Below are 57151 nucleotides of genomic sequence, written 5' to 3'. Positions count from 1 at the left end.
CAGCCCCTCGATCGTGCCCCAGACAGAGGTCATGCCGAGCAGCGCCGAGAACACGCTGCCCATGATGAAAACGCCGATGCAGCCGAGCGGAGTCACCCGATAAAGCCGCAGAAAGCTCATCCGTTTCAGCGCACCGAAGGCCGGCGCGGGCTGCACCGACAGCAGGATCGGGGTGAAGGCCAGCGACACCAGAACCGAGGGCAGCACGAAAAGCATATAGCCGCTCGGGTCGCCGAAATTGATCAGCACCTGACCGCTGACCAGTCCGATCATCTGAACGATCATGTAAAGCGACATCGCCTGACCGCGCTTTTCATTGCCGGTCGAGGCATTCAGCCAGCTTTCCGCCGTGATATAGACGCCCGAAAAACAAAAGCCGATCAGCAGGCGCAGCAGCGACCACATGATCCAGTTCGGCAGCGCCGCATACATGATGAGCACCGCCGAGATCAGCGAGCCCAGTGCCGCGAAGACACGCACATGGCCGACCCTCTGGATCATGCCGGGCGCGATCAGGCTGCCCAGAAGGAAGCCGCCGAAATAGGCCGACATGACCACGGCCAGCCGGTCCGTCGACATCTCTTCGATGCCGCCGCGAATCCCCAGCAAGGTGCCCTGCATCCCGTTCCCGACGAGAAGCAGCATGATCCCCAGCAACAGCGGCCAGGTCGAGCGCAAAACAGTGATCATTCGGTTCTCTCGGGGATAAGCAGCGAGGCATCGCCATAGGAAAAGAAGCGATAACCGCGCTCTACCGCGTGGCGGTAAATATTGCGTATACGGTCCTGCCCCATCAGCGCCGAAACCAGCATCAGCAGCGTCGATTTCGGCAGGTGGAAATTGGTCATCAGCGCGTCGGTGACGCGGAAGCGATAGCCGGGATAGATAAAGATATCCGTCGCCTCGGCGAAGGGGTGGATCTGCCCGTCACTGTCGGCCGCTGATTCGATCAGACGCAGCGCGGTGGTGCCGACCGGGATGATGCGGCCCCCGGCGGCGCGGGCTGCGTTGATGGCGGACGCGGCCTCGGCGCTGACCTCGCCCCACTCGGCATGCATGCGATGGGTGGTCACATCCTCGACCTTGACCGGCAGGAAGGTGCCGGCGCCGACATGCAGCGTGACATGGGCAAAGCGCACATCCCGCGCGCGCAGCGCATCAAGCAGCGGCGCATCGAAATGCAGGCTCGCGGTCGGGGCGGCTACGGCGCCGGCGCGGCGGGCCCAGACGGTCTGATAATCTTCGCGGTCGGCGGCGTCGGGCGCGCGCTGCGCGGCGATATAGGGTGGCAGCGGCATCGCCCCGACCTGATCGAGCGCCGCGTCCAGAGCCGCGCCTTCCGCGTCAAATTCCAGGCGCAGCTCGGCCTCTCCGATATCGGCCACAACTGCCGACAGCGCCTCGCCAAAGCGGATCGTCTCACCCGGTTTCAGCTTGCGCAGCGGCTTGGCGAGCGCCCGCCAGCCGGAAGCTGCCGGTTCCAGCAGCGTGACCTCGATCTTCGCAGTGGCATCTCCCTGAGCGGTCTGGCGTGTCCGATGACCGGTGAGCCGGGCCGGAATCACCTTGGTATCATTGAGCACCAGAAGATCGCCCGGCATCAGCAGGTCGGGCAGATCGCGCACGATGCGGTCCGCGATTCCACCCTGCTCTGCGACCAGCAGACGCGCCGAACTGCGCGGCCGCGCGGGGCGGGTCGCGATCAGGTTTTCGGGCAGGTCGAAATCGAAATCAGACAGCTTCATTCGCGGGCTTCTGTGCCGAGGAATCGAACAAATCAATCCCCCGATTTCGGCAGGTCGCCGAATTCGCGATCACAGTTGAATGAGGGGATTAATGAAGGGGTTCCGGCCCGCGCCAGAACCCCTTCCCCGCGCACCGGTCCCACCGCGCGAAACTGTCAAAGGTCTGGCCTTCTGGCCGTAAGACAGAACTAACCCCGAACGCCGATTCGATGCAAAGCCGAAACAGGCAGGATTTTAGTCAAAAGCAGGGGGCGAGCAGCGGCAGATGCCTCAGTCCAGATCGGGGAAGAATCGGCCTTCCGGCGACAGGGTGAAGATCTCGGCCCCGGACGCGGTGACGCCGATCGAATGCTCGAACTGCGCCGAAAGCGACTTGTCCCGCGTCACCGCCGTCCAGTCATCGGCCAGCACCTTGGTTTCGGGGCGGCCAAGATTGACCATCGGCTCGATGGTGAAGAACATCCCTTCCTCCAGCACCGGCCCTTTCCCCGGGCGCCCGAAATGCAGCACATTCGGCGGCGCATGGAACACCCGCCCGAGCCCGTGCCCGCAGAAATCGCGCACCACCGACATGCGGTTGCTTTCGACATATTCCTGGATCGCCCAACCGATATCGCCGAAGGTCGCACCGGGCTTCACCGCCTCGATTCCCTTCATCAGCGCATCATGGGTGACCTGCACGAGCCGCCGCGACTTCACCGAGGGCTTGCCGGCGATATACATGCGAGAGGTATCACCGAACCAGCCATCGACGATCACAGTCACGTCGATATTCAGGATGTCGCCATCCTTCAGAAGCTTGTCGCCGGGAATGCCGTGGCAGACGACATGGTTCACGCTGATGCAGCTCGCATGCTGATAGCCGCGATAACCGATCGTGGCCGAGGTCGCCCCGGCGGCCTCGATCCGGTCGCGGATATAGTCGTCGAGCGATCCTGTCGTGGTGCCCGGGGCAACCATGGGCGCCAGCTCGTCGAGGATCTGCGCGGCAAGCGCCCCGGCCTTGTGCATACCCGCGAAATCCTCGGGCTGATGGATGCGGATGCCTTCCCGCGTCACGGAACCGTCATTCATGGCCAAACCTTTCCTTGCCCTGCACATAACCGCGACCGGCAGCTTGTTCCACCCCCGCCGCGCGCGTAAGCTGCGCCCGCAAACGGAGGTCTCGATGCAATCCGACAACAAAACCGCAGCCATCCTCGTCATCGGCGATGAAATCCTGTCCGGGCGAACCCGCGAGGGCAACGCCCATCATCTCGCCGGTGTGCTGAGCGCGGTGGGCATCGACCTCAAGGAGATCCGCATCGTGGCCGACGAGCAGCCGCTGATCGTCGAGGCCATCCATGCACTCGACGGCTCGCTCGGCGGGCGCTACGACATGCTGTTTACCTCGGGCGGGATCGGGCCGACCCATGACGATGTGACGGCGGATGCGGTCGCGGAAGCCTTCGGCGTCGGGATCGAGATGAACGAAGAAGCACTGGCCGCAATGCGCGCCAGATGGGAGGCACGCGGCGTGCCGGTGACCGGCAACCGCACCCGCATGGCGCGGATCCCGCTGACAGCGAAGCTCATCCCCAACAGCGTCAGCGCCGCGCCCGGATTCCATATCGGCCAGACCTATGTGATGGCCGGCGTGCCTGATGTCTTCCGCGCCATGGTCGATGCAGTTCTGCCGACCCTGCCAGTCGGCCGCCCGCCGGTCAGCGAATCGCTTGATGTGGATCGGGGCGAGTCGGATGTGGCCGAGGATCTGAAAGAGGTAGCGGAGCTCTATAGCGATCTCTCGCTCGGCTCCTACCCCTGGCAGCGCGAGGGCCGCTACGGCACGATGCTGGTTGTCCGCGGCCTGGACGGCGCACGGGTCGCGGCCGCCATGGCCGATCTCAAGCAACGGATCGGCGCGTGACCGACGATCCCGGCATCGACGCGCTGTTAGAGGACAGCTGGCCCGCTGCCGAATATGTCGAAACCTCAGCCTTCCGCATCGGACGCGGCGCCGGGGGCGGTCGGCGCGTCGGATCGGCCCGAAGCATTGCGGAAAGCTGCACCGGGGATGAAATCGACCGCGCCGCCGAGATACAGCGGGAATGGGATCAGGCACCGCTGTTTCGCGTTTCTGACGGTGAAATGCTGGTCGGGGCACTGGAGGCACGCGGCTGGCGGGCCCAGATGCCGACCGCTATCCTTTCTGCGCCGTCAGCGCCACTCGCCGCCCGCGAAATTCCACCTGTGACCAGTTTCGCCGTCTGGCCACCGCTCGCCATCCAACGAGAGCTGTGGTCGGAATGTGGCATCGGCCCGGAGCGGCAAGAGATCATGCAGCGCGTCGCTCTCGTCAAAACCTCGATTCTCGGCCGCGTCGAGGATCGCGCCGCGGCGTCAGCTTTTGTGGCGGGCTCGGGCAAGACGGCGATGATCCACGCGCTCGAGGTGCTGCCCGCGCTTCAACGCAAGGGGCTCGGTCACTGGATGATATGCCGCGCGGCGCATTGGGCCGTTGAGAATGATTTTCAACGGCTCTGCCTCGCCGTGACCCGCGAGAACACGGCCGCCCTCGCCTTCTATGCGCGGCTCGGCTTTACCGAGATTGGCGGATACAGCTATTTCGCAGTTTCCAGCTAGGATCGCCCCAGACGCCGGAACTCACGCTTGAGTAGATCGAGTTCGGCACGGATCAGATCCAGCTCGGCGCGCAGATCCATCTCGAGCGGTTCCCCCGCCAGCAGGGACAACTCGGCCAGTCGCTCGGCATCCGGCCCGGTTCCCTCGCCCTGCCCGGTATCGGCGACGAGCGCAAAGCTCTGCATACCCTCCGAGAGGCTGCTGACTGGCAGTTCGGCCTCGATACGCCAGCTGCTCTCACCCGCTGCGGTGATGCCCGCGGGCGCCACCGGGGCACCCCTATGGAACAGCCGCACCCGGGCCGGCGGCGCCGCGCGATGAAGCAGGCCCGACCAGATTCCGGCTTTCAGCCCCAGGCTTTCGAACTCGGCCATCTGGCCTCCCTTATCTCGACCCGCGCTCAGACATTGGCACGCGGGTGGCGCGACAAAATCATCTCACGGATTGTGATCGCATTCATCTCGGGCTGTTCAACGATCAAGTCCAGCCAAATCTTGTCGAGCCGTTTTTCGTTCATCTCGGTCACGGCGAGATCGAATTCGGCGACGACTGCCTGAGCCAATTCGGTCATTTCGCCCATATGGCGCAGGATTTCCTCGGTGTTGGGGCCGTTGCCGATATTCAGGCGACCATAGATCGAGACGGGATGCTCGGCCTGAAGAACGGTTTCGACCCTGATGATGTGATTGCGGGTCAGACCGGCAAGGGCGGATGGCGGCATATCGATGGCAAGCGAGAGGAAGGTTCCGGTAAAGCCCAGTGACTCGATACGCAGCCCGAATGCGGCAAGATCGGCCGCGTCGGCATTCTGAATCTGGCGCAGCGTGAGCGCCGCTGCGGCGCAGTCGTGCCAGACCGCCGTATCCTCGTTCAACTTGGCACCGCTCGGCGGCATGGCGAGCCCGGTGGGCGTCAGCCGCGTCGCCAGAAACCTGGGCCGCCATCTCCAGTCGGTTCCGCCGGGCAGTGGCACCGCGTCGAGTGACGCGCGGGACTGCGCGATGCGCCGGTCGGATTCCTGCAGGAACCTGTCGAGATCGCGCCGCAAGATTGCAGCCTCGCCGCGCATGTGACGCAGCCGCCCGAGGCTGAACGCCGGCACCGAGCGGCTGACCCGCGCCCAGTCCATCTGCGCGCGCCGCCGCAATTTGCGATCAACCCAATCCTTTGGACGAAAGCCCATAACCACTCCCGCTGCGGCCCCGCGCCGCCTTTTCAGGAATAGCCAAGCCAGCGCCCCGGGACAACATATCGCAAATAGATCATCTTAGGGTTGCATATTAATTAATTATTCATCTTTATGGACGCATAGTCCCGGCAAGCGCGACCTGCGCCGCCCGAACCGGAGAAATTGATTTGAGACTGCTGACCAGCGGCGCGCTCATTGGTGCGCTGACGATCCTCTGCGCCTGTGCGCCAACCGCCCCCACCGCGAATTCCGGGCTAGAAGAGCAGCGATCCTCGCGCGCCTCGACCTCGTCGCCACGCCTGCCGCGGGGGGTGGTCCATCTGCAAAAACCGCGCGACGTGCTGGTCTCGGCGCCGGGCACCGCCCAATGCCGCACAACCAGCCAGGCACAGGCTGCCGCAGCGCTAAACCGCACCAACGCGATGCGCGCCGCGCGCGGCAAGATGCCGCTGCGCACGAATTCAAAGTTGCAGCGCGCGGCCGAGGCGCATGCCTGCGACATGGCGCAGCGCGGCATGCTGACCCATCGCGGGCGAAGCAGCAGCGGACCGGCGGCGCGGGCCAAGCAGCATGGCTATGCGCCCCGCATCACCGCGGAAAATATCGGCGCAGGTCGCTTCGATCTGGCGCGGGTGCAAACTGAATGGGCGCGTTCGCCCAGCCATGCCGCCAATCTGTACCACGACGGGATGCGCGATTTCGGGATCGGCCATGCGGTGGCCGCCGATGGCAAGTCGACCTTCTGGGCCGCTGTCTACGCCGCCGATCGCTGATCCAAGCGGCGTCTCACAAAAGCGGCGTGGCGAGTGCCAGTAGATTGTTGCGAACGCGGCGCCAGCGGGGCCAGCTCTCGACTTCCTCCAGGGTCACTTCCCTTGCGCGCGCGATATAGCTGTCCTGGCGGCGATCAATCTGGTCTGTCACATGCGTGCCGGCGACGATCAGGTTCATCTCGTAATTCAGCTCGAAGCTGCGCCGGTCCAGATTGCCGCTGCCAAGCATCGCAACCCGCCCGTCCACCGATGCGAGCTTGGCGTGCAGCAGCCCGTCTCGAAACAGCATCAGCCGCACACCGGCGCGCAGAAGCCCCTGATAGAAACCTTCCGATGTGGCGGCGACAAAGAGCGAATCGTTGCGCTCGGGCAGGATCAGCGTGACCTCCACCCCGCGCCGCGCACAGGCTTGGATGGCAGCGTCGAGCGCGTTGCTCGGCACGTAATAGGGCGTGGTGATGACCACCTTGTCGCGCGCCGAAGCCAGCAGCGCCGAGATACAATCCGAAATGCTGCCAGCGCGACGGTCCGGTCCCGTGGCAATGACCTGAGCGATGCAGCCCGGATCCTCGGCGGCGGGCACGGTGTTCAGCATCGCCTCGCCAAGATCGTCGCCGGTATAGCTCATCCAATCGGCCAGAAACACGCCTTGCATCTGGCGAACCACCGGCCCTTCGATGGCGAACCAGACATCCACCCATGGCGCGAAACGCGGCTTGACGGCGAAGGCCTGGTCGGCCGCGTTCCGGCTGCCGGTATAGCCGATATGATTGTCGATCAGCACGATCTTGCGGTGGTTGCGCAGATCCAGCCGCCGGAACAGCGCACCCCAGAGCGGGAAACCGGTCGGCATGGCCTGCACGAGATGCGCACCGGCATGGCCCATCTCGGTCCAGGCGTCGGAATGCACAAATTGGCGCGACCCGACCGCATCGACGACCACACGACAATCTACACCGCGCTGCGCTGCCTCGGCTACGGCCGAGGCCAGCCTTCGGCCCATCCGGTCATCGAGCCAGATATAGAACAGGATATGGACGTGATCCTTCGCCGCCGCGATGTCGCGCAACATATCGTCGAAGGCATCGTCGCCCTCCGGCGTCATCGTGATGCGATTGCCCAGCACCGGCACCATGCCGCCCACGGATTGCGCCGTGGCGGTCAGGCCCTCCATCCATTCCGGCGTTTCGTCAACGGCAGAAGGGCTCGGGACCCACATCCCGCTCAGCCGCGCACGAATATCGACCGCGCGCTGCCGTTCGGCTTGTGCGATCCGCACCTCTCCGAACATCAGATAGGCGAGGATGCCCAGGAACGGCACCGCTTCGACGACCATGATCCAGGCGAGCCGCACCGACGGCTCCATCCGAGGTCGCATCAGGACCCGGATCACCACGACGAGCGCGAGAATAAGGTTCAGAAGGAGAAAAAACGATGTCCACATGAAGCGGCATCAAACTACGCGCGCTGTCCGCTCGCAATTGCAATTCGGCAGCGCACGGCCTATCTGTGCCGCGACCGCGGTCAGGAGCAGCAGCAGATGAACTGGATCACCAATTACGTCCGCCCCCGCATCAACTCGCTGTTTTCACGGCGGGAAGTGCCGGAGAACCTGTGGACCAAATGTCCCGAATGCGGAACGATGCTGTTCCATCGCGAGCTGGCGGAAAATTTGCAGGTCTGCACCAATTGCGGCCATCATCTGGCGATTTCGCCGCGCGACCGGTTTGCCGCGCTGTTTGACAACGGCATCTTCAAGGAGGTGACGGTGCCAGAGCCGATCGCCGACCCGCTGCAATTCCGCGATCAGAAGAAATATCCCGAGCGGATGCGCGCCGCCCAGAAAAGCACCGGCGAGAAAGAGGCGATGCTGGTTGCCGAGGGCGAGATGGGTCGCACGCCCATCGTCGCCGCAGCGCAGGATTTTTCGTTCATGGGCGGCTCGATGGGGATGTATGTCGGCAACGCCATCATCGCTGCGGCAGAACGTGCGGTCCAGACGAGGCGCCCGCTGGTGCTGTTTTCTGCTGCCGGCGGGGCGCGGATGCAGGAGGGGATCCTTTCGCTGATGCAGATGCCGCGCACCACCGTCGCGGTCGAAATGCTGAAAGAGGCCGGGCTGCCTTACGTGGTGGTGCTGACCCACCCGACCACGGGCGGCGTCACTGCCTCATACGCGATGCTCGGCGACGTGCAGATCGCCGAACCGAACGCGCTGATCTGCTTTGCGGGGCCGCGTGTGATCGAGCAGACCATCCGCGAGAAACTGCCCGAAGGATTCCAGAGGGCCGAATATCTGCTGGAGCACGGCATGCTGGATCGCGTCACCCCGCGCGGCGATCTCCGCGAAGAGCTGATCGTGATCTTGCGGATGATGATGAACCAGCCCCCGGCCGTGATGGGCGACCTGCCCGCCCCCGCCACGCCGCCAAGCGCGGCCACTGGCGAGCCGGCCTCCCCCGAACCCCAGGCGAGGGGTTGATCCCGCAAGGCGGGACGGCGCGCGACGGACATGGGCGGCTCTGACCTTATCCTGCAGCGCGTCATGGGGCTGCATCCAAAGATCATCGATCTGTCGCTGGACCGGATGCGGCGTCTTCTGGCCGATCTGGGCGACCCGCAGGACACGCTGCCTTCGGTGGTGCACATCGCCGGCACGAACGGCAAGGGCTCGACACTGGCGATGATCCGGGCCGGTCTGGAATCGGCGGGACAGCGCGTTCACGCCTATACCTCGCCGCATCTCGCGCGGTTTCACGAGCGCATCCGGCTTAGCGGCACGCTGATCCCCGAGGAAAGCCTGTCCAACATCCTCACCGAGATCGAAGAGATCAATGCCGGCCGCCCGATCACATTTTTCGAGCTGACCACGGCCGCAGCCTTCCTCGCCTTTTCCCGGCACCCCGCCGATTTCACGCTGCTTGAGGTCGGGCTCGGCGGGAGGCTGGATGCGACCAATGTCGTCGCGCGCCCGGCGCTGACCGTCATCACCCCGGTCAGCATCGATCACACGCAGTATCTGGGTGATACCCTGCCCAAGATCGCCGCCGAGAAAGCCGGTATTCTCAAGCGCGGTGTCACCGGTATTATCGCGCCGCAGCAGGAGCCGGCGCTGGAGGTGATCGAACGCCAGGCCGCGCGGCTTTCGGCACCGTTGCAGATTGCCGGGCAGCATTGGCACGCCGGGCCGGAAGGCGACGGGATGGTGTTTCAGGACGAGCGCGGCCTGATCGATCTGCCCCGCCCCGTCTTGCCCGGCCCGCACCAGATCGAGAATGCCGGAACCGCCATCGCCGCTCTGCGCGCGCTCGGCTTCGGTGCCCCGGAGGCCGAGGCCGCGCTGAACAATGCAAGCTGGCCCGCGCGGATGCAGCGCCTTCGGGAGGGTCCGCTTGTCGAGGCCGCGGCTGCGCAGAGTTGCGAGCTTTGGCTTGACGGCGGGCATAATCCGGCAGGGGGCGAGGCGATTGCCGCGACCCTGTCGCAGATGCCGCCCAAGCCGGTGCACCTGATTTGCGGGATGCTGAACACCAAGGATGTGATCGGATACCTGCGGCCACTGGCCAGAGTCGCGGACAGCCTCACCGCCATATCGATCCCCGGCGAGGCGAATACGCTTCCCGCCGAGACCACAGCCGGCCTGGCGGCGAAGGTCGGGCTTCCGGCGGCGACCGCGCCGGATCTCGGCACCGCTCTCGACCGGCTGGCTTCGGCGAATCCGGTCAGCCGTATCCTGATCTGCGGATCGCTTTACCTTGCCGGACGGGTGCTGACCGATAACGGCTAACCGTGATGATCGGCGCAATGCGATGCCGGACGCAAACCCTTCGCCGAGGCGCGAAAGACGGTATCAGCGCGGATTAGCTGGCTGAGACCTTGCCCCACTCGGCATCCTGCATCTCGCGCAGACGCGAGGCGGTCCGCTCGAATTCAAAGCTCCCCTCGCCCTCAAGGTAAAGCTGCTCGGGCTCCGCCGCCGCCGACGCGATCAGCCGGACGCGCGCCTCGTAAAGCGCATCGATCAGCGTGACGAAACGCTTGGCTTCATTGAAATTGGCCGAGGAAAGCTGCGGTATGTCCTCGATCACCAGCAGATCGACCGCCTGCGCGAGGGCGAGATAATCCGCAGCGCCGAGCGCGCGGCCGCAGATATCCCAGAATCCGATCCGGCCCATCCCGTCCAGATGCGCCGGTATCTCGACCTGACGACCTTGCACTTCAAGCCGCAGCGGCGGGGTTTCGGCGCTATTCGTCAGCTCGGTCCAGAGCGCGTCGATCTCGGCCCGCGTGTCCCGGCCAAGTGGCGAGAACCACACCTGATCGCCAAGCTGCCGCCCCTGCCGGTGATCGTTGTCGCTGTCGAGCGCGCAGACCTCCATCCTTTCGCGGATCAGCTCGATGAAGGGCAGGAATCGCTGACGGTTGAGCCCGTTCTTGTAAAGATCCTCTGGCACACGGTTCGAGGTGGTGACGATGCAGACACCCCGCTCGAACAGGACCTGGAAGAGCCGCCCGACGATCATCGCATCGGCAATATCGGTAATCTGCATCTCATCGAAGCAGAGAAGCCGCGCCTGATCGGCCACGCCCTCGGCCACCGGGCGAATGGCATCGCTTTCGCCGCGCTTGCGCACCTCGTTCAGCCCGGACTGGATTTCCTGCATGAATTCATGGAAATGCACCCGGCGCTTGGCTTTGATCGGCGCGGCTTCCATCACCAGATCCATCAGCATGGACTTGCCGCGCCCGACGCCGCCCCAGAGATAAAGGCCCCGAGTCCCGTCCTGAGGGGCGTCCGGCTCGCCAGACCCGAACCAGCTTCGCCAGCCGCCAGAGCGCGCTTGCTTCGGCGCCTCGTCCTTCAGCTTCGCAACCAGATCATCGAGCAGCGGCAGCACATCGCGTTGCGCCGCATCGTCCTTCAGCCGGCCATCGGCGACCTGCTGATCGTAAAGCTCGGTGACGCTCGGCATCAGGGACGATAGCCCTCAAAGGTTATCCCGGCAGCGACGCGGCGAGCCTCATTCTCTTCTTCCGCGCTACGCACGGTCCAGCAGAGAATCGGGACGCCACGACCGCTCAGCTCGGCAACGGCGGGATTGTCCAGATCGCGCCAGTCATGCGACAGGAACTGCGCCCCGGAACGGTCGAAATCGCTGAGCGAGGCCAGTTCGGCCCGGCTGTCATCGTCGAGCATCGGCCAGCTCTCTTTTTCGAAGCCACAAGCGACGAGACCGCGCGTCACCTCGGGCGCGGCGGCGGCCAGAGCCTTGACGGCGTGGGGGTTGAAGGACATGACCGCTACCGGCCCGTCATAGCCCTCGAGCAGGGCCGCGACACGGTCCTGCAACTCGCCGATCATCTTGCCCATGCGCCCATCCTGATCCTTGATCTCGATCAGCAGAGGCACCTGCCCGGCCACTTCGCGCAGCGTCTCTTCAAGGGTCGGAATCGCTTCGTCGCCATCATCCAGCCGAAGTTCCGCCAGATCCTCGGGGTCCATATCGGCGATAAAACCCTCATCGCCGCACATGCGGTTCAGATCGTAGTCATGGAACACCATCGGCGTGCCGTCTGCGGCTGGCTGAATATCCAGCTCGATGCCGTAACCCGCCTCGATCGCGGCGCGAAAAGCAGCCAGCGAGTTTTCGGGCACACCCTTTGAATGAAGCCCGCGATGGGCGATGGGCAGACGGGTAAAATCTGAATGAAGGGCCATTACACCACCTCGAAGATTGCCTCGATTTCCACGGCGACGCCACGCGGCAGCGCCGGCGCCGAAACGGCGGCGCGGGCATGGCGGCCCTTGTCGCCAAACACCTCGACCATCAGGTCGGAACACCCGTTCACCACCTCGGGCTGATCGCCAAAATCGGGGGTCGAGTTCACGAAGGCGGTCAGCTTGACCACCTGCGCCACCTTGTCCAGCGAGCCGAGCGCCGCGCGCGCCTGTGCCAGCAGCGCCAGACCGCAGCGCCGCGCCGCCGCCGCGCCGTCCTCGACGCTCAGACCGTCGCCGAGCTTGCCGGTGATGAGCCCGTCCGGCCCGGCGGAAATCTGGCCGGAAATGAACAGCAGATTGCCGACCTGCTGATAGGGGACGTAATTCGCCACGGGCGACAGCGCCTCGGGCAGCGTGATGTCGAGTTCGGTCAGGCGTGCATCAATGGACATAGGCGGCTCCGTCACAATTCGGGCCGATCCTAGGATGGATCGGCCCGCTTGTCGAAGCCCATTCTGCGCCGTGTTCAGCGCAGGGTTTTCAGCGCCCCGGCCCATCTGCCAAGCTCGGCGATCATCGTGTCGGCGCTTTCCTTCACGATGTCAGGGGCGTGGAACTTGTCGTCTTTCAGATGCTCGAACACCATCGGCACCGCGACCTGTTCGGTCAGCGGCACGACCTTCAGCGTTGTCAGCACCTCCTTCGCGGCTTGGGTCGATCGCATCCCCCCGGAAATCCCGCCATAAGACAGGAACCCTGCCGGTTTATAGGCCCACTCCAGAGCGAGATAGTCCACGGCGTTATAGAAGCTGGGCGGCGGCGCATAATTATATTCCGGCAGCACGAAGACGAAGGCGTCAGAGCCATCGACGATCTCCGCCCATTTCTTCGTGTGGCCCTTGGTATAGTTCTTCGCGCGGGGATGGTGCGGCTCATCCAGCAGGGGCAGACGCAGCTCGGCCAGATCGGATAGCACGACCTCGTCGAAGCTTCCCGGGTTGGCCTTGGCGTGATCGAAGAACCACTGGCCGACCGGCTCTCCGTTGCGGCCGGGGCGGGTGCTGGTGATGATGACATTCAGTTTCATGGTCAGACCTCTTCTCTTGTCCCGCCTGACCTAGGCACCATGCTGCAGCGCCGCAAGCCGGGGCGAAGCTTTCTGCCTTTAGTCCCCGGTTGCGGCGTAGTAATTGCGCATGAGGTGAATGAACGGTGGATGTGACATGACTCTTCTTTCGACACTCGGGGTGCTGCCGGCGCGCGATCCCAACGATTCGCAGCGCGCGGCGACACCGCTCGAACTCTTTTTCGATCTGATCAGCGTCATCGCAATCGCTTCGGTCACGGCCGGGCTGCATCACGCGATCAGCGCGGGCCACGGTGCCGAAATGCTGCCGCGCTTCATCTTCCTGTTCACCGCGATCTGGTGGGCGTGGATGAACTTCACCTGGTTCGCCTCCGCGTTCGATAATGACGGCCCGGTCTACCGCTAGTTGGTGATGGTCATCATGACCGGCGAGCTGATCTTCGCGGGGGGCGCAAATTATATCTTCGAGACGCTCGACCTGAGCTGGGGGATCGTCGGCTGGTGCGTGATGCGCCTCGGCATGGCGGCGCTCTGGTTGAGGGCAAGCGGCAATCCCGAATATCGCGTCACCTGCCAGCGCTACGCCATCGGCATTCTTCTGGCGCAGCTTGGTTGGGTGCTGATGTATCTGCTCGTACCGCCCAGCTCGGCCCTGTTCTTCGTCTTCGGGGTGATCGTCTTCCTGATCGAGTTCGCAGTCCCGGTATATGCCGAATCGCATCGCATGACGCCTTTCCACCGTCACCACATGATTGAGCGCTACGGGCTTCTTACCATCATCTCACTCGGCGAAATCATGCTGGCGGTCAGCCTCGGCTTCGGCATGCTGTTCGGAGAAGAGACGAATTTCGTCGCCGCGGGCACGGCGCTGTCGGCGATGGTCGTCGTTTTCGTGATGTTCTGGCTGTATTTCAGCGAGGAAGAACATCTCGTCAGCAGTGAGTTCTGGACCGTGTTGAAATGGGGTTATGGTCATGTCTTCATCTTCGGTGGCATTGCGGCACTTGGTGCCGGCATCGCCGCCGAGCTGGATCTGGCCGCGAATCACAGCGAGAACACGCTGGCCAGTGTTGCCTGGTGGATGGGCGTGCCGATGGCGATCACCTTCGTCATGCTTTGGCTGATCCGCGACCGGCATCACCGGCTGGGCGCGCGCGGCCTGGCGCTGCCCGTCATGGCGCTCGTCTCGCTGGTCGCGGCGGCGATGGGCCTGCCAAGCTGGGGTTTCGCGCTGATCGGCATCGCGGCGCTGATCTGGCGGGTGGACTTCGTTTCGAAGAAACCCGCGTCCATGCATGGGGATGCGGCGTAAAAAACCGGCGGCTGCCGGGCCCATTGGCCCGCATGCGGCGGCCAAACCGATCAGGCGACGAGCTGTTCGGCGCGGTGCAGATCGACGCTGACCAGCTGACTCACCCCCTGCTCGACCATGGTCACGCCGAACAGCCGGTCCATCCGCGCCATTGTAACCGCATGATGGGTGATGATGAGAAAGCGTGTCTCGGTGCGGCGGGTCATCTCATCGAGAAGATCGCAGAAACGGCTGACATTGGCGTCGTCGAGCGGCGCGTCCACCTCGTCGAGCACACAGATGGGCGCCGGATTGGCGAGGAACACCGCAAAGATCAGCGCCAGGGCCGTTAGCGTCTGTTCGCCGCCCGAAAGCAGGCTCAGCGTGGACAGCTTCTTGCCCGGCGGCTGGCACATGATCTCCAGCCCGGCCTCCAGAGGATCGTCGGATTCGACCAGAACCAGCTTGGCCTCGCCGCCGCCGAAGAGATGGGTGAAGAGCGTGGTGAAGTTGCCATTCACCGTGTCGAAGGCGGCCAGCAAGCGCTCGCGCCCCTCGCGGTTCAGGCTGGCGATCCCGGCGCGCAGCTTTCGGATCGCCTCTTCAAGATCCTCTTTCTCACCGGCCAGTTTCGCGCGTTCCTCTTCCAGCTCGCGCTTGTCCTCGTCGGCGCGCAGGTTGACGGCGCCGAGCGCGTCGCGGCTGGCGCGTAGCCGGGCGATCTGATCCTCGAGCCGGGCGGCGGGCGTGTCGGTGTCCGCCTCTCCGAGACTGTCCAGAAGCTGCTGCGGCGTCGATTCGGCATCTTCGAGGATCCGCGCGCGGGCGGCGGCTTCGGTGTCGCGGGCGGCTTCGGCGCGGGCCTCGCGGGCGGCGCGGGCCTCACGCGAGTCCGACGCGAGGCGCTCGGCATCGCGTTCCTCGACCTGCGCCTGCCGCAGCGCCGCGTCCCCCTCGGCCAGCGCCATGCGGGCCTTGTCCAGCCGGGCTTGTGCCCCCGCCTCGACCGCCTGCAAAGCGTCGCGCTTTTCGGCGAGCAGGGCCGGCTGTCTCTCGGCGTCGGTCAGCTCGGCCTGCGCGGCCTCCAGCCTGCCGTTCAGCTCGGCGGCGCGCGTTCCGGCCTCCTGAAGACGCAGTTTCCAGCCCGAGTCCTCCTTGGCGATCTCTTGGAGGCGGCGGGTGCGGGCATTGCCCTCGCGCCGCAGCTCGTCAAGAGCGCTGCGGCGTGTCATCGTCGCGATCCGTGCCGCCTCGACGCCGGTTTTCGCGGCCTCTACGGCATCGGCCGCCACCGCGCGATCCGGCAGCGCGGCCAGTTGCCGCTGCGCCTCGGCCAGACGGGCACGGGCATCGCTGGCATCCTCGCGGTGACGGGTCAGCTCGGCGCGCGCCGATTCCGCGCGAGACCGCGCCATCGCCAGATCGCTTTCCGCACGGGTCGCCGTGCGAGCTGCGTCGGAGACCGCGCGCTCGGCCTCGCGCCGCGCCTCGCGGGCGGCCTTTTCGGCACTGTTCACCTCGGCCAGACGGGCCTTCGCGGCGTCATGCGCGGAAACCGCCTCTGCCACGCGCGCGGATGCTGCTTCCGCCACGCCGCGCAGCTCGGTCAGACGGTTCACCTGCTCCAGATGCCGCGCGGCGCCCGACGACGCCTCGCCCGGCATGATCCGCATCCCGTCCCACCGCCACAGCCCGCCCTCGCGCGAGACAAGGCACTGGCCGGGACGCAGCGCCGGCTGCATGGCGTCGGCCTGCGCGGCATCCGCCACGCCGATCTGAGAGAGCCGTCGCGTCAGCAGTTCGGGCGCGGAAACCTGCGCGGCCAGAGCCTTGGTCCCGTCGGGCAGCGTCGCGCCCTCGTCATAGCCGGGCAACTCGACCCAGCCCGAGCCGTCCCTCGCCGGTCCCATGGTCAGATCGTCCCCAAGCGCCGCGCCCAGCGCGGCCTCATATCCCTTGGCCACGGAAACCTGATCGAGAAGCGTTCCGCCGTCGCCGGACCCGCGCGCGACCAGCTTTTCCAGCGCCGCCATTTCGGCCCTGAGCGCGCCAGCCTCGCCCTCGATCTCGGCACGTGCGGCGCGGGCCTCGGCCTCGGCGCTTTCGGCTGCGCTACGATCCGTTTCGGCATCGGCCAGGGCCTTTTCCGCGCTTTCCGCCAGCTGCACCGCCGAGTGTTGAGCGGCCTCCGCCGTTTTCAAGGACGCCTCCGCCTCGGCCCCTGCGGCATCCGCGCGGTCGGCGGTCGCTTCGGCCTCGGATGCGGCGCGTTCGGCCCGGTCGCGCATGGCGGTAAGGTCCGAGACCAGCCGTTCCGCCGACTGCGCCTGCGCAGCGAGCCGCGCCGATTCGTCGGTCAACTCGGCCAGCTTCGCCTCGACCTCGCGCAGGGCCTCGGCGGCCTCGTCGGCAGCTTTCGCGGCCCTGTCGAGCCTGTCGTCATGCCCTTGCCCGGCCTTGTCCAGCTCGCCCTTTTCCCAGGAGAGCCGCTCGACGACCTCGGCCGCATCCTTGTTCAGCCGGCCCTCCCGGTCGATATCCTTACCCAGCTGCGCCACACGACCCCGCAGCGTTTCGATGGCCGCCGCGGCACGCGCTTCGGCATCGTCGAGCGCTTCGCGGTCCACCGTCGCGCGCGACAGCAGCGCCGCCGCGACCTGTTCTTCCTCGCGCAATGGCGGCAATGCGGCCTCGGCGGCTTCGCGGCTCGCCGTTGCGCGTTTCGCCGCCGCCTCGGCTTCCGCCGCCGCTGTCACCGCCGCCCGAAGCGCCTCGGTCGCGGCTTCGCGGGCCTGATCCGCCTCGGCCCAGCGGCGATACAGCAACACGCCCTCGGCCTTGCGCAACGCTGCACCGATCTCGCGATATTTCGCCGCCGCGCGCGCCTGACGCGCCAGGGCCGCCGCCTGCGTGGCAAGCTGATCCAGCGTGTCGTCGACGCGGGTCAGGTTGTTCTCGGCCCCGTTCAGCTTCAGCTCTGCTTCGTGGCGGCGCGCGTAAAGGCCAGAGATCCCCGCCGCCTCTTCCAGGATCCGCCTGCGGGCCTTGGGCTTTGCGTTGATCAGCTCGGAGATCTGGCCCTGCCGCACAAGCGCCGGTGAATGCGCCCCGGTCGAGGCATCCGCAAACAGCATCTGCACATCGCGGGCGCGGGCCTCCTTGCCGTTGATCTTGTAGGCCGAGCCCGCGTCGCGCGTGATCCGCCGCACGATGTCGATCCCGTCCGCGTCGTTCACCGTTGCGGGGGCGAGCCTTTCGCGGTTGTCGATGGTCAGCGTCACCTCGGCATGCGCCCGCGCACCGCGCCGCGAGGTGCCCGCGAAGATCACATCCTCCATTCCGCCGCCGCGCATGGCACTCGGGCGGTTCTCACCCATGACCCATCGCAACGCTTCCAGCAGGTTCGACTTGCCGCATCCATTGGGTCCAACCACCCCGGTCAGCCCCTCGCGGATCAGCAGGTCTGTGGGATCGACGAAAGATTTGAAGCCGTTGAGTCTGAGGCGGTCGAATTTCACGTATACGGGTCCGGGAATCGCTGCGGGTTCCGGAGATTGTTCAATCCGCACCGCGCGAAGTCAACAAAAACCGCTATATATGGGGTCATGGCCCGGCTTATCCACAAGAAATTGCCGACGCCACAAGTCTTCGCGGCAGACGCAACTTTTCGCCAAGGAACGACGTTCCGCTTATCGTGAAACCCTGAAACAGCCTTTGCGAAACCGGGTGCTCCGCCCCCTAGCCACCCTGTCGAAAGCTGCTTACCTTTCCAGTCATGATCCCCGCGCTCACCCTCATTCTGGTCTTTCAGCTTGTCGGCGAGGTCGCCTCGCGCGGGCTCGGCCTGCCCCTGCCCGGCCCGGTGGTCGGGCTTGTGCTGGTGGTGCTGAGCTGCATGATCCGCCCGCCCCTTGCCGAAAAGCTGCGCCCGGTGGCGACGACTCTGCTTGGGCATCTTTCCCTGTTTTTTGTGCCCGCTGGCGTCGGGGTTGTGGCGCATCTGCCGGTCATCGCGGAACATGGGCTGGGCCTGGGACTGGCGCTGGCGCTCTCGACGGTGCTGGCGATCGCGGTGGGGGCGCTGACCTTTGCCGCCGTGGCCCGCCGGATCGGAGACAGCGATGAATGATCCCGCGCTGATCTGGTCCTATCTCGCCAGCCAGCCGCTTCTCTGGCTGACCGCGACGCTCGCCGCCTACTGGATCGGCGACAGCATTTTCCGAGCCGCCGACAAGTCGAGCCTGGCCAATCCGGTGCTGATTGCGGTGATTGTTCTGGCCGTCCTGCTGAGTCTGAGCGGCACCTCCTATCAGACCTATTTCGAAGGGGCCCAGTTCGTCCATTTCATGCTCGGCCCGGCGACTGTCTGCCTGGCGCTGCCGCTTTACGACAATCTCAAGCGGATCCGGCGCGCGCTTCTGCCGGTGCTGGCCGCACTTCTGGTCGGTTCTCTGACGGCGGTGATCTCGGCGCTTCTGATCGGACGGATCTTCGGGCTGGACCAGAACCTGCTGGCCTCGCTGGCGCCAAAATCCACCACCGCCCCGGTTGCCATCGGCATCGCCGAGCGGATCGGCGGGCAGCCGACGCTGACCGCTGTGATGGTGTTGCTGACCGGGATCTTCGGCGCCATCATCGTCACGCCGCTGCTGAACCTGCTGAAGGTCACCGACTGGCGGGCACGCGGATTCGCGGTCGGTGTCGCAGCGCATGGCATCGGCACGGCGCGCGCCTTTCAGGTCAACGAGACCGCCGGTGCCTTTGCCGGGATCGGCATGGGGCTGAATGCCGTGCTGACCGCCGTGATCGCGCCCCTGGTGCTGAGGCTTTTTGCATGACGCTCACCGTCACGGTTCACCAGAACATCTCCGAGATCCCTGCCGGGGACTGGGATGCCTCCGGCGCGGGACAGAACCCCTTCACCACCCACCGCTTTCTGTCGGCGCTCGAAGCGTCGGGATCGGTCGGCGGCCGCAGTGGATGGGTGCCCGCCCATCTGGCCGCGCGGGACGGCAACAGCCTGCGCGGGGTCGCGCCCTGCTATGTCAAGCTGCACAGCCAGGGAGAATATATCTTCGATCACGCCTGGGCCGATGCGTTTCAGCGCGCAGGGGGCCAGTATTATCCAAAGCTGCAATGCGCGGTGCCATTTACCCCGGTCACCGGGCCGCGGCTCATTTCCCCCGACGCTGAGGTGCAGACCGGACTGCTTAACGCGATGGCGCAGCTTTGCACGCAGAACAACCTGTCGGGCGCACATGTGACCTTCTGCACCGCGGCCGAGGCGAAGATCGGTGCCGAAGCCGGGTTCCTGCCCCGCGCGACACAGCAATTCCACTGGGTCAATGACGGTTACGCCGATTACGAGGCGTTTCTGGCGCAGCTTTCATCGCGCAAGCGCAAGAATCTCCGCAAGGAGCGGGCGCGCGCGCAGGATTTCGGCGGTATCATCCGCCAGCTGCGCGGCGATGAGATCCAACCGCATCACTGGGATGCGTTCTGGGCCTTCTATCAGGACACCGGCGCGCGGAAATGGGGCCGCCCCTATCTGACCCGTGCGTTCTTCGACCTCCTGCATGAGACGATGCGCAACGACTGCCTGATGGTGCTGGCCGAGATCGACGGCCAGCCGATCGCCGGCGCGCTGAACCTGATCGGGCCGGAGGCGATCTATGGTCGCTATTGGGGTGCGATCGAGGAACATCCCTTCCTGCATTTCGAGATGTGCTATCATCAGGCCATCGACTTCGCGATCGCCAACGGGCTGTCCCGCGTCGAGGCGGGCGCACAGGGCGAGCACAAGCTGGCGCGAGGCTATCTGCCAACACAGACACACTCGTTGCACTGGGTGGCCGATGCTGGTTTTCGCACAGCGCTCGAAGATTATCTGGAGCGCGAGCGCCACGCGATGGACGAAGAAATCGAGTTTCTCCGCGACTGGGGCCCCTTCCGCCGCGGCGGACAGGACCAAAGCGGCGACTAGACCCCGGCTTCGTCCAGCAACCCGTCCATCACGCCCGCCAGACGATCTGCCCATTCCGCCTGACCGGCTTCATCCTCGATCAGATCGTTGCGGACCTCGATCAGCACATTGGGGCGACCATGCGCAAGCGCGTGCCGATCGACCGAGTCGCCGCTCAGATGGCCGGAATAGGGTTCGTTATCGCCGGTTTCCCATCCCTGAGCGCGGCAGCGTTCGATCAGCATTTGCGACAGTCCCGGGTCGTCGTGCGAATAGAGGATCGCCACCTCCCATGGCCGGGGCGGGCGGGCGCGCAGCTGAGGCGTGAAGCTGTGAATGGCGCAGATCGCGCGCTGCGGGTGTTGCGCCGCAGCCTGATCCAAAGCGGCGTGATAGGGCCGATACAACCTGTCCAGCCGACGCTGCTTTTCCGCAGCATCGGCCTCGCGATTGGCCGGGATCACCGTCCCGTCGTAAAGCCGCATCAGCAGGGTCGGGTCGTCCTCGCCGCGATTGGGATCGATGACCAGCCGCGAGAAATCGGAGCCGACCACCTGCGCGCCGATCAACGCACCCAGATGCCGCGCCAGCCCGGCCGCACCGACATCGAATGCGATGTGGCGCGCCATATCCGCCGCCGCTATTCCCAGATCGCCGCCATTCAGCCACTCGGGCACGCGGTTCGTCGCGTGATCGCAGGTGATCAGCCAGCGGCTTGTGCGATCCGCGCCCTCTGTCCAGAATGCCTCGTGGCGCAAGCTCGTGTCATCTTTCATACACGCCCCATACGTGAATTCTTCACGCTCTGCCAGTTGTCGCCGCCGTCGCTTTCCGTCATGATAGCGGAAACATTTTTCGGAGGATTTCATGAGACGCCACCGCAACATCAAGATCGTCGCGACGCTCGGTCCGTCATCTTCCGATTATGACATGATCCGCGCATTGTTCGACGCTGGTGCAGATGTGTTTCGACTGAACATGAGCCATGGCGACCATGCCGATCACAAGGCACGCCACGACATCATCCGCCAGATCGAGAAGGACACCGGTCGACCGATCGCCATCCTCGCCGATCTACAGGGGCCGAAGCTGCGCGTGGGCGTCTTTGCCGCCGGAGAGCACGATCTGGAGGAAGGGCAGAGCTTCCGCTTCGATCTGGACGAGGCCGAGGGCGATGCGAGCCGCGTCCAGCTTCCTCATCCCGAGATCTTCGCCGCGCTCGAACCCGGCTCCGAATTGCTGGTCAATGACGGCAAGATTCGCCTCAAGGTCGAGGATTGCGGCAAGGGTTTTGCCAATTGCACGGTCAGCGTCGGTGGCACCATCTCGAACCGCAAGGGCGTGAATGTGCCCGATGTGGTCCTGCCTCTGGCCGCGCTGTCCGAAAAGGACCGCGACGATCTGGAATTCGCCTGCGAGCTCGGCGTCGACTGGTTGGCCCTGTCCTTCGTGCAGCGCGCCGAGGATGTGCGCGAGGCACGCCAGCTCGCCCGCGGCCGGGCGGCGGTGCTGTCTAAGATCGAGAAGCCTTCTGCGGTGCGCGCTTTTCCCGAGATCCTGCAGGCCTCTGACGGGATCATGGTCGCGCGGGGCGATCTGGGCGTCGAGCTGCCCGTGCAATCCGTGCCGCCGATCCAGAAGCGTCTCGTGCGCCAGTGCCGCGCCGCCGCCAAGCCGGTGATCGTGGCGACGCAAATGCTCGAATCGATGATCGAGAGCCCGGTGCCGACCCGCGCCGAGGTCTCGGATGTGGCCAATGCGATCTATGAGGGCGCGGATGCGGTGATGCTGTCTGCGGAATCCGCCGCCGGGGATTACCCGGTCGAGGCGGTGACCACGATGGATCACGTCGCCCGCTCGGTCGAAAGCGACCCCAATTATCGCGAGGTCATCGAGGCATCTCGCAAGGCCGATCGCAACACCGTCGCCGACGGCATCGTCGCCGCCGCGCGCGAGATCGCCGAGACGACCGATATTTCAGCGATCTGCGCTCATACCCAGTCCGGCACCACGGTCAGCCTTGTCGCGCGCGAGCGGCCCCGCGTGCCGATCCTGGCCCTGTCCCCGATCCCGACCGTTCTGCGCCGGCTCTGCCTGACCTGGGGCACGCATTGCGTCGCCACCGTGCCGCTGAACCGCTTCCGCGAGGCGGTGATCAGCGGGGTAAAGATCGCCCGCGAATTCGGCTTTGCCAATGAAAAGCAGCAGATCGTCATTACCGCAGGTGTCCCGTTCAACGTCGCAGGCACCACCAATATCCTGCGCGTCGCAAGCTGCGATGAGGACTTGCTGAACCGCGCCGAAGCGGACTAAAACACGGGCCGGTTTTCTGGAGACTGGCTCATGGCTGATATTTTCCTGCTGCTCGGCACGGCGCTTTGCATCCTCTCGGTGATTGCGGCGATCATTTCCGTGATCGGGCTGCGCCCTCCGCGCGGTGCCGCGATCCTGTTCGTGCTCGGGCTGATCGTCTTGATCGCGCTCGCCGTGATCGAACCGGGCAGCGTCGGCTTCCAGCAACTCGGCGGCGCCTGGAACCGGGTTTTCGGCTGATCTTGCTTGCAATTTCGCGCCGTGACCCGTATAGCGGCGCCTTCAATCCCGCGTGGCCGGCCGATATGGCATTGCCGAGTCGCGCGTAAACCTCTGACAAGGAGAGCAAAATGCCGAAGATGAAGACGAAAGCGGCCGCCAAGAAGCGGTTCCTCATGACAGCCTCTGGCAAGGTCAAGTCGGCGCAGGCTGGCAAGCGCCACGGCATGATCAAGCGCACCAAGAAATTCATTCGCGATGCGCGCGGCACCACCGTCCTCTGCGACGCGGATGCCAAGATCGTCAAGAAATACATGCCCTATAACCGCTGATCGGAGGACTGAGACATGGCACGCGTTAAATCCGGCAAGGTGACTCACGCCCGTCACAAGAAGGTCCTGGACAAGGCCAAGGGCTATTACGGCAACCGTTCGCGCAATTTCCGCACCGCGACCCAGGCCGTCGACAAGGCCAACCAGTATGCGACCCGCGACCGCAAGAACCGCAAGCGCAATTTCCGTGCGCTGTGGATCCAGCGGATCAACGCAGCGGTCCGCGCAGTGGATGCCGACATGACCTATTCGCGCTTCATCAACGCGCTGACCAAGGCCGGGATCGAGGTGGACCGCAAGGTGCTGGCCGATCTGGCCGTGCACGAACCCGAGGCGTTCGGCGCGATCGTCGAAAAGGCGAAAGCCGCCGCCTGATCCTCAGGCAAGGCTTGACGAAGAAGCCCGCGCCGCCCGCGCGGGCTTTTTGCATGTCAGCCCGTTTCAGGTAAAGAAATCAGCCCCGGAACCGCCTGACCGACGCGCCCATCCCGCGCAAAGCCGGCCCAAAGCCTGCGCAGCGGCGCACCGGCGCGGGTCAGTCCGTCCAGCGTCATCTGTGTCGGCAGAAGCGGCGTGCCGAGCCACTCGGGCGCCGGGAACAGCAACGGCAATTCAGAGAGATGCGCCCGCCCGAATGCGCCTCCGTCCCAGTCGATGACAAAGCGCGTCGCACTGCCCCCTGCCGCGAGATGGCGCCGGGCAAAGCGCCGCGCCGGTCCTCCGTAAAGCCGCGCGGTCAGCGCCGAGACCGCAAGCCGCCGCGCCGGATCGGCCAGCCGTCCGAGAAGCCGCCCGGAGGGCGGCAGAAACAGCGCGGCCTCGTCGCGCGTATGCCCGATCATGACCGGAATCTGCGGCGCGACACGCGCCTGTGCCTCGTCCAGAGACGCCTCGTCGGGAAAGGGCGCAGCACCGAATTCCGGCCCGAACGGCATCTGGCCGGCCAGACCGAAGCGCCGCGCGGCCCGCTGCACCTGCTGCTGACGCGCAAGCAGTTCGGCCACCGGCAGATCCGGCGACAGCCCCGAAGCCGATGCTCGCATCGCCGCACGCATCCGCCCGGCACCGAGCGAAAGCGCCAGAGGCGCGCTCTGGATGATAACGCGGTGAAACAGCCCTGCCGCATCGGGCGCCACCATCAGCCGTGCGGCGAGGTCTCCGCCCGAGGATTGCCCGAACAGCGTGACGTTGCCGGGATCTCCCCCGAAGGCAGAGACATTCTCTGCGATCCATCTAAGCGCTGCGATCACGTCAAAAGCGCCGAGATTGGCAGGCCGCCCCTCCCCTGACAACCAGCCAAAGAGGCCCAGCCGATAGCCGACCGCAACGACCACCACGCGCTGCTCGGCCACAAGCGCCGTCGAATCGAAGACGCGCATATCGGCTGCGCCGGATTCGTAGCTGCCGCCGTGCAGCCAGACCATCACCGGCAGATGATCCCCGTCATCTGGCGCGGTTATCGACAATTCAAGACAGTTTTCGTCCACTCTCAGCCCTGCAAAAGCATCGGGCAGGGCCGCCTCGAGGCGAGGGATCGGAAGTTGCGGACAGGCCGGGGCCGGCCGCGCCGCCACGATTTCGCGCGGCGCGCGCGGGCGCGGCATCTGCCAGCGCTCCGCCTCGGCATAGGCAATGCCCCGCGCCCGCAACAGGCCATTCCCGATCCGGCAGCGCAGCCTCCCAGCCGGAATTTCGCGGATCACGCAGCGAGAGGTTTCCGCGCCACCGCCGGGATCACGTGATGTCGTCTGTCTGTCTGTCACCGGAGAAATCGAGCCTGCGTCAACCTGTCGGTAAGGATTCCGCGCTAGGGAGACGATATGCAAGAGCGAGACGAGGCGATATGAACATCACCGTGCAGGAAGACGCCGACCAGATCCTGATCTGCATGGCAGAGCGACGGCTTGATGCGGCGATCGCGGGCCAGTTCAAGGACAAGGTCCGCCCGCATGTGGCGGCGAACGGGCCGGATGTCCTGCTGGATCTCGCAGCGGTAGAGTTTCTGGACAGCTCTGGCCTCGGCGCGGTGATCGCGCTGAAAAAAGCACTGCCTGCCGGGCGGAAGATGATGCTGCGCGGGCTGACGCCGAATGTGGAACGCGTGTTTCGACTGACCCGGATGGATCAGGTCTTCGACATCCTTCCCGCGGCAGAAGGCGGGGGCGCATGATCCTGGGACATGGTCAGCCGCTCGGTCCTGGCGCCACCCCGGCCTCGCGCAGCCAGGCCATGTTCAGCCGCGGTTTTCGGGCACGGCCTGCTGCGGTCCGCGAGACGCTTATCGCGATGAGCGACCGGCTCGGGCCGCATATCTCGACCGATCTCATGGGCCGCAGCGAGCTGGTTCTGGCCGAGCTTTTGAACAATGTGGCGCAGCATGGCCGTGCCGCATATCACGACTCGGAACCACTGGTGCATGTCAGCGTCGTTGCCCGGGCAGAGGGGCTGGCCTGTTCGGTCAGCGACAATGGCGGGCTGCTGCCCGGCGCCTGCCTTTCGTCCGAGGCACCCGAACCGGCCAGCTTTCCGGAGGGTGGGTTCGGCTGGTTCCTGATCGGCCACCTGACGCAGTCGCTGGTGTATTTCCGCGAAAATGGACGGAATTTCGTGGCGTTCACCGTTCCGGCCGACCCAACCGCAACGCCGAAGCCCAACTCGCCGGCCGACTGAGCCTTTGACGACCGCGCGCCTGCTGCCGGTTGAGCACCCCGAGCCGGGCGCCGCGCGGAAACCCACTGCCTGCCGGCATGTGATACCGCGCAAGAAACATTGTCTGCGCCCGCTTGGCGCGTAACATATCAGGCACGACCGTTGACTCTGCCCCTCGGATGCCGCCTTCACCCTCGCGTCACGCTTCCTTGCGAAACCATTCTCCGGGCGATATATCTCCGCCTTCGACAGATCTTCGCCTTCAGCGACGCGGGGGACGCATGACACTACCGACGCCCTATTATCTCATGGATATGGCAGCGCTGCGCCGGAACATGGAGATCGTCGCGAAGCTGCGCGAGGCCTCGGGCGCGAAGGCTCTGCTGGCGCTGAAATGTTTTGCCACCTGGTCGGCTTTCGATCTGATGCGGGGCTATATGGACGGCACGACGTCTTCCTCGCTGTTCGAGCTGCGGCTGGGACGTGAGAAATTCGGCAAGGAAACCCACGCCTATTCCGTCGCATGGTCGGATCACGAGATCGACGAGGCGATCGGTTATGCCGACAAGATCATCTTCAATTCGCTGACCCAGCTCGACCGTTTTGCCGACAAAGCCGGCCATATCGAACGCGGGCTGCGACTGAACCCGCGCTTCTCGACCTCTGGCTTCGATCTGGCGGACCCTGCCCGCCCCTTCTCTCGGCTCGGGGAATGGGACATGGCACGGCTGGAACAGGCCGAGGGGCGCATTTCCGGCGTGATGATCCACTATAACTGCGAGAATGACGATTTCGATCTGTTCTCGACCCAGCTCGACCGGATCGAGCGGGAGTTCGGCGATTTCCTGAAGCGGCTCGATTGGGTCTCGCTTGGCGGCGGCATCCATTTCACCGGCGAGGATTACCCTCTGGACCGGCTGGCCGACCGGCTGAAAGCCTTCAGCGACAGCCTCGGCGTGCAGGTCTATCTGGAACCGGGCGAGGCCAGCATCACCCGCTCGGCCAGCCTGGAAGTCAGCGTTCTGGACATCATCGATAACGGCAAGAAGGTCGCCATCGTCGATTCCAGCATCGAGGCGCATATGCTCGACCTGCTGATCTATCGCGAGACGGCAAAGCTGCCCATGACCGGCAGCCACGCCTATCAGATCGCCGGCAAAACCTGCCTGGCAGGCGATATTTTCGGCGACGCGCAGTTCGATCGACCTCTGGAAATCGGCGATCGGATCAGCATCGCCGATGCCGCGGGCTATACGATGGTGAAGAAGAACTGGTTCAACGGGGTGAACATGCCCACCATCGCCATTCGCGACGAAGACGGAACGATCCGGCTCGTCCGCGACTTCACCTATGACGATTACCGGGACAGCCTGTCCTGACACCGAAGGGGGAAATGTTGACCAAGAACCTTCTCATCATCGGCGCCGGCGGCGTCGCCCGCGTGACCGCGCACAAGGCCGCGCAATGGGCGGGCGAGTTCGGCACGCTTCATATCGCCTCGCGCACCCGCTCCAAGGCGGACGACATCGTCGCCTCGCTGCGCGAAAAAGGTCACGAGATGGATTTCGCCAGCCACGAGATCGACGCGATGAACTCTGAGGCGGTGGCCGATCTGATCCGCGAAACCGAGGCCGCGATATGCATCAATGTCGGTTCCGCCTTCATCAACATGACTGTCCTTCAGGCCTGTATCGACACGCAATGCGCCTATATCGACACCGCCATTCACGAAGAGCCGGACAAGATCTGCGAGACCCCGCCCTGGTATGGCAATTACGAATGGAAGCGGCGCGATGCGGTCGCGAAAGCCGGCATGACCGCCGTGCTTGGCGCGGGCTTCGATCCGGGTGTCGTGAATGCCTATGCCAAGCTCGCTGAGGAGGAATATTTCGACGAGATCACCTCGATCGACATCGTCGACATCAATGCCGGCAGCCACGGACGTTATTTCGCCACGAATTTCGACCCGGAAATCAATTTCCGTGAATTCACCGGCACGGTCTATTCCTGGCAGGACGGCGCCTGGCAGGAAAACAAGATGTTCGAGGTCGGGCGCGAATGGGATCTGCCTGTCGTCGGCAAGCAGACCGCCTATCTGTCGGGCCATGACGAGGTGCACAGCCTCTCGGCGCGCTACGCAGATGCCGATGTGCGTTTCTGGATGGGGTTCGGCGCGCATTACATCAACGTGTTCACCGTGCTGAAATCGCTCGGCCTGCTGTCGGAACAGCCCGTGACAACCGCCGAGGGACAGGAGGTCGTGCCGCTCAAGGTGGTCAAGGCCGTGCTGCCCGATCCGTCCAGCCTCGCTCCGGATTATACGGGCAAGACCTGCATCGGGGATCTGGTCAAGGGCAAGCGCGACGGGAAGGAGGCCGAGGTGTTCATCTATAATGTCTCGGATCATAAGGACGCGTATAATGAGGTCGGCAGTCAGGGCATCAGCTATACCGCTGGCGTCCCGCCGGTTGCGGCGGCGATCCTGATCGCCCGCGGGGATTGGGATGTGAAGCGCATGGCCAATGTCGAAGACCTGCCTGCCCGCCCCTTCCTCGAACTTCTGGGCGAGATGGGGCTGCCCTCGCGAGTGATCGACGCTGAGGGCGATCATCCGATCTGAGGCATATCTGTCTGAGGTTTAACATAAATCGACCGCATTATCTTGACGCGGCGCGGAACCCTTCGCGCCGCGTCCGGCGTTAGGGTTGGCCAGTAACTTGTCCAGACGGAGTCTTACATGCCGCGCAAGCCGCACTACGCGACCGAATATCGCTTCCCATCCGCCGAGAAAACGGAAGCTCAAACGCGCGGAGTGCCGGGTTGGGCGGTGGTCGGGATCTTCCTGATCCTGCTTTTCAACTTCATCACCTCTGCCGCGGCCTTCCTGATGCCGGTGACGTTGGGCATCCTTCTGTTCTTCGTCTTCGTCCCCTTCCGCAGAATGCTGGGCAAGATCGGGCTCGGGGCCGGGATATCCGCGGCGATCGTCACTATCGGCATGGTCGTGGTGGTCGGGGTTCTCGGCTTTTTCATATCGGGACCGATCAGCGATATCGTCGAGGACAGCCCCCGCATCACGCAGCGCCTTGAGGATCGGGTCGGCACGCTGCGCGAAAGCATGCGGCCGCTTGAAGAGGCTGCGGCGAAGATCGACGAGGTGACGAATGGCGATGAAGCCACCGACGCCGCGGAAAACACCGGCGAAGAAACCACGCCGCCCCCGGTCGCCCCGCCCGGCGAGGCATCGACGGCAGCCAGCACCGTAGTCGAAGCCAGCGCCGAGGAGGAGGGCGAAGGCAGCAATCAGGAAATTACAGTCAATGTCGACACGGAAGAGGCCTCGACACTGCAAACGATGGCATCGGCCGGACCGGCCGTCGCCGGCCAGATCGTGTTCACCCTTTTCCTGCTGTTCTTTTTGCTGGCATCGGGCGACCTGCTTTACCTGAAAGTCGTGCAGAGTTTCGATTCACTGCGCGACAAGCGTGCGGCCTATATGGCGATGCGCGAGATCGAATCCGCGCTGGGCTCGTATCTGGGCGCGATCACGATCATCAATGCCGGTCTCGGGGTTTGCATCGGGCTGGCCATGTGGTTCTGGGAAATGCCCCAGCCGATGCTGTGGGGCGTCGCGGCGTTCATCCTGAACTTCATCCCCTATCTGGGCGCGGTCAGCGGTGTGGCGGCAGCCTTCGTCGTGGCGCTGATAAGCTTTGACGACATCTATACCCCGCTGATGGTGGCGGCGAGCTATTTCGGCTTCACCGCGCTTGAAGGGCAGCTCATCACCCCCTATTTCGTCTCGCGTCGCCTGCAACTGAACACGGTGGTCGTGTTTACCACGGTCGCGCTCTGGGCCTGGCTGTGGTCGGTGCTGGGCATGGTTGTCGCCGTGCCGATGCTGGTCGTGCTGAAGGTGATCGCCGACCATATTCCGGGACTGGAAAAGCTGGGCAACTTCCTGGCGGGCGAAGCGCCGCCGGCACTCGAGGATGAGGACGAGGAAGAGGCACGCGATCTGGTCGAGGCCGGAGATGGCGCCGAGACCCGTGAAGAGGCGCGGCGCGACACCGCCGAGGTCGTGGCCGAAGACGAAGCACGGGCCTGACGCCAGAGGGTCTGCGCTGCGCGAACCGCGCGCCGCTGACCCAGCGTCAAATCAACCTATCCATAGACAGTACGCCGCCAAAAGCGTAAACCGTCCCAATTCGACAGAGGTGTTGGATGGAACTGCGAACGGCGAAATTCATGATTGGGCAGGTGGTGCGGCACAGGCTGCACCCGTTCCGCGGGGTGGTCTTTGACATCGACCCGAAATTCGCCAACTCGGACGAGTGGTACGAGTCGATTCCCGAGGATAGCCGCCCGAGTAAGGATCAGCCCTTCTATCATCTCTATGCCGAGACAGAGGCGACCTATTATGTCGCCTATGTGTCCGAGCAGAACCTGGTGCCTGACAGTTCGGGCGAGCCGGTCGAACACCCCGAGCTGGACGATATTTTCGGCGAGTTCGAGGATGGGTATTATCCGCTTCAGGCAGCGCTGAACTAGGCTCTGCGGACGCCTGCGCGACGCTTTGGCCTCATGACACGCACCGCCTCTGCCCTGATCTCGGTCGACGATCTTATCTCTGCCGGTCTCGCCGACATGGCGGATAGGGACCGCCTCGACCGGGTCGAGCAGGACTTCCGCATCCGCATCACCCCGCCGATGCAGCAGGCGAGCCCCGGCATCGCCGCGCAATTCGTTCCCGATCCGCGCGAATTGCAGACCCGCCCCGAAGAACTGGCCGACCCGATCGGTGACGCGGCGCATAGCCCGGTCGCCGGCCTGACCCATCGCTATCCCGACCGGGTGATCCTGCATGTCACCCAAAGCTGCGATGTCTACTGCCGCTTCTGTTTCCGGCGCGAGGTGGTCGGCGCCGCCGGTCCCCTGCCCCACGCAAAGTTGGATGCCGCACTGAATTACATCGCCGCGCATCCTGCGATCCGCGAGGTCATCCTTACCGGCGGCGATCCGATGACGCTTTCGCCCCGGCGACTCGATGAGGTGCTGACCCGGCTGAGCGCGATGCCCCATGTCGAAATCATCCGGTTTCACAGCCGCGTTCCGGTCGTCGCGCCGCAACGCATCGCGCCCTTGCTGCCCGTGCTGCGCGGTCGGCGGGCGATCTTTGTGGTGATCCACAGCAATCATCCCGACGAGCTGACGCCCGAGGCGCGGGAAGCGATCACCGCGCTGGCCGATGCCGGGATTGCGCTTCTTTCTCAGACGGTGCTGCTGCGCGGTGTGAACGACGATGCGGCGCTGCTCGCCCGTCTGTTCCGCGCGCTGACCGCGCTTCGCGTCACACCCTATTATCTGCATCACTGTGATCTGGCACGAGGGACGGGCCATTTCCGCACGACCATAGACGAAGGTCTGGCCATCGTTGAGCAATTGCGCGGGCATCTCTCGGGGGTTGCCATTCCCAGCTATGTGCTCGATCTGCCGGGCGGTCACGGCAAGGTGCCGCTCGATTCCTCGGCGGTGATGCGGGACGGGCCGGGACGCTGGAAGATCCGCGACTGGCAGGGCCGCATCCACGAATATCACGACATCAGCCGCGCCTGATCGCGCGCAACAGGAAAGGCGCCGGGGCGGAACCGCCGGCGCCTTTCGGAATGATGGTGGGTGATAACGGATTTGAACCGCTGACATCTTCGATGTGAACGAAGCGCTCTACCGCTGAGCTAATCACCCGTGGGGGGCTAGATAGCCGCCGCCACCGTGCTGCGCAAGGGGTTTCAGCCCCATTGGCGGCACAGAATCAAGAGGCGCGGATTACGCCGCGCCTCTTGCTTTTCAGCGATCAATGCGCGGTCGGCGCCGCACCTCTATGGCCATCGCGCGCGGCAGCCTGGCGGGCGGCTTCGGCAGCTTCCTCGGCAGCCTCGTCCCACTCCACCGGATCGGGCATCCGAACCAGCGCGTGGCGCAGCACCTCTCGAACATTCGACACCGGAATGATCTCCAGCCCCTCTTTCACATTGTCAGGGATCTCGGCGAGATCCTTGGCATTGTCCTCGGGGATCAGCACAGTCTTGATGCCGCCCCGCAGCGCTGCAAGAAGCTTTTCCTTCAGCCCGCCAATGGCAAGCGCATTCCCGCGCAGCGTCACCTCGCCGGTCATGGCGATATCCTTGCGCACCGGGATGCCGGTCATCACCGACACGACCGAAGTCACCATCGCCAGACCCGCAGACGGACCATCCTTTGGCGTCGCGCCCTCGGGCACGTGGACATGGATGTCGCGCTTGTCGAATTCCGGCGGCTTGATGCCAAGCTCCGGCGCGACCGAGCGCACGAAGGAGGACGCCGCGTCGATGGATTCCTTCATCACATCGCCGAGTTTCCCCGTTGTCTTCATGCGCCCCTTGCCCGGCAGGCGAAGCGCTTCGATCTGCAACAGATCCCCGCCGACAGAGGTCCATGCCAGCCCGGTGACGACCCCGACCTGATCCTCTTTCTCGGCCAGACCATAGCGGTGACGGCGAACGCCGAGATATTCCTCGACCTTCTCGGGGCCGACCTCGACGGTCTTGGTCCCACCCTTGAGGATCTCGGTCACGGCCTTCCGCGCCAGTTTCGCAATCTCGCGTTCCAGCGAGCGCACCCCGGCTTCCCGCGTGTAATAGCGGATGACATGGGTCAGCGCGTCGTCAGAAACCGAGAATTCGCCCTTGCGCAGCCCGTTCGCCTTGATCTGCTTCGGCAGCAGATGCTGGCGCGCGATCTCGCGCTTTTCATCCTCGGTATAGCCAGCGAGCGGGATAATCTCCATCCGGTCAAGAAGCGGTCCGGGCATGTTGTAGCTGTTGGCCGTGGTCAGGAACATCACGTTCGACAGATCGTATTCCACTTCCAGATAGTGGTCCACGAAGGTCGAGTTCTGTTCCGGGTCCAGAACCTCCAGCATCGCGCTTGCCGGGTCGCCACGGAAATCCTGCCCCATCTTGTCGATTTCATCGAGCAGGATGAGCGGGTTCGTGGTCTTGGCTTTCTTCAGCGCCTGGATGATCTTGCCGGGCATGGACCCGATATAGGTCCGACGGTGGCCACGGATCTCGGATTCGTCGCGCACGCCGCCAAGCGAGATGCGGATGAATTCGCGCCCCGTCGCCTTGGCTACGGACCGGCCAAGCGAGGTCTTACCCACGCCGGGCGGGCCGACAAGGCACATGATCGGGCCTTTCAGCTTGGTCGAGCGATTCTGCACCGCCAGATATTCGACGATCCGTTCCTTGACCTTCTCCAGACCATAGTGATCCGCGTCCAGAACCTCCTCAGCCTTGCCGAGATTTTTCTTGGTGCGCGATTTCACGCCCCATGGCAGCGCCAGAAGCCAGTCCAGATAGTTCCGGCTGACCGTCGCTTCGGCCGACATCGGGGACATGGATTTCAGCTTTTTCAGCTCGGCCTCGGCCTTTTCGCGGGCTTCCTTGCTGAATTTGGTCTCTTCGATCTTCTGCTCCAGCTCGGCGAGCTCGTCCGAACCCTCCTCGCCATCGCCGAGTTCCTTCTGAATCGCCTTCATCTGCTCATTCAGATAGTACTCGCGCTGCGTCTTCTCCATCTGGGTTTTGACGCGCGACTTGATCTTCTTCTCGACCTGAAGAACCGACATTTCGCCCTGCATCAGGCCATAGACCTTTTCCAGCCGCTCGGCCACGACGAGGGTTTCAAGCAGTTCCTGCTTGCGGTCGATCTCGATCCCGAGATGGCCGGCCACCAGATCGGCCAGACGCTCGGCCTCGGTGGTTTCGGCGACGGTGGACACGACTTCGTCGGGGATGTTCTTGCGGATCTTGACGTATTTCTCGAATTCTTCGGCAACCGCCTTGGTCAGCGCGAGAACGGTGTCCTCATCGCCCTGCTCTTCGATGAGAGGGGTCGCCTCGGCCTCGAAATAATCTTCGTTATCGAGGAAATCAGTGATTTCCACGCGGCGCTGACCCTCGACAAGCACTTTGACGGTGCCATCGGGAAGTTTCAGCAATTGCAACACATTGGCAAGCACGCCGATCCGATAGATGCCGTCCGCGTCGGGTTCATCGACGGCGGCATCCTTCTGGGTCGCCAGCAGGATCGGCCGATCCTCTGCCATGACCGCTTCGAGCGCGCGCACGGATTTGTCACGGCCCACAAAGAGCGGCACGACCATGTGCGGAAACGCAACGATGTCGCGCAGCGGCAGCACGGGATGCGAATGATTAAGTTCGGTCATGTTCTTCCTTTCAAGCCCGAGGGCGCGCGTCCCAATATCGGCAACACGGACCCCCTGCACAGGCTAAATCTAGGGTGCCGGAGGCGTTCGTTCAATGGCGCAGAGCCGCCGCGCAGCATTGTGAACCTCGTTCGCAAAAGGGCCCGGCGCAGCAGCGTCGGGCCCTTTCACCTCTCGTTCAGCCAGGATCACTCCTCGCCATTGGTCTCCGGCAGATCGGCGATGGCGCTTTCATCCATCGTCTCGGGCGCCACGGTCACGTCATCCGACGCCATGACATCCTCGGCCGGCGCTTCCAGAGCGGCCGCGGCCTCTGCCTCGGCACGGCGGGCCTCGATCACCTCGTTGTCGCGGTCGGTGGCGATCTTCTTGAGACGCATCGTCGCCCCGCCGGTCCCTGCCGGGATCAGGCGGCCCACGATGACGTTTTCCTTCAGACCGACCAGCTTGTCGCGCTTGCCCTGAACCGCCGCCTCGGTAAGGACGCGGGTGGTCTCCTGGAACGACGCCGCCGAGATGAAGCTGCGGGTTTGCAGCGACGCCTTGGTGATGCCCAGCAGAACCGGCTCGCCCACGGCGGGCTTGCCGCCCTTGGCTTCGATCTTGGCGTTTTCTTCCTCGAACTCGTCGCGCTCGACATGCTCGCCCTTCAGCAGCGTGGTGTCGCCGCTGTCCAGGATCTCGATCTTCTGAAGCATCTGGCGAACGATCACCTCGATATGCTTGTCGTTGATCTTCACGCCCTGCAGACGATAGACGTCCTGCACCTCGTCGATGAGGTAATCGGCCAGGGCCTCGATGCCCATGATCCGCAGGATGTCATGCGGGGCCGGGTTCCCGTCCATGATATACTCACCCTTCTGTACGAAGTCGCCTTCCTGCACCGGGATGTGCTTGCCTTTCGGCACCATGTATTCGACGGGATCGGCCCCCTCTTCCGCTGGCTCGATCGAGATGCGGCGCTTGTTCTTGTAGTCCTTGCCGAAGCGCACATAGCCGTCGATCTCGGCGATGATCGCGTGATCCTTGGGACGACGGGCTTCGAACAGTTCCGCCACGCGGGGAAGACCCCCGGTGATGTCCTTGGTCTTGGCACCTTCGCGCGGGATCCGCGCCACCACGTCACCGGCCTTGATCTCCTGCCCGTCTTCGACCGAGAGGATCGCATCCACCGACATCGGATAGGTCACCGGGTTGCCTGCGTCATTGCGGATCGGCTCACCATCCTCGCCGACGATGAGGATCTCGGGCTTCAGATCGCCACCTTTCGGGGTCGAGCGCCAGTCGGTCACGATCTTCTGGGTCATGCCGGTGGCATCGTCGGTATCGTCGCGGACCGACAGGCCCGATACGAGATCGACGAATTTCGCCACGCCCGGCTTCTCGGCGATGATCGGCAGGGTATAGGGATCCCATTCGAACAGCTTTTGTCCGCGGATGACCTCGTCACCTTCCTTCACCATCAGCTTCGAGCCATAGAACAGCTTATGGGTCGAGACCGGCTCGCCCTGCTTGTTCAGGATGGTCAGGCTCATGTTGCGGGCCATCACGATCTGCTCACCCATATCGTTGGTGATGATCGCCTCGTTCTCGAAGGACACGGTGCCTTCCTGGTTCGCGGCCATGAAGGACTGCTGACCACCCTGCGCAACGCCGCCGATGTGGAAGGTCCGCATCGTCAGCTGGGTGCCGGGTTCACCGATGGACTGGGCGGCGATGATGCCGACGGCCTCGCCGATATTGACCAGCGTGCCACGGGCCAGATCGCGGCCATAGCACAGCGCGCAGACGCCGTCCTCGCTTTCGCAGGTCAGGGCCGAGCGGATGCGGACATTCTGCACGCCCGCGCTTTCGACCTCGTCCGATTTGCGCTCGTCGATCAGCTCGCCCTGGCGCAGGATCACCTCATCGGTGCCCGGCACCAGCACATCCTCAGCCGCGACGCGGCCCAGGATACGCTCGGCCAGCGGGGTGATGACCTCGCCATCATTCACCGCCGCCGAGGCATTGATCGCCTGATCGGTGCCGCAATCATGCTCGCGCACGATGCAGTCCTGCGCCACATCCACGAGGCGGCGGGTCAGGTAACCCGAGTTCGCGGTCTTCAGCGCGGTATCCGACAGACCCTTCCGGGCGCCGTGGGTCGAGTTGAAGTATTCAAGAACGGTCAGACCTTCCTTGAAGTTCGAGATGATCGGCGTCTCGATGATCTCGCCCGAGGGTTTGGCCATCAGGCCGCGCATCCCGCCAAGCTGCTTCATCTGCGTGACCGAGCCCCGCGCGCCCGAATGCGCCATCATATAGACCGAGTTCGGTTCAAGCTCGGCGCCGGAATCGTCCTTACGGGTCTTCGAGATGGTGGCCATCATGGCGTCGGTGACGCGGTCGTTACATTTCGACCAGGCATCGACGACCTTGTTGTATTTCTCGCCCTGGGTGATGAGACCGTCCAGATATTGCTGTTCGAACTCTTTCACCTGGTCCTGCACCTCGCCGACGATGTCCCATTTATCGTCCGGGATCACCATGTCGTTCTTCCCGAACGAGATGCCCGCGCGGAACGCCTCGCGGAAGCCGAGACCCATGATCTTGTCCGAGAAGATCACCGCCTCTTTCTGGCCGCAATAGCGATACACCGTGTCGATGACGTGCTGCACATCCTTCTTGCGCAGCAGGCGGTTCACCAGCTCGAACGGTGCCTTGGCGTTCAGCGGCAGCAGCGCGCCAAGCCGCAGGCGGCCCGGCGTGGTTTCGAAGCGCTGCATCACCTCGTTGCCGTCGTCGTCGATCTGCTTGAGTCGTGCGACGATCTTCGAGTGCAGATGCACCTCGCCCGAGGACAGCGCGTGCTCGACCTCATCGACATTGGCGAAGACCATGCCCTCGCCCTTCATGCCCTCGCGCATCATGGTCGTGTAGTAAAGACCAAGGATCATGTCCTGCGACGGCACGATGATCGGCGCGCCGTTGGCGGGCGACAGCACGTTGTTCGTGGACATCATCAGCACACGCGCTTCCAGCTGCGCTTCCAGCGACAGCGGGACATGCACGGCCATCTGGTCGCCATCGAAATCGGCGTTAAAGGCCGAACAGACCAGCGGGTGAAGCTGGATCGCCTTGCCCTCGATCAGGATTGGCTCGAACGCCTGGATGCCCAGACGGTGCAGCGTCGGCGCGCGGTTCAGCAGAACCGGATGCTCGCGGATGACCTCGTCGAGGATATCCCAGACTTCGGGACGCTCTTTCTCGACCAGCTTCTTCGCCTGTTTGACGGTCGAGGAATATCCCTTCGCCTCGAGCCGCGAATAGATAAAAGGCTTGAACAGTTCGAGCGCCATCTTCTTCGGCAGGCCGCATTGATGCAGCTTGAGTTCCGGCCCGGTCACGATGACCGAACGGCCCGAGAAGTCGACGCGCTTGCCCAGCAGGTTCTGGCGGAACCGGCCCTGCTTGCCCTTCAGCATGTCCGACAGCGATTTCAGCGGGCGGCGGTTATTGCCGGTGATGACACGGCCGCGACGACCATTGTCGAACAGCGCATCCACCGATTCCTGCAGCATCCGCTTTTCGTTGCGCACGATGATGTCGGGCGCGCGCAGCTCGATCAGGCGCTTCAGGCGGTTGTTCCGGTTGATGACGCGGCGATACAGATCGTTCAGATCCGAGGTCGCGAAACGGCCCCCATCCAGCGGAACCAGCGGGCGCAGTTCCGGTGGGATGACCGGGATCACGGTGAGGATCATCCATTCCGGGCGGTTGCCGGATTCCAGGAAGCTTTCGACGATCTTCAGGCGTTTGATGATCTTTTTCGGCTTCAGTTCGCCAGTCGCCTCTTTCAGCTCTTCACGAAGCTGTTCGGCGGTGGCCTCCAGATCGATATTGGCCAGCATGGCGCGGATCGCCTCGGCACCGATATCGGCGGTGAAGGCGTCGGCACCGAACTGGTCCTGCGCGTCCATGAACTCTTCTTCCGACATGAGCTGACCATAGGTCAGGTCGGTCAGACCGGGTTCGATGACCACGTAGTTTTCGAAATAGAGGATGCGTTCCAGATCGCGCAGCGTCATGTCCAGCATCAGGCCGATGCGCGACGGCAGCGACTTGAGGAACCAGATATGGGCGACGGGCGCGGCCAGTTCGATATGGCCCATACGCTCGCGGCGGACCTTTTGCAGGGTAACTTCCACGCCGCATTTTTCGCAGACCAGACCGCGATATTTCATGCGCTTATACTTGCCGCACAGGCATTCGTAATCCTTGATCGGGCCAAAGATACGCGCACAGAACAGACCGTCACGTTCCGGCTTGAACGTGCGGTAGTTGATGGTTTCGGGCTTCTTCACCTCGCCGAAGGACCAAGCCAGAATTTCTTCGGGCGAGGCCAGCGAGATCTTGATTTCGTCGAACTGCCGAGGCTGGGCCATCGGGTTCAGGGGGTTGGTGGCGAGTTCCTGGTTCATTTTCAATTCCTAATGAGTGGCGCGAGGGATGAGGCGGCGGGGCACAGGCCCCGCCAAACGGGTGCTGCCGTTATTCCTCTTCCTCCGCATCCAGGAGTTCCATGTTGAGGCCCAGACCCCGGACCTCCTTGACGAGAACGTTGAACGATTCCGGCACGCCGGCCTCGAAATTATCCTCGCCCTTGACGATGCTTTCATAGACCTTGGTCCGGCCCGCCACGTCGTCCGACTTCACGGTCAGCATTTCCTGCAACGTGTAGGCGGCGCCGTAGGCTTCCAGTGCCCAGACCTCCATCTCGCCGAGACGCTGACCGCCGAACTGGGCCTTGCCGCCCAGGGGCTGCTGCGTGACGAGGCTGTAGGGACCGGTCGAACGGGCATGCATCTTGTCGTCGACAAGGTGGTGCAGCTTGAGGATGTATTTCATCCCCACCGTGACCGGGCGCGCGAACTGCTCGCCGGTGCGGCCGTCGAAGACGATGGACTGGCCGGACTGGTCGAAGCCGGCGCGCTTCAGCGCGTCGTCCACGTCCAGTTCCTTGGCGCCGTCGAAGACCGGGGTGGCGATCGGAACGCCGCTGCGCACGGCCTCGGCATGTTCCATGATCTGCTCATCGGCCATCGCCTCGAACGTGTCGGCATACATCTCGTCGCCATAGCCGTTCTTCATCGCATCGCGCACGCCGGACATGTCCCCCGAGCCATTGCGGAACGCCTCGAGCGCCTCGTCGATCTGGATGCCCAGACCGCGCGAGGCCCAGCCCATATGGGTTTCAAGGATCTGCCCGACATTCATCCGCGACGGCACGCCAAGCGGGTTCAGCACCAGATCGACCGGGGTCCCGTCGGCAAGGAACGGCATGTCCTCCATCGGGACGACCTTGGACACGACACCCTTGTTGCCGTGACGTCCAGCCATCTTGTCGCCGGCCTGAAGCTTGCGCTTCACCGCGACAAAGACCTTGACCATCTTCATCACACCCGGAGGCAGATCGTCGCCCTGACGGACCTTCTCGACCTTGTCCTCGAAGCGGGCTTCCAGAGCCTTCTTCTGCGCGTTGAACTGGTCGTGCAGCGCTTCGACTTCCTTGGCGGTGTCCTCGTCGCCGATGGCCAGCTGCCACCAGAGACCGCGCGAGATCGAGCCCAGCAGATCCTCATCGACCGTGCTGTTGGCCTTGATGCCCTTCGGCCCCTTCACGGCAGTCTTGCCCGAGATCAGCGTCTTGAGGCGCGCATAGATGTTGCGTTCCAGGATCGCCAGCTCGTCATCGCGGTCGCGCGACAGGCGCTCGACCTCTTCGCGTTCGATCTGCAGGGCGCGTTCGTCCTTGTCCACACCGTGACGGTTAAAGACGCGGACCTCAACGATGGTGCCATAGGCCCCCGGCGGCAAACGCAGCGAGGTATCGCGCACATCCGACGCCTTTTCACCGAAGATGGCACGCAGAAGCTTTTCTTCCGGCGTCATCGGGCTTTCGCCCTTCGGGGTGATCTTCCCGACGAGAATATCGCCCGGTCCCACTTCGGCCCCGATATAGACGATGCCAGCCTCATCGAGGTTGCGCAGCGCCTCTTCGCCGACATTGGGGATGTCGCGGGTGATTTCTTCCGGCCCCAGCTTGGTGTCGCGGGCCGCCACTTCGTATTCGTCGATATGAATCGAGGTGAACACGTCGTCGCGGTGGATCCGTTCCGAAATCAGGATCGAGTCCTCGTAGTTATAGCCGTTCCAGGGCATGAAGGCGACCACCACGTTCCGGCCGATGGCAAGCTCGCCCTGATCGGTCGAGGGACCGTCAGCGATGACCTGACCCTTCACCACCTTCTCGCCCACCTTCACCAGCGGACGCTGGTTGATGGTCGAGGACTGGTTCGAACGCTTGAACTTGCGCAGACGATAGATGTCGACGCCGGCATTGCCGCCCGCCAGATCCTCGGTTGCGCGGACAACGATACGCTGGGCATCGACCTGGTCGATGACGCCCGAGCGCGTCGCCATGATCGCGGCACCCGAATCGCGGGCCACGGTGGCCTCCATGCCAGTTCCGACAAACGGCGCCTCGGCCCGCAGAAGCGGAACCGCCTGACGCTGCATGTTCGAGCCCATCAAGGCGCGGTTGGCGTCGTCGTTTTCAAGGAACGGGATCAGCGCCGCGGCGACCGAAACCAGCTGCTTCGGCGACACGTCGATCAGATCGACCGCATCGACCGGGTTCAACATGAAGTCGCCCGCCTGACGGGTGCTGACCAGCTCGTTGACGAACTTGCCGTCATCATCGAGCTGCGCATTCGCCTGCGCCACGGTATGACGCATTTCCTCGGTCGCGGACATATAGACCACCTCGTCGGTGACCTTGCCGCTTTCGACCTTGCGATACGGGGTTTCGATGAAGCCGTATTTGTTGACGCGGGCAAAGGTGGCCAGCGAGTTGATGAGACCGATATTCTGGCCTTCCGGAGTCTCGATCGGGCACATCCGGCCATAATGGGTCGGATGAACGTCGCGCACCTCAAATCCAGCACGCTCGCGGGTCAGGCCGCCCGGCCCGAGCGCCGAGAGACGGCGCTTGTGGGTCACTTCGGACAGCGGGTTGGTCTGGTCCATGAACTGCGACAGCTGGCTGGAGCCGAAGAATTCGCGCACCGCAGCCGCCGCCGGCTTGGCGTTGATCAGGTCCTGCGGCATCACGGTGTCGATCTCGACACCCGACATGCGCTCGCGGATGGCACGCTCCATGCGCAGCAGGCCGACGCGATACTGGTTTTCCATCAGCTCGCCGACAGAGCGGACGCGGCGGTTGCCGAGATGGTCGATATCGTCGATCTCGCCCTTGCCGTCGCGGAGTTCCACCAGACCCTTGACGCAGGCCACGATGTCTTCCGGGCGCAGCGTGCGCTGCGTGTCCGGCGCGTCCAGATCAAGGCGCATATTCATCTTGACCCGGCCCACGGCGGACAGGTCGTAACGCTCGCTATCGAAGAACAGGCTGTCGAACATGGTGGAGGCCGCTTCCACGGTCGGCGGCTCACCCGGGCGCATGACGCGATAGATATCCATCAGCGCCTGCTCGCGGTTCATGTTTTTGTCCGACGCCATGGTGTTGCGGATATAGGCGCCGACATTGACGTTATCGATGTCCAGAACCGGCACATCGGTGATGTCGTTGTCCAGGAGCGATTTCAGCAGACCGCCGGTCAGCTCGCCGTCCTTGTCGTATTCGGCAGTGATCTCGTCACCAGCCTCGGCATAGATCAGACCGGTCTCGTCATTCACCAGATCCTTGGCGACGAAGCGCCCGATGATCTGATCGAACGGCACCAGCAGGTCGATCTCGTCGCCGCCGTCGAGCAGTTGCTTGACCTTGCGCGGCGTGACCTTCTCGCCGGCTTTGGTGATGATCTCGCCGGTGGCCGCGTTGATAAGATCGAAAGCCGGGCGCGAGCCGCGCACGCGCTCGGGGAAGAAGCGGGTCACCCAGCCGCCCTCATCGCCCTTCTTGGCCTTCTTCAGCTTGAACGGGACGGTGTCATAGAACGCATCCATGATGCCTTCCTGGTCCATGCCAAGCGCATAGAGCAGCGTCGTCACCGGCAGTTTCCGGCGGCGGTCGATGCGCGCGAAAACCAGATCCTTGGCGTCGAATTCAAAGTCGAGCCAAGAGCCGCGATAGGGAATGATCCGGCAGGCGAACAGCAGCTTGCCCGAGCTGTGCGTCTTGCCGCGGTCATGGTCGAAGAACACGCCCGGCGAGCGGTGCATCTGGCTGACGACCACACGCTCGGTCCCGTTCACGATGAAGGTGCCGTTCTGGGTCATCAGGGGCATGTCGCCCATGAAGACGTCCTGCTGCTTGATGTCTTTGACCGATTTCGCGCCGGTGTTTTCATCGACATCGAACACGATCAGGTTCAGCGTCACCTTGAGCGGCGCGGCATAGGTCATGTCGCGGGCCTGGCACTCGTCGACATCGTATTTCGGCTTTTCAAGCTCGTATTTCACGAATTCCAGCGTGGCCGTCTCGTTGAAATCCTTGATCGGGAAGACCGACTGGAACACGCCCTGAAGACCCTCGCCATCGGTATGGGAGGGCGCGTCGCCCGAATTCAGAAAGAGATCATAGGAAGATTTCTGAACCTCGATGAGGTTCGGCATCTCCAGGACTTCACGGATATTGCCGTAGCTGCGCCGGATGCGCTTCTGGCCGACATAGGATTGCGCCATGGGGTTTTGCACCTTTCGTCTTGACGCGCGCGCACCGTCGGGGCCCGGCGCACGCGGCCTGCGAATGTCAGGGGTTCCAGTTCAATACCTGCCGCTCGTCCCACCGCGCGGCTCCCGAACCTGAACATGCCCTGAAGGAAGCTGATGCCATGTAGGCATCGGGTCAGCGCCCTTCAAGACAGGTTCGGCAGGGACCGGGAAAACCCGGACCCTGCCATGTTCACACGACCGAAGGGTCGATTACTTCAGCTCGACCTTGGCGCCAGCCGCTTCGAGCTTTTTCTTCAGCTCTTCGGCTTCGTCCTTGGCAGCGCCTTCCTTGACCTTGCCACCGGCCTCGACGAGGTCCTTGGCTTCCTTCAGGCCGAGCCCGGTGATGCCACGCACTTCCTTGATCACGTTGATCTTGTTGGCGCCGGCTTCGACCAGGACGACGTCGAATTCGGTCTTTTCTTCGGCAGCGTCGCCGGCGTCACCAGCCGGGCCAGCCATCATCACAGCGCCGCCGGCGGCGGGCTCGATGCCGTATTCATCCTTGAGGATGGTCTTCAGTTCCTGGGCTTCCAGCAGGGTCAGGCCCACGATGTCTTCGGCGAGTTTTTTCAGATCAGCCATTTTTCCGTTCTTTCCAAGTTTGTGTTCCAACGTCGGATATCGCCCACACGTCGGGAATAGATTGCATCAGGCGGCTTCGCGCTCTTCGAGCGTCGAAAGAATGCCCGCGATGTTCGAAGCAGGTGCGCCAATCGCCCCGGCGATGTTCGAAGCAGGTGCGCCAATGCAGCCCACGATCGAAGAGATAAGCTCCTCGCGCGACGGCATGGCGGCAACGGCTTTCACACCGGCCGGATCAAGCGCCGTGTCGCCCATGGCACCGCCGAGGATCACGAATTTATCGTTTCCCTTGGCGTATTTATCGGCGACCTTGGCCGCAGCCACAGGGTCCTCCGAATAGGACAGCACGGTCATGCCCGTCAGATATTCGGCAATGCTCTCGCACGGCTTCCCATCCAGGGCGATCTTGGCGAGCCTGTTCTTGGCAACGCGAACGGACCCGCCAGCGTCGCGCATCTGCGCGCGCAGGTCCTGCATCTGTGCAACCGTCATCCCTTCGTAGTGGGCAACCACCACGACGCCAGAGCTTTCAAAGATCTGGCCGAGCTCTTCGACCACCTGTTCTTTTTGTGCTCTATCCACGGTTAACTCCAAGTTTGGGGATCGCTCCCCGGCTCTCACTTTCCCTTGGCCCGGATGGGCCTCGGGTCGGGTCCGGTCTTGATGGACCCGAGATCACCCGAGGAGAGCCCTCGGAAAAATGGTCTCGACTTCCATCTCAGGAAGGATATTAAGCCGCACGCGGCACCCTCCATCTCGGACAGGAACAGGCCGGCGCCGACGAATCATGCACCTGCCTGAGGGGCCGTCGTTATCTTGCTGCGGTTGAGATTGCAAGCAGAGCAAACAACGGCGACATCCTCGTACTGTCAATTGAAAAGATTTCTCGTCATGCTAGGCTCTGCGCCAATCTGGCGAGGGCCCCGACCTACATGACCGAAGCCGAACTGCGCGCGAAAATTCCCGTCTTCATCAATTCCTTCAATCAGCCGACATTCCTGCGCGAAATGGTCGACTGGCATTCCGCGAATGGCTTTAAGTCGATCACGGTAATGGATAACGGTTCTCTCTCTAAAACGCTGCTCGACTATTTCGACAGCGCCGCGTTTACCCGCAGGGCCACGCTGGTTCAGCAAAACCGCAATATCGGTCCACGCGGAACCGTTGCGGGGGTGGCGAGAGAGCTGGGACCGTATAACGCGTTCATATTCTCCGACCCTGATCTCTGGCTGCCGGAGAAACCAGCGCCTGATTTTTTGACCCATATGTTCGACATGGGGCGGAAATATCGCCGCGCCAAGGTCGGGCTCGCCTTGGATATCGCACAGCCTGAGCTATTCCGCGATATTACGATGGTCACGGGAAGGCGTGGCAAGGAATGGACGATCACCAGATGGGAAAAACGCTTCTGGAAGTTCCCTCTTCAGCAGAATGTCTACGACGCTCAGGTCGATACGACGTATTTCCTTCATGTCCCGAATAGCGGCGCAGAGCGAAATCTGGTCGATTTCGGGCAAAAACAAACGCGCGTGCCGTCGCTTCGGATCGCGGGAGAGGGTTTTACGGCCCGTCATCGCCCTTGGTATAAAGACGACGGTCAACCCGATGCTGAGCGTGAATTCTACACCCGATCTGCCACGCATGTGTCGACATGGACAAGGCTGGAACGCAAGAGTGCTGGAGACAGTGAGGACTGAATTGCTGTCGCAAGCCGACTTTGCGAAGCATCACCGGCGATGTCCCGATGCCGTAGATATAAAAGATCCCCGGCGACCTTATCTGGCGCCGGGGATCATCATTTCAAAGCAACAATTTACTGCGCGGCCACCGCGTCGGCGACGTCGATCGTGACGCCCGGACCCATGGTCGAGCTGATCGACACCTTCTTGAGATAGGTGCCCTTGGCGCCGCTCGGCTTGGCGCGGTTCACGGCATCGACGAACGCGCGGACATTCTGCGCGATCTTTTCGGCGTCGAAGCTGACCTTGCCGATACCGGCATGGACCACGCCGGCCTTCTCGGCCTTGAACTGGACCTCACCGCCCTTGGCGGCCTGGACCGCCTGCGCGACATCCATGGTCACCGTGCCGACCTTGGGGTTCGGCATCAGGTTGCGCGGGCCCAGAACCTTGCCCAGACGGCCGACGAGCGGCATCATGTCCGGCGTGGCGATGACGCGATCGAAGTCGATCTTGCCGCCCTGGATCGATTCCACCAGATCTTCGGCGCCGACCACTTCGGCACCGGCTTCCTTGGCTTCATCGGCTTTCGGGCCACGGGCAAACACGGCCACGCGGACATCCTTGCCGGTGCCTGCGGGCAGTTGAACAACGCCGCGGACCATCTGGTCGGCATGGCGCGGATCGACGCCCAAATTCATCGCGATCTCGACACTCTCGTCGAATTTCGCGGAAGCGGAGTCCTTGACCAGCTTCACGGCATCATCGACCGTCAGGTTCGACTTGCCTTCAAAGGCGGCGCGGGCGGCAGCTTTTTTCTTTGCAATCTTTGCCATGACTCAGCCCTTCACCTCGATGCCGATCGACCGGGCCGAACCGGCGATGATCTTCATCGCTTCCTCGACGCTGTTCGCGGACAGGTCCTGCATTTTGGTCTGCGCGATCTCGCGGACCTGCTTGGTGGTCACGCTGCCAGCCGTCGCACGGCCCGGCTTTTCCGAACCCTTGGTGCGGTTGCGCTTGCCTTGCGGCTTGAGACCCGCAGCCTGCTTGAGAAGGAAGGACGCTGGGGGCGTCTTCGTCTCGAAGGTGAAGGATTTGTCCTGGTAATAGGTGATCACGACCGGAACCGGGGCACCCTTCTGCATCTCTTGAGTCTTGGCGTTGAACGCCTTGCAGAATTCCATGATGTTAATGCCGCGCTGACCCAGAGCCGGGCCGACGGGCGGAGACGGGTTGGCTTCGCCCGCCTTGATTTGCAGCTTCAGCTGCCCAACAACTTTCTTGGCCATCTGGCCTCTCCTTTTTCATCGCGCCCCGCCCTGGATTGGGCTGATAGAGCAGATATAGCGGTGCGGCTTCCGCCTCCCGCAGATGATCACGCGGTCTTGGCGACCTGCGTGAATTCCAGTTCGACCGGCGTGGGCCGGCCAAAGATCGACACCGTCACCTTGATGCGGCTGGCGATGTCGTCGACCTCTTCGACCGTGCCCGAGAAACCCTCGAACGGGCCGTCGGTCACATTCACCGTCTCGCCCACATCGAAGCGGATCAGGTTGCGCGGCGCGGCCTCGGCCCCGCCTTCGCCAGTCCGGTGCAGGATCAGGTTCACCTCTTCGTCGCGCATCGGAGACGGCTTGCCCTGCTGGCCAAGAAAGCCGGTAACCCGATTGATCGAGTTCACGAGGTGATAGGTCCGCTCGTTCATCTCCATATGGACGAGCACATAGCCCGGCATGAAGCGCCGCTCAGAGGTGACCTTCTTGCCGCGGCGGACCTCGATCACTTCTTCGGTCGGAACCAGCACCTCGTCGATTTCGTCTTCCATCGACTTTTCGGCGATGGACTGGCGAATCGCCTCGGCGACCTTCTTCTCGAAGTTCGACAGGACGCTGACCGAATACCAACGCTTTGCCATGTTTCGATCGACCCCTGCTTCGTCGTGGGGCGGCCTTCCGGCGCCCGCGTGAATTCCGTTCCGCCCGAAAAATGAAACCGGCGCGCAACGAATCGTGCACGCCGAGGACCGGGCAGGTCGGGCGGACATACAGCCGCCCGGTGATGATTGCAACCCCGGTTAGGAGACCGCGCCCAGCAGAGCCGTCAGCCCGGTGCGGATCGCGATGTCCACCAGAAAGAAGAACAGCGCGGCCAAAGTCGCCATGATGAACACCATGATCGTGGTGGTCACGACCTCGCGGCGGGTGGGCCAGGTGATCTTTGCGGCCTCGGCACGGACCTGAGAGAGAAACTGGGCGGGATTGACCATGGTGATCCTCGTGTTGCAGCGGCCCAGATAAACCGGAGCGCCGCGCTTTTCAAGCCGAACCGCGCCTGCTTCCCGATTCCCCACCCGCATCCGGCGCCAGCAATTCGACACCCTCAAGCGCAGAGAGCCGCGCCATGTCCTGCGCATAGTTGCGTCGCGCGCGCCCATAGACACGGGGACGGAGCGGGCGCATCGCTGGCACGCCCTCTGTCTTGGGGTGCAGAGCGCAGGCGCGTTGCAGCAGATCCTCGACGGGCGATTCAAGATCCTCCATCACCATTTCCGCGAAGGCGCGATAGGCGGCATCGGAAATCCCGGCATTGCGCCAGCTCGCTGCAGGCACGATCGCCGCGCGCTCGGCGCCCAGCATCCGTTCGAGTATGACGGGGCGAAGAGCGGCATAATCCTCGTAGCGCCAGCATATCAGGCGGGCTACCCCCGGCACCGACAGCAGACGCTGCACCAGATCCGTCCATGACAGATCCGCCACGCTGACCCCTCCGGTATAGCTCTCGATGTCGATGCCAGTGCCTGTCTTGAGCTGCTGACCATAGGCAGAGGTCACGAACTGCGCCGGATCGCGGACCGACAGGAACAGCTCGACCGGACCGCCGCCGAGCAGCACGATCAGTTGACTCAGCGCCTCCGAAGCCGCCGGATAGATGCGGTTATCCTTGCCGAACATGGCACCGCGGAAGGTGGTGCCGAGGATGTTTTCCTCCGAGATCAGGTGATCCTCGTGCCGTGAGAGCCAGCCCGCGAAGCGCCTGCGACAGCTCTCCCAAGCGTCGGGTTCTCCCTTGTGGATGGCGTGAAACAGCGGCGAGACCTCGCTGCGCAGCGCACGCGGCCCGAGATAGCCGAGCCCGTCCGACCCAAGCGCATCGCGCACGCTGCGCAGCGCCCGTTGAAGCTCGGTGGTGGCGGTCTTGTGCGCGCCAAGATGAATGCGGATGGTCATTTGCTGGCGTGCCCCGGTCGCGGATCGTCATCCCGGTTCTCGCGGCGCTGAAGATCAGGCCGGCGACTGGCAGGGGCAGAGGGACTCGAACCCACGACCCTCGGTTTTGGAGACCGATGCTCTACCAACTGAGCTATACCCCTAGGCCGAGCGCCTGATTAGTGCGGAACGCGGCCGCGCGCAAGGGGGAGCTGAGAGCGTTTGCAAGGAAAAGCGCCCGGTCCCAACCCGAGGCCGAAGCGGGGCGACGCGGCCTATTCCGCCATGGCCGCGCTTCGATCATCCGTGACCAGAAAGCCGCCCGATTGCCGAGCCCAGAGCCGCGCATAGATGCCGTCAGCCGCGATCAGCTCGGCATGTGTCCCCTGTTCCACGATGCGACCCCGATCCATGACCACCAGACGGTCCATTGCGGCGATGGTGGACAAGCGATGCGCAATCGCGATCACCGTCTTGCCTTGCATCAGAACATCAAGCCGCGACTGGATCGCCGCCTCGGCCTCGCTGTCGAGCGCCGAGGTCGCCTCGTCCAGGATAAGGATCGGCGCATCCTTCAGTGCCACCCGCGCAATCGCGATGCGCTGCCTTTGCCCGCCGGACAGCTTCACCCCGCGCTCGCCGACATGCGCATCCAGCCCGTGCCGCCCCTTGCTGTCGGCCAGGCCCGGGATGAACTCATGCGCCTCGGCCATGCGCGTCGCGGCGAGGATGTCCTCCTCGCTGGCATCCGGGCGGCCATAGGCGATGTTTTCGCGCACCGAACGGTGCAGAAGCGAGCTGTCCTGCGTTACCACGCCGATGGCGGCGCGCAGGCTTTCCTGAGTGACCCCCGACACGTCCTGACCGTCAATCGTAATCCGGCCCTCTTCCAGATCGTGGAAGCGCAGCAGCAGATTGACCAGCGTCGACTTGCCCGCCCCCGAGCGCCCGATCAGACCGACCCTCTCTCCCGGCGCGATGTCCAGATCGAGCCCGTCCAGAACCGCCAGCGGCCGGTCAGTTTCCTCGGCACCGTAGCGGAATGTCACATCTGCGAACCGCACCGCCCCGGGCCCCGGCTTCAGCGCAACCGCGCCCGGCGCGTCCCGCACATCACGCGGCAGCGCCAGCGAAGAAATGCCGTCGCGCACCGTTCCGACATTCTCGAACAGGGCCGCGAACTCCCACATGATCCAGTGCGACATATTGTTGAGCCGCATCGCCAGCGGCACCGCCACCGCAAGCGCCCCGACGCTGACCGTGCCATTCGTCCACAGCACCAGACCGAGCAGCGTGACACCCGCGACCAAAAGCACGTTCAGCGCCGTCAGCAGAATATCCTGCAAGGCCGACAGCCGCATCTGCGCATAAACGGTCTGCAAAAACCCATCCATGCCTTGCCGCACCCAGGCCTCTTCGCGGTCGGAATGCGAAAACAGCTTGACCGTGGCAATATTGGTATAGCTGTCCACCACCTGTCCGGTCATCGCGCTGCGCGCATCGGCCTGACGCTGCGCCACTTTCGACAAGCGCGGCACGATCTGCCACAGCAGCACCCCATAGGCGATCCCCCAGATCACGAAGGGCAGCCCGAGACGCCAGTCCTGCCCCGCCGCGACAACGATGGCGCCCAGGAACACCACCATCACATAGACGGCGACATCCATGATCTTCATCGCAACCTCACGCACCGCCAGCGCGGTCTGCATCAGTCGCTGAGCAATGCGTCCGGCGAACTCGTCCTGAAAATAGCCGACCGACTGGCGCAGCAGGTAGCGATGCGCCTGCCAGCGGATTCGCTGCGGAAAATTGCCGAGCAGGGTCTGGTGCATGATCATGCTGGCCAGGGCGTTCAGGACCGGCAGGACGATCAATAACAGCGAACCCATCACTGCCAGCCGACGACCCTCCTCGTCCCAGAACTGCGCCGGGCTGGTCTCTGAGAGGCTGTTGACCAGGTCGCCCAGATAGCCGAACAGCATCACCTCGATCGCCGCGATCAGCGCCGAGCCGAGGGCCAGCAACACCAGCCACGGCAGCGCGCCATGGGAATAATGCAGCAAGAATCCCCAGAAACTGCGGGGCGGCATTTGCGGCCGATCCCCCGGATAGGGATCGAGCCGGCTTTCGAACCAGCGAAACATGACAAGGGCTTTCCTGTGACAGGCGACGCGACGGCGTCCCGTGTCGGGTGCCGCAAGCGCCAGCCCGAGTCAAGCCGGGCCGCGACGCCCCGGCCCGGCGGGTTGATCTTTGCTCAGCGGATGGAACGCCGCCCGCAACAACGCGTTGCAGAGGGGATCGGGCATGACGCCCGGAACATCTTCATCTGCAACGCCTTGGAAAGGAGAGCCAGCATGGCCATCAAGAATCTCAAGGATCTCTATCTCGATCAGCTTCGCGACATCTATTCCGCCTGCAAGCAATCGATGCCTGTGGTGACCGAGATGGGTCGCGCCTCGAAGTCGAAGAAACTCTCCGAGGCGCTGATCGCCAGCAATCAGGGGACGGCAGACGGGATGGAGGTGCTCGCCGCTTTGTGCAGCGATCATGGCGTCGATCCGACCGGCGAGCATTGCAAGGGCATGGAAGGCCTGGTGGTCGAAGCCCGCAAGCATGCGCTTGAAACCGAATATGCCGATGAGGACGCGCAGGACGCGGCGATCATCACGCAATATCAGCGCATGGCCCATTACGCGATTGCCGGCTATGGCTGCGTCCGCACTTTCGCGAATCGTCTGGGTCTCGACGGCGATGCGGCACGGCTCCAGGAATGCCTCGACGCGACCTGGGATGGCGACCGGACCATGACCGAGATCGCAGAGGGCGGCGTCAACAAGGCCGCCACCACCTAATCGCCGCTGCGCAGATCAGAACCAATTTAACTAGAGGGCCGTGGCGGAGCACGCCGCGGCCCTTGTCAGTCGTAGAAACGTCCTGAACGGGCTCACAGATGCCGTATCTCGGGCGCGGGGAAAAACCAGTCGTCATTTGCGCCATCGGCAAAGAAGACCGGCGCGCCGACCAGCTCGGCCTCGGCGACATTGTCGAGCGACGCCACGCAAACCTGCCGGAAGCGCCCCCCGAATTCGGCGGCATCACCCTCGGTCCACATCCGTGTGCCACAGCGCGTACAGAAGAAGTGATGAATATCCATCGAGAGATTCTTCTTTCGCGGTGTCTCTGCCAACAGTTCGGCACCATTGGTCACCCGGAATTTCTCGGGATCGGGCAGCGGCATGTCCCAATAGCGCATCTTGCGGCAGAACTCGCAGTTGCAGCGTAATGTCCCGCTTGAAAGATCGCCCTCTGCTTCGAAGGAGACCGATCCGCAGAAGCAGGAACCGTGGTAAAGCGTCATCATGACTCTCCGTAGTGGACGGCGCCGTCTGATGGGCGGCCGCGATGAAATTGACCCGGACCGGGAACGACACCAGACAGATGCCAGTGGTGCACCGCACTGACATGCCGCGCATCGGCCGCCGCAGAGCCCGGCAACCCAGCCAACTTGATCACAGCGTCCCCCTGCGCCGCATATCGGGCCGACAGGCCAAGACGGCCATCCCGGCTGATATAAGACCGGGGATCGTTTCCCGAGCCTCTGCGGATGGTGCCGTAACGGGTTGCCATCAGGCCCGTATTCCTTCGATTCGTATCGCAATTTCATAGGGTTGTATAATGAGAAGCTGAAAACTCCGTAAACGGGCGCCGGATCGGGTTCGCTTCGGTGGGAAGAGCGGGTGTTTTGCCAGTTTGCGCCCTGGCTGCGAAGCAAAAAGCCCGCCCCTTTCGGGACGGGCTTCGCTTTCTGGCAAGGCGGGCTGAGGCCCGCCTTACGGCGTTTCTGCCATCATCACTCGATGATCTTGGCCACCACGCCGGCGCCGACGGTGCGGCCGCCTTCGCGGATGGCGAAGCGCAGTTTTTCTTCCATCGCGATCGGAGCGATCAGCTCGACCTCGAATTTCAGGTTGTCGCCCGGCATCACCATCTCGGTGCCTTCCGGCAGCGTCACCGAACCCGTCACATCCGTCGTGCGGAAGTAGAATTGCGGGCGGTAATTCGCGAAGAACGGGGTGTGGCGGCCACCCTCTTCCTTGGTCAGGATATAGGCCTCGGCCTCGAACTTCGTGTGCGGGGTCACCGAACCCGGCTTGGCCAGAACCTGACCGCGCTCGACGCCGTCACGCTCGATCCCGCGCAAGAGCGCGCCGATATTGTCGCCGGCCTCACCACGATCCAAGAGCTTGCGGAACATCTCGACGCCCGTGCAGGTGGTCTTCTTGGTGTCGCGGATGCCGACGATTTCCAGCTCGTCGCCCACATTCACCGCGCCACGCTCGACCCGGCCGGTCACAACCGTGCCGCGGCCCGAGATCGAGAACACGTCCTCGATCGGCATCAGGAAGGGCTGGTCGACCGCACGCTCCGGGGTCGGGATGTATTCGTCCACGGCCTTCATCAGCTCGCGGATCGAGTTCTCGCCGATTTCCGGGTCGCGGCCTTCCAGAGCGGCCAGAGCCGAGCCCTTGATGATCGGAATGTCGTCGCCCGGATATTCGTAGGAGGACAGAAGCTCGCGCACTTCCATCTCGACCAGCTCCAGCAGTTCCTCGTCATCGACCTGGTCGACCTTGTTCAGGTACACCACGATATAGGGGATGCCGACCTGGCGGCCCAGCAGGATGTGTTCGCGCGTCTGCGGCATCGGGCCGTCAGCCGCGTTCACCACCAGGATCGCGCCGTCCATCTGGGCGGCACCGGTGATCATGTTCTTCACATAGTCGGCGTGGCCGGGGCAGTCCACATGCGCATAGTGGCGGTCATCGGTCTCATACTCGACATGCGCGGTCGAGATGGTGATCCCGCGGGCCTTTTCCTCGGGCGCGCCGTCGATCTGGTCATAGGCGCGGAAATCGCCGAAATACTTCGTGATCGCCGCCGTCAGCGTCGTCTTGCCGTGGTCAACGTGACCGATCGTGCCAATGTTGACGTGCGGCTTGTTCCGTTCGAATTTTGCTTTTGCCATGGAGGCCTCCTTGATCGGGGCAGATGGCTGTCCGTTCCCCGGTTGTCGTATCGCAGGGCGAAATAAAAGCAGAATCGGGAAAAATCAAGGGCGGGAGGGGCTGTCAGGCCGAGCCTTATTGCGCGGAACCGAACCGTGAAAAAATGCGTTCATTTTCCATAACATGCCCGTAAGCTTCGGGCTGACCCAACGGAGTGGAGATCCAGTATGAGTCTGATGAAAACCCTCGCGCGCGTCGCAGGCGGTGTGATTTTGGCCAAGGGCCTCAGCAGCGTCATGAAAAACAATGGCCAAAGCCAGGCCGGAACGCGGTCGCGCCGCACCGGTGGCGGGCTGCTCGACCAGTTGACACGCGGTTCGCAATCCGGCTCGGGCGGGCTTGGTGACATGCTTGGCGGTCTTCTGGGCGGCAGCACGGGCGGTGCCGGTTCCGGGTCTCGTTATGGCGGGCCGAATTCGGCGGGTGCCTCGGGCGGTCTGGGCGGCATTCTCGACCAGGTCACCGGTGGCGGCCGTGGCAGCAGCGCCGGCGGTCTGGGCGGGCTGCTCGGCGGGATGCTGGGCGGCGGCGCAGCGGCCGGCACGCTGGCCAAGCGCGGATCGCAGCAGTCGAACGACGCCTCTTTCGGCGAATTGCTGAACGACTCGCTGGCCCGCAATGACGAGCCAGAGGTTGCCCCGACCGAGGAACAGAACGCCGTCGCAGGTCTCATGCTGCGCGCGATGATTCAGGCGGCGAAGGCCGACGGCAAGATCGACGAGGCCGAGAAAGAGCGTCTGACCGGGGAGCTCGGCGATCTTGACGAAGAAGAACGCCAGTTCATCCGTGAGCAGATGGCGGCGCCGGTCGACGCGCAGGCTTTGGCCCGCGATGTGCCGAAGGGTCTGGAACCGCAAGTCTATCTGATGTCGGTCATGGCGATCGACTTCGACAGCCAGGAAGAGGCGCAATATCTGCACCAGCTTGCGCAGGCGCTCGGGTTGCAGCCGCAGGTCATCAACCAGATCCACGACCAGATCGGCGTGCAGAATCTTTATAGCTGATCGGAAATGACTGTTTGAGCCGAATTGATCGCCGTCCGCTATGCCGGGCGGCGATTTTTCATTGAGCCGTCACCGCGATCCGTTAACGTCAATCGGGCACAGGGGCGACACGGCTTCGCAGAACAAGGGGCTTTCGCCCGACGAACGATCCTCAAGTCAGCAAACGACGCCAACGACCAGGAGACAACATGCGCTATCTCATTCTTGCCACCGCCATCGCCGCCGCGCCGCTTGCGGCCTTCGCCCAGGACGATCCGGTCGCGCAGGCGATCAAGGCCCGCCAGGGTTTCTACACCATGCTCGGGGCCAATATGGGCGTGCTCTCCGCCATGGCGAAGGGCGATATGGAATATGACGAGGAAGTCGCCTCGCGCCACGCCGCCAATATCGAGGCGCTGACCCAATACGATCTGCCCATGCATTTCATCGAGGGTAGCTCGAACGCGGATGTCGAAGACACCGCTGCCCTGCCTGCGATCTGGGAGGATATGGAGGACTTCCGCGCCAAGTTCGCGGCGCTCGGTGATGCAGCGGCGGGTGCCGGCGACGCCGTCCGCGGCGGTCAGGAAAATATCGGCCCTGTGCTCGGCCAGCTTGGCGGCGCCTGCAAGGCCTGCCACGACCAGTATCGCGACTGACGGGACACCCGGCATGAGCGACGAGAGGACAGCGCCACCCCGAAAGGTGAAGCTCTGGGACCCGCTGCTGCGCGCGTTCCATTGGCTTCTGGCGCTCTTCGTCGTGGCGGCATGGCTGCTCGGCAAATACGGGCCGAACCAGATGACGCTGCATTTCTGGTGCGGCTATGTCGTTGCGGGGCTGCTGATCTTCCGGCTGATCTGGGGCTTTGTCGGCCCCACCCCGGCGCGCTTCGCGCATTTCCTGCGCGGCCCCGGGGCGGTGGCTGGATATATGCGGCATATGTTCCTGCGCGAGCCGAGCTATTGGCCGGGCCATAACCCTCTGGGCGCGCTGTCGGTGATCGCCATGCTCGCGGTGCTGGCGGCGCAGGTCACGACGGGGCTGATCTCGGACCCCGAGGATTACATCAATGTCGGGCCGCTGGCTTCATGGGTCGGCAGCGATGTCGCGACCGGAGCGGTGGAGTGGCACGAGCTGGGGTCCAATCTCGTGCTGATCCTCGTGCTGCTGCATGTGGCGATTATCCTGTTCTATCGCTTCTGGAAGCGTGAGGATCTGGTGACGCCGATGGTCACGGGCAGCAAGAAAGTCCGGCCCGTTGAGGGCACGGACCGCTGATCTTTGCAGCGGGAATCAGGCGGCCCGCCGTCCCCGCTTCGGTCAGTTGAACTTGTTGTCTCGCGGGAAACCACGCGGCGCCATGCGGCCCGCCGTGGCGCGCTTGCCAAGCCATTCCGCAAGATCTGGCTCGGTCCGCGTGCGACCGCCGCTTTCCTGCCAGCGGAGGCCCTCGGACAGGGTGATGCATGTCGCATCGGACAGCCCGCCATCCTTGAATTTCTGCAAGCGCACGCCCTTTCCGCGTGCCATCTCGGGCAACTCGGTCAGCGGGAAGACCAGCATCTTGCGGTTCTCGCCCACGGTCACGAGATGATCCTGCGAAGGCTCGACCCGGCGGCACAGAAGCGCCTCGCCGTTCAGCACCTGCTTGCCGGATTTGGTCTGCGCGACGATATCGGCAGAGCTCACCACGAAACCGTTACCCTCTTTCGAAGCAAGCACATAGCGCAGCCCTTCGCGCCATGGGAAAAGATCCACGATGGCGGCGTCATTCGGCAGATCGACCATCAGCCGCACCGGCTCGCCCAGCCCGCGGCCGCCGGGCAGTTCATGGGCGGGCAGCGTATAGAACCGCCCGTTCGAGCCGAACAGCATCAGCTTGTCCGTTGTCTCGGCGTGCAGGGCCATGAACGGGCCGTCGCCGTCGCGGAACTTGACCTCGGCGTCCAGAGGCTGATGCCCCTTCATCGCCCGGATCCAGCCCATTTTCGACACGATCACCGTCACCGGCTCGCGTTCGATCATCGCGTCCAGATCGACCGGCTGCACGTCCACCGCCGCCGAAATCTCGGTCCGGCGCCCGCCGCCCTCGGCGGATTTGCCGAACTGGTTGCGGATCTCGCGCAGCTCTTCGGTGATGCGGCCCCATTGCAGCGCTTCATCGGCGACAAGCGCGCTCAGCCGCTCCTGCTCTTCCAGCAGGTTGTCGCGTTCGGCCCGCAGCTCCATCTCTTCGAGCTTGCGCAGCGCGCGCAGCCGCATGTTCAGGATCGCCTCGGCCTGCACTTCGGTCAGGAAGATCTTCGTGCCGACATCCTTGCCCCAATCCTCGGCCAGCAGCCCGGCCTTGGGATCGTCGTCATGGCGGATGATCTCGATCACCCGATCGAGATTGAGGAAGGCGATGATATAACCCTCCAGCACCTCGAGCCGCGCCGCGATCTTGCCCAGACGATAATCCGAGCGGCGCAGCAGCACATCGCGGCGATGGTCGAGAAACGCGCGCAGCACCTCTTTCAGCGAACAGACCTTGGGCACGCGCCCGTCGATCAGCACGTTCATGTTCAGCCCGAAACGGGTTTCCAGATCCGAGGATTTGAACAGCGCCGCCATCAGCTGAGCGGGATCGACGCTGCGGGTCTTGGGTTCCAGCACGATGCGGACATCCTCGGCGGATTCGTCACGCACATCGGCCAGGATGGGCATCTTCTTGGTCTGGATCAGCTCTGCCA

The 57151-nt window shown here is 63.6% G+C and carries 50 protein-coding genes, 2 tRNA genes and 2 pseudogenes (2 of these 54 running past the window's edge); 25 read left to right on the top strand and 29 right to left on the bottom strand.

Annotated features, from left to right (window positions below; genetic code table 11):
* The 3 genes and pseudogenes from PAF18_RS01390 to map form a co-directional block, all read right to left on the bottom strand.
* Positions 1 to 690, bottom strand: a pseudogene (locus PAF18_RS01390) (MFS transporter); its annotated part reaches 552 nt to the left of the window's first position; the annotation flags it as partial.
* The gene (queA, locus tag PAF18_RS01385; protein ID WP_271116862.1) at positions 687 to 1745 is read right to left on the bottom strand and encodes a tRNA preQ1(34) S-adenosylmethionine ribosyltransferase-isomerase QueA; all 1059 of its coding nucleotides are present in this window, start codon (positions 1743 to 1745) and stop codon (positions 687 to 689) included. The pseudogene PAF18_RS01390 and the gene queA, both read right to left, overlap by 4 nt.
* A gap of 270 nt (positions 1746 to 2015) precedes the next feature.
* Positions 2016 to 2819, bottom strand: a complete 804-nt coding sequence (gene map / locus PAF18_RS01380) for a type I methionyl aminopeptidase (RefSeq protein ID WP_271116861.1) — start codon at positions 2817 to 2819, stop codon at positions 2016 to 2018.
* 94 nt (positions 2820 to 2913) lie between these two features.
* Here map and PAF18_RS01375 point away from each other — a divergent pair, with 94 nt between their 5' ends.
* Entirely contained in the window at positions 2914 to 3654 is a 741-nt protein-coding gene (locus PAF18_RS01375; protein WP_271116860.1) for a competence/damage-inducible protein A, read from the top strand.
* Positions 3651 to 4370: a GNAT family N-acetyltransferase gene (locus PAF18_RS01370; RefSeq protein ID WP_271116859.1), complete on the top strand. Its 720-nt coding sequence runs from the start codon at positions 3651 to 3653 to the stop codon at positions 4368 to 4370. The genes PAF18_RS01375 and PAF18_RS01370 overlap by 4 nt, the downstream gene beginning before the upstream one ends.
* On the opposite strand, the gene PAF18_RS01365 is transcribed toward PAF18_RS01370, so the two are convergent.
* Entirely contained in the window at positions 4367 to 4744 is a 378-nt protein-coding gene (locus PAF18_RS01365; protein WP_271116858.1) for a hypothetical protein, read from the bottom strand. The genes PAF18_RS01370 and PAF18_RS01365 overlap by 4 nt on opposite strands.
* Before the next feature lie 26 nt (positions 4745 to 4770).
* Positions 4771 to 5553, bottom strand: coding sequence for a DUF6478 family protein (locus PAF18_RS01360; protein ID WP_271116857.1), 783 nt, complete (start codon positions 5551 to 5553; stop codon positions 4771 to 4773).
* 173 nt (positions 5554 to 5726) lie between these two features.
* On the opposite strand from PAF18_RS01360, the gene PAF18_RS01355 reads away from it, so the two are divergent.
* Positions 5727 to 6332: a CAP domain-containing protein gene (locus tag PAF18_RS01355; RefSeq protein WP_271116856.1), complete on the top strand. Its 606-nt coding sequence runs from the start codon at positions 5727 to 5729 to the stop codon at positions 6330 to 6332.
* 13 nt (positions 6333 to 6345) lie between these two features.
* On the opposite strand, the gene cls is transcribed toward PAF18_RS01355, so the two are convergent.
* Positions 6346 to 7776 carry a cardiolipin synthase gene (cls, locus tag PAF18_RS01350; protein WP_271116855.1) on the bottom strand — a complete coding sequence of 477 codons (1431 nt, stop codon included), beginning with the start codon at positions 7774 to 7776 and terminating at the stop codon, positions 6346 to 6348.
* Between the two features lie 96 nt (positions 7777 to 7872).
* Between cls and accD the strand changes: the two genes are divergently transcribed.
* On the top strand, positions 7873 to 8814 hold the full coding sequence (gene accD, locus PAF18_RS01345; protein WP_271116854.1) for an acetyl-CoA carboxylase, carboxyltransferase subunit beta: 942 nt from the start codon (positions 7873 to 7875) through the stop codon (positions 8812 to 8814).
* Positions 8815 to 8844: 30 nt separating this feature from the next.
* Positions 8845 to 10119: a bifunctional folylpolyglutamate synthase/dihydrofolate synthase gene (locus PAF18_RS01340; RefSeq protein ID WP_271116853.1), complete on the top strand. Its 1275-nt coding sequence runs from the start codon at positions 8845 to 8847 to the stop codon at positions 10117 to 10119.
* Positions 10120 to 10192: 73 nt separating this feature from the next.
* Here the strand turns inward: PAF18_RS01340 and zapE are convergent, their stop codons facing one another.
* The 4 genes from zapE to PAF18_RS01320 all read right to left on the bottom strand — a co-directional run bounded on the left by zapE (position 10193) and on the right by PAF18_RS01320 (position 13141).
* Entirely contained in the window at positions 10193 to 11305 is a 1113-nt protein-coding gene (zapE, locus tag PAF18_RS01335; RefSeq protein ID WP_271116852.1) for a cell division protein ZapE, read from the bottom strand.
* Positions 11305 to 12051 carry a glycerophosphodiester phosphodiesterase family protein gene (locus tag PAF18_RS01330; protein ID WP_271116851.1) on the bottom strand — a complete coding sequence of 249 codons (747 nt, stop codon included), beginning with the start codon at positions 12049 to 12051 and terminating at the stop codon, positions 11305 to 11307. The genes zapE and PAF18_RS01330 overlap by 1 nt, the downstream gene beginning before the upstream one ends.
* The gene (locus tag PAF18_RS01325; RefSeq protein ID WP_271116850.1) at positions 12051 to 12506 is read right to left on the bottom strand and encodes a RidA family protein; all 456 of its coding nucleotides are present in this window, start codon (positions 12504 to 12506) and stop codon (positions 12051 to 12053) included. Before PAF18_RS01325 ends, PAF18_RS01330 begins: the two co-directional genes overlap by 1 nt.
* A gap of 74 nt (positions 12507 to 12580) precedes the next feature.
* Positions 12581 to 13141 (bottom strand): NADPH-dependent FMN reductase, encoded by a 561-nt coding sequence (locus PAF18_RS01320; protein WP_271116849.1) that lies wholly within the window; start codon positions 13139 to 13141, stop codon positions 12581 to 12583.
* A gap of 118 nt (positions 13142 to 13259) precedes the next feature.
* On the opposite strand from PAF18_RS01320, the pseudogene PAF18_RS01315 reads away from it, so the two are divergent.
* Positions 13260 to 14453: pseudogene (locus tag PAF18_RS01315) on the top strand (low temperature requirement protein A).
* 50 nt (positions 14454 to 14503) lie between these two features.
* Here PAF18_RS01315 and PAF18_RS01310 read toward each other — a convergent pair.
* Entirely contained in the window at positions 14504 to 17950 is a 3447-nt protein-coding gene (locus PAF18_RS01310; RefSeq protein WP_271116848.1) for a chromosome segregation SMC family protein, read from the bottom strand.
* A 257-nt stretch (positions 17951 to 18207) separates the two neighbouring features.
* Between PAF18_RS01310 and PAF18_RS01305 the strand changes: the two genes are divergently transcribed.
* The 3 genes from PAF18_RS01305 to PAF18_RS01295 are packed head-to-tail and all read left to right on the top strand — an operon-like array spanning position 18208 to position 20415.
* Positions 18208 to 18561 carry a CidA/LrgA family protein gene (locus tag PAF18_RS01305; RefSeq protein ID WP_271116847.1) on the top strand — a complete coding sequence of 118 codons (354 nt, stop codon included), beginning with the start codon at positions 18208 to 18210 and terminating at the stop codon, positions 18559 to 18561.
* Entirely contained in the window at positions 18554 to 19270 is a 717-nt protein-coding gene (locus tag PAF18_RS01300) for an LrgB family protein (protein WP_271116846.1), read from the top strand. The genes PAF18_RS01305 and PAF18_RS01300 overlap by 8 nt, the downstream gene beginning before the upstream one ends.
* Complete coding sequence (locus tag PAF18_RS01295) at positions 19267 to 20415, top strand: GNAT family N-acetyltransferase (protein WP_271116845.1); 1149 nt, start codon at positions 19267 to 19269, stop codon at positions 20413 to 20415. The genes PAF18_RS01300 and PAF18_RS01295 overlap by 4 nt, the downstream gene beginning before the upstream one ends.
* Here PAF18_RS01295 and PAF18_RS01290 read toward each other — a convergent pair.
* A complete protein-coding gene (locus tag PAF18_RS01290) occupies positions 20412 to 21152 on the bottom strand; it encodes an N-formylglutamate amidohydrolase (protein WP_434802267.1) in 741 nt (246 codons plus the stop codon). The two genes, PAF18_RS01295 and PAF18_RS01290, sit on opposite strands and share 4 nt — an antisense overlap.
* 109 nt (positions 21153 to 21261) lie before the next feature.
* Here PAF18_RS01290 and pyk point away from each other — a divergent pair, with 109 nt between their 5' ends.
* The 4 genes from pyk (at position 21262) to rplT (ending at position 23633) form a co-directional block, all read left to right on the top strand.
* Positions 21262 to 22707 carry a pyruvate kinase gene (gene pyk / locus PAF18_RS01285; RefSeq protein ID WP_271116843.1) on the top strand — a complete coding sequence of 482 codons (1446 nt, stop codon included), beginning with the start codon at positions 21262 to 21264 and terminating at the stop codon, positions 22705 to 22707.
* 30 nt (positions 22708 to 22737) lie between these two features.
* Positions 22738 to 22947, top strand: a complete 210-nt coding sequence (locus tag PAF18_RS01280) for a hypothetical protein (RefSeq protein WP_271116842.1) — start codon at positions 22738 to 22740, stop codon at positions 22945 to 22947.
* Between the two features lie 110 nt (positions 22948 to 23057).
* Positions 23058 to 23258 carry a 50S ribosomal protein L35 gene (gene rpmI / locus PAF18_RS01275; RefSeq protein ID WP_271116841.1) on the top strand — a complete coding sequence of 67 codons (201 nt, stop codon included), beginning with the start codon at positions 23058 to 23060 and terminating at the stop codon, positions 23256 to 23258.
* A gap of 15 nt (positions 23259 to 23273) precedes the next feature.
* Positions 23274 to 23633, top strand: a complete 360-nt coding sequence (gene rplT / locus PAF18_RS01270; RefSeq protein ID WP_271116840.1) for a 50S ribosomal protein L20 — start codon at positions 23274 to 23276, stop codon at positions 23631 to 23633.
* Positions 23634 to 23689: 56 nt separating this feature from the next.
* On the opposite strand, the gene PAF18_RS01265 is transcribed toward rplT, so the two are convergent.
* Positions 23690 to 25021 carry a carboxylesterase family protein gene (locus PAF18_RS01265; protein ID WP_271116839.1) on the bottom strand — a complete coding sequence of 444 codons (1332 nt, stop codon included), beginning with the start codon at positions 25019 to 25021 and terminating at the stop codon, positions 23690 to 23692.
* 80 nt (positions 25022 to 25101) lie between these two features.
* Here PAF18_RS01265 and PAF18_RS01260 point away from each other — a divergent pair, with 80 nt between their 5' ends.
* From PAF18_RS01260 to PAF18_RS01230, 7 genes are all read left to right on the top strand, one after another.
* Positions 25102 to 25428, top strand: a complete 327-nt coding sequence (locus PAF18_RS01260; RefSeq protein WP_271116838.1) for an STAS domain-containing protein — start codon at positions 25102 to 25104, stop codon at positions 25426 to 25428.
* The gene (locus tag PAF18_RS01255; protein WP_271116837.1) at positions 25425 to 25928 is read left to right on the top strand and encodes an ATP-binding protein; all 504 of its coding nucleotides are present in this window, start codon (positions 25425 to 25427) and stop codon (positions 25926 to 25928) included. Before PAF18_RS01260 ends, PAF18_RS01255 begins: the two co-directional genes overlap by 4 nt.
* A 260-nt stretch (positions 25929 to 26188) precedes the next feature.
* Positions 26189 to 27286 carry a carboxynorspermidine decarboxylase gene (gene nspC, locus PAF18_RS01250; RefSeq protein WP_271116836.1) on the top strand — a complete coding sequence of 366 codons (1098 nt, stop codon included), beginning with the start codon at positions 26189 to 26191 and terminating at the stop codon, positions 27284 to 27286.
* Between the two features lie 17 nt (positions 27287 to 27303).
* Positions 27304 to 28527 (top strand): saccharopine dehydrogenase family protein, encoded by a 1224-nt coding sequence (locus PAF18_RS01245; protein WP_271116835.1) that lies wholly within the window; start codon positions 27304 to 27306, stop codon positions 28525 to 28527.
* A 117-nt stretch (positions 28528 to 28644) separates the two neighbouring features.
* Positions 28645 to 30015: an AI-2E family transporter gene (locus PAF18_RS01240; protein ID WP_271116834.1), complete on the top strand. Its 1371-nt coding sequence runs from the start codon at positions 28645 to 28647 to the stop codon at positions 30013 to 30015.
* 116 nt (positions 30016 to 30131) lie between these two features.
* A complete protein-coding gene (gene hspQ, locus PAF18_RS01235; RefSeq protein WP_271116833.1) occupies positions 30132 to 30458 on the top strand; it encodes a heat shock protein HspQ in 327 nt (108 codons plus the stop codon).
* A 33-nt stretch (positions 30459 to 30491) separates the two neighbouring features.
* Positions 30492 to 31523, top strand: coding sequence for a lysine-2,3-aminomutase-like protein (locus PAF18_RS01230; RefSeq protein ID WP_271116832.1), 1032 nt, complete (start codon positions 30492 to 30494; stop codon positions 31521 to 31523).
* Positions 31524 to 31577: 54 nt separating this feature from the next.
* Here the strand turns inward: PAF18_RS01230 and PAF18_RS01225 are convergent.
* The 6 genes from PAF18_RS01225 to rplJ form a co-directional block, all read right to left on the bottom strand.
* A tRNA-Val gene (locus PAF18_RS01225) sits at positions 31578 to 31652 on the bottom strand.
* A 109-nt stretch (positions 31653 to 31761) separates the two neighbouring features.
* Entirely contained in the window at positions 31762 to 34176 is a 2415-nt protein-coding gene (lon, locus tag PAF18_RS01220; RefSeq protein ID WP_271116831.1) for an endopeptidase La, read from the bottom strand.
* A gap of 188 nt (positions 34177 to 34364) precedes the next feature.
* Positions 34365 to 38636: a DNA-directed RNA polymerase subunit beta' gene (gene rpoC, locus PAF18_RS01215; protein ID WP_271116830.1), complete on the bottom strand. Its 4272-nt coding sequence runs from the start codon at positions 38634 to 38636 to the stop codon at positions 34365 to 34367.
* 70 nt (positions 38637 to 38706) lie between these two features.
* A complete protein-coding gene (gene rpoB / locus PAF18_RS01210; RefSeq protein ID WP_271116829.1) occupies positions 38707 to 42861 on the bottom strand; it encodes a DNA-directed RNA polymerase subunit beta in 4155 nt (1384 codons plus the stop codon).
* A gap of 240 nt (positions 42862 to 43101) precedes the next feature.
* Positions 43102 to 43476 (bottom strand): 50S ribosomal protein L7/L12, encoded by a 375-nt coding sequence (gene rplL / locus PAF18_RS01205; RefSeq protein WP_271116828.1) that lies wholly within the window; start codon positions 43474 to 43476, stop codon positions 43102 to 43104.
* Positions 43477 to 43542: 66 nt separating this feature from the next.
* Positions 43543 to 44058, bottom strand: coding sequence for a 50S ribosomal protein L10 (gene rplJ, locus PAF18_RS01200; RefSeq protein WP_271118168.1), 516 nt, complete (start codon positions 44056 to 44058; stop codon positions 43543 to 43545).
* A 350-nt stretch (positions 44059 to 44408) separates the two neighbouring features.
* Between rplJ and PAF18_RS01195 the strand changes: the two genes are divergently transcribed.
* Positions 44409 to 45173, top strand: coding sequence for a hypothetical protein (locus PAF18_RS01195; RefSeq protein WP_271116827.1), 765 nt, complete (start codon positions 44409 to 44411; stop codon positions 45171 to 45173).
* Positions 45174 to 45289: 116 nt separating this feature from the next.
* On the opposite strand, the gene rplA is transcribed toward PAF18_RS01195, so the two are convergent.
* From rplA to PAF18_RS01160, 7 genes are all read right to left on the bottom strand, one after another.
* A complete protein-coding gene (gene rplA, locus PAF18_RS01190; RefSeq protein ID WP_271116826.1) occupies positions 45290 to 45991 on the bottom strand; it encodes a 50S ribosomal protein L1 in 702 nt (233 codons plus the stop codon).
* A 3-nt stretch (positions 45992 to 45994) separates the two neighbouring features.
* Positions 45995 to 46447, bottom strand: coding sequence for a 50S ribosomal protein L11 (rplK, locus tag PAF18_RS01185; RefSeq protein ID WP_271116825.1), 453 nt, complete (start codon positions 46445 to 46447; stop codon positions 45995 to 45997).
* A gap of 86 nt (positions 46448 to 46533) precedes the next feature.
* On the bottom strand, positions 46534 to 47073 hold the full coding sequence (gene nusG / locus PAF18_RS01180; RefSeq protein WP_271116824.1) for a transcription termination/antitermination protein NusG: 540 nt from the start codon (positions 47071 to 47073) through the stop codon (positions 46534 to 46536).
* 159 nt (positions 47074 to 47232) lie between these two features.
* Positions 47233 to 47424, bottom strand: a complete 192-nt coding sequence (gene secE, locus PAF18_RS01175; protein ID WP_434802232.1) for a preprotein translocase subunit SecE — start codon at positions 47422 to 47424, stop codon at positions 47233 to 47235.
* Between the two features lie 49 nt (positions 47425 to 47473).
* Positions 47474 to 48385 carry a hypothetical protein gene (locus PAF18_RS01170; protein WP_271116823.1) on the bottom strand — a complete coding sequence of 304 codons (912 nt, stop codon included), beginning with the start codon at positions 48383 to 48385 and terminating at the stop codon, positions 47474 to 47476.
* Positions 48386 to 48452: 67 nt separating this feature from the next.
* Positions 48453 to 48528, bottom strand: a tRNA-Trp gene (locus PAF18_RS01165).
* Positions 48529 to 48639: 111 nt separating this feature from the next.
* On the bottom strand, positions 48640 to 50508 hold the full coding sequence (locus tag PAF18_RS01160) for an ABC transporter ATP-binding protein (protein ID WP_271116822.1): 1869 nt from the start codon (positions 50506 to 50508) through the stop codon (positions 48640 to 48642).
* Between the two features lie 213 nt (positions 50509 to 50721).
* On the opposite strand from PAF18_RS01160, the gene PAF18_RS01155 reads away from it, so the two are divergent.
* Positions 50722 to 51219 (top strand): DUF892 family protein, encoded by a 498-nt coding sequence (locus tag PAF18_RS01155; protein WP_271116821.1) that lies wholly within the window; start codon positions 50722 to 50724, stop codon positions 51217 to 51219.
* A gap of 92 nt (positions 51220 to 51311) precedes the next feature.
* Here PAF18_RS01155 and PAF18_RS01150 read toward each other — a convergent pair whose 3' ends face one another.
* Positions 51312 to 51725: a GFA family protein gene (locus PAF18_RS01150; protein ID WP_271116820.1), complete on the bottom strand. Its 414-nt coding sequence runs from the start codon at positions 51723 to 51725 to the stop codon at positions 51312 to 51314.
* Positions 51726 to 52217: 492 nt separating this feature from the next.
* Complete coding sequence (gene tuf / locus PAF18_RS01145) at positions 52218 to 53393, bottom strand: elongation factor Tu (RefSeq protein ID WP_271116819.1); 1176 nt, start codon at positions 53391 to 53393, stop codon at positions 52218 to 52220.
* A gap of 207 nt (positions 53394 to 53600) precedes the next feature.
* Between tuf and PAF18_RS01140 the strand changes: the two genes are divergently transcribed.
* From PAF18_RS01140 to PAF18_RS01130, 3 genes are all read left to right on the top strand, one after another.
* Positions 53601 to 54437 carry a tellurite resistance TerB family protein gene (locus tag PAF18_RS01140; RefSeq protein ID WP_271116818.1) on the top strand — a complete coding sequence of 279 codons (837 nt, stop codon included), beginning with the start codon at positions 53601 to 53603 and terminating at the stop codon, positions 54435 to 54437.
* A gap of 188 nt (positions 54438 to 54625) precedes the next feature.
* Positions 54626 to 55075, top strand: coding sequence for a c-type cytochrome (locus PAF18_RS01135; RefSeq protein WP_271116817.1), 450 nt, complete (start codon positions 54626 to 54628; stop codon positions 55073 to 55075).
* A 13-nt stretch (positions 55076 to 55088) separates the two neighbouring features.
* Positions 55089 to 55697 (top strand): cytochrome b/b6 domain-containing protein, encoded by a 609-nt coding sequence (locus PAF18_RS01130; RefSeq protein ID WP_271116816.1) that lies wholly within the window; start codon positions 55089 to 55091, stop codon positions 55695 to 55697.
* Positions 55698 to 55739: 42 nt separating this feature from the next.
* Here PAF18_RS01130 and parC read toward each other — a convergent pair whose 3' ends face one another.
* On the bottom strand, positions 55740 to 57151 hold the 3' portion of the coding sequence (parC, locus tag PAF18_RS01125; RefSeq protein WP_271116815.1) for a DNA topoisomerase IV subunit A. It continues 844 nt past the right edge of the window; only the last 1412 of its 2256 coding nucleotides appear in the window; its start codon lies off the right edge, out of view; its stop codon occupies positions 55740 to 55742.

This window comes from Paracoccus sediminicola (assembly GCF_027912835.1).
In the GTDB taxonomy this organism is placed as follows: domain Bacteria; phylum Pseudomonadota; class Alphaproteobacteria; order Rhodobacterales; family Rhodobacteraceae; genus Paracoccus; species Paracoccus sediminicola.
The sequence above is the reverse complement of the archived record's forward strand: the minus strand, read 5'-3'. Positions and strand labels throughout refer to the sequence as shown.

Bases quoted from the DNA above. Each gene is read 5' to 3' on its own strand.
- PAF18_RS01230 (WP_271116832.1), top strand. From the start codon at position 30,492: ATGACACGCACCGCCTCTGCCCTGATCTCGGTCGACGATCTTATCTCT.
- zapE (WP_271116852.1), bottom strand. From the start codon at position 11,305: ATGCCGAGCGTCACCGAGCTTTACGATCAGCAGGTCGCCGATGGCCGG.
- rpoC (WP_271116830.1), bottom strand. From the start codon at position 38,636: ATGAACCAGGAACTCGCCACCAACCCCCTGAACCCGATGGCCCAGCCT.
- PAF18_RS01300 (WP_271116846.1), top strand. From the start codon at position 18,554: ATGAATGATCCCGCGCTGATCTGGTCCTATCTCGCCAGCCAGCCGCTT.
- rplL (WP_271116828.1), bottom strand. From the start codon at position 43,476: ATGGCTGATCTGAAAAAACTCGCCGAAGACATCGTGGGCCTGACCCTG.
- nspC (WP_271116836.1), top strand. From the start codon at position 26,189: ATGACACTACCGACGCCCTATTATCTCATGGATATGGCAGCGCTGCGC.
- PAF18_RS01360 (WP_271116857.1), bottom strand. From the start codon at position 5,553: ATGGGCTTTCGTCCAAAGGATTGGGTTGATCGCAAATTGCGGCGGCGC.
- secE (WP_434802232.1), bottom strand. From the start codon at position 47,424: ATGGTCAATCCCGCCCAGTTTCTCTCTCAGGTCCGTGCCGAGGCCGCA.
- rpoB (WP_271116829.1), bottom strand. From the start codon at position 42,861: ATGGCGCAATCCTATGTCGGCCAGAAGCGCATCCGGCGCAGCTACGGC.
- PAF18_RS01340 (WP_271116853.1), top strand. From the start codon at position 8,845: ATGGGCGGCTCTGACCTTATCCTGCAGCGCGTCATGGGGCTGCATCCA.
- lon (WP_271116831.1), bottom strand. From the start codon at position 34,176: ATGACCGAACTTAATCATTCGCATCCCGTGCTGCCGCTGCGCGACATC.
- PAF18_RS01240 (WP_271116834.1), top strand. From the start codon at position 28,645: ATGCCGCGCAAGCCGCACTACGCGACCGAATATCGCTTCCCATCCGCC.
- PAF18_RS01260 (WP_271116838.1), top strand. From the start codon at position 25,102: ATGAACATCACCGTGCAGGAAGACGCCGACCAGATCCTGATCTGCATG.
- rplA (WP_271116826.1), bottom strand. From the start codon at position 45,991: ATGGCAAAGATTGCAAAGAAAAAAGCTGCCGCCCGCGCCGCCTTTGAA.
- PAF18_RS01195 (WP_271116827.1), top strand. From the start codon at position 44,409: ATGACCGAAGCCGAACTGCGCGCGAAAATTCCCGTCTTCATCAATTCC.
- rpmI (WP_271116841.1), top strand. From the start codon at position 23,058: ATGCCGAAGATGAAGACGAAAGCGGCCGCCAAGAAGCGGTTCCTCATG.
- queA (WP_271116862.1), bottom strand. From the start codon at position 1,745: ATGAAGCTGTCTGATTTCGATTTCGACCTGCCCGAAAACCTGATCGCG.
- PAF18_RS01320 (WP_271116849.1), bottom strand. From the start codon at position 13,141: ATGAAACTGAATGTCATCATCACCAGCACCCGCCCCGGCCGCAACGGA.
- PAF18_RS01130 (WP_271116816.1), top strand. From the start codon at position 55,089: ATGAGCGACGAGAGGACAGCGCCACCCCGAAAGGTGAAGCTCTGGGAC.
- PAF18_RS01325 (WP_271116850.1), bottom strand. From the start codon at position 12,506: ATGTCCATTGATGCACGCCTGACCGAACTCGACATCACGCTGCCCGAG.
- pyk (WP_271116843.1), top strand. From the start codon at position 21,262: ATGAGACGCCACCGCAACATCAAGATCGTCGCGACGCTCGGTCCGTCA.
- PAF18_RS01305 (WP_271116847.1), top strand. From the start codon at position 18,208: ATGATCCCCGCGCTCACCCTCATTCTGGTCTTTCAGCTTGTCGGCGAG.
- tuf (WP_271116819.1), bottom strand. From the start codon at position 53,393: ATGGCAAAAGCAAAATTCGAACGGAACAAGCCGCACGTCAACATTGGC.
- rplT (WP_271116840.1), top strand. From the start codon at position 23,274: ATGGCACGCGTTAAATCCGGCAAGGTGACTCACGCCCGTCACAAGAAG.
- map (WP_271116861.1), bottom strand. From the start codon at position 2,819: ATGAATGACGGTTCCGTGACGCGGGAAGGCATCCGCATCCATCAGCCC.
- hspQ (WP_271116833.1), top strand. From the start codon at position 30,132: ATGGAACTGCGAACGGCGAAATTCATGATTGGGCAGGTGGTGCGGCAC.
- accD (WP_271116854.1), top strand. From the start codon at position 7,873: ATGAACTGGATCACCAATTACGTCCGCCCCCGCATCAACTCGCTGTTT.
- PAF18_RS01295 (WP_271116845.1), top strand. From the start codon at position 19,267: ATGACGCTCACCGTCACGGTTCACCAGAACATCTCCGAGATCCCTGCC.
- PAF18_RS01160 (WP_271116822.1), bottom strand. From the start codon at position 50,508: ATGTTTCGCTGGTTCGAAAGCCGGCTCGATCCCTATCCGGGGGATCGG.
- PAF18_RS01170 (WP_271116823.1), bottom strand. From the start codon at position 48,385: ATGACCATCCGCATTCATCTTGGCGCGCACAAGACCGCCACCACCGAG.
- PAF18_RS01155 (WP_271116821.1), top strand. From the start codon at position 50,722: ATGGCCATCAAGAATCTCAAGGATCTCTATCTCGATCAGCTTCGCGAC.
- PAF18_RS01140 (WP_271116818.1), top strand. From the start codon at position 53,601: ATGAGTCTGATGAAAACCCTCGCGCGCGTCGCAGGCGGTGTGATTTTG.
- nusG (WP_271116824.1), bottom strand. From the start codon at position 47,073: ATGGCAAAGCGTTGGTATTCGGTCAGCGTCCTGTCGAACTTCGAGAAG.
- cls (WP_271116855.1), bottom strand. From the start codon at position 7,776: ATGTGGACATCGTTTTTTCTCCTTCTGAACCTTATTCTCGCGCTCGTC.
- PAF18_RS01150 (WP_271116820.1), bottom strand. From the start codon at position 51,725: ATGACGCTTTACCACGGTTCCTGCTTCTGCGGATCGGTCTCCTTCGAA.
- PAF18_RS01280 (WP_271116842.1), top strand. From the start codon at position 22,738: ATGGCTGATATTTTCCTGCTGCTCGGCACGGCGCTTTGCATCCTCTCG.
- PAF18_RS01135 (WP_271116817.1), top strand. From the start codon at position 54,626: ATGCGCTATCTCATTCTTGCCACCGCCATCGCCGCCGCGCCGCTTGCG.
- PAF18_RS01330 (WP_271116851.1), bottom strand. From the start codon at position 12,051: ATGGCCCTTCATTCAGATTTTACCCGTCTGCCCATCGCCCATCGCGGG.
- PAF18_RS01375 (WP_271116860.1), top strand. From the start codon at position 2,914: ATGCAATCCGACAACAAAACCGCAGCCATCCTCGTCATCGGCGATGAA.
- PAF18_RS01255 (WP_271116837.1), top strand. From the start codon at position 25,425: ATGATCCTGGGACATGGTCAGCCGCTCGGTCCTGGCGCCACCCCGGCC.
- PAF18_RS01365 (WP_271116858.1), bottom strand. From the start codon at position 4,744: ATGGCCGAGTTCGAAAGCCTGGGGCTGAAAGCCGGAATCTGGTCGGGC.
- rplK (WP_271116825.1), bottom strand. From the start codon at position 46,447: ATGGCCAAGAAAGTTGTTGGGCAGCTGAAGCTGCAAATCAAGGCGGGC.